The organism is uncultured Streptococcus sp., assembly GCF_963528215.1.
Taxonomy (GTDB): domain Bacteria; phylum Bacillota; class Bacilli; order Lactobacillales; family Streptococcaceae; genus Streptococcus.
In genome coordinates, this window is sequence record NZ_CAURVL010000003.1 from 1 (window position 1) to 57,300 (window position 57,300).

Annotated in this window: 55 protein-coding genes and 1 tRNA gene (1 of these 56 only partly in view); 14 read left to right on the forward strand and 42 right to left on the reverse strand. The window is 44.3% G+C overall.

From position 1 onward, the window contains the following. From leuS to RWS24_RS01800, 10 genes are all read right to left on the reverse strand, one after another. A partial coding sequence (leuS, locus tag RWS24_RS01755; RefSeq protein ID WP_314364871.1) for a leucine--tRNA ligase occupies positions 1–1,546 on the reverse strand: 1,546 nt, incomplete at its 3' end. Positions 1,547–1,711: 165 nt separating this feature from the next. Beyond that, the gene (locus tag RWS24_RS01760) at positions 1,712–2,806 is read right to left on the reverse strand and encodes a glycerol dehydrogenase (RefSeq protein ID WP_125338160.1); all 1,095 of its coding nucleotides are present in this window, start codon (positions 2,804–2,806) and stop codon (positions 1,712–1,714) included. 47 nt (positions 2,807–2,853) lie between these two features. After that, positions 2,854–3,522, reverse strand: coding sequence for a fructose-6-phosphate aldolase (locus RWS24_RS01765; protein ID WP_314364873.1), 669 nt, complete (start codon positions 3,520–3,522; stop codon positions 2,854–2,856). Positions 3,523–3,536: 14 nt separating this feature from the next. Continuing rightward, the gene (locus tag RWS24_RS01770; protein ID WP_314364875.1) at positions 3,537–5,978 is read right to left on the reverse strand and encodes a glycyl radical protein; all 2,442 of its coding nucleotides are present in this window, start codon (positions 5,976–5,978) and stop codon (positions 3,537–3,539) included. A 168-nt stretch (positions 5,979–6,146) separates the two neighbouring features. Beyond that, positions 6,147–7,448 carry a PTS sugar transporter subunit IIC gene (locus RWS24_RS01775; protein WP_126435945.1) on the reverse strand — a complete coding sequence of 434 codons (1,302 nt, stop codon included), beginning with the start codon at positions 7,446–7,448 and terminating at the stop codon, positions 6,147–6,149. 17 nt (positions 7,449–7,465) lie between these two features. Further along, on the reverse strand, positions 7,466–7,777 hold the full coding sequence (locus tag RWS24_RS01780; protein WP_002929056.1) for a PTS sugar transporter subunit IIB: 312 nt from the start codon (positions 7,775–7,777) through the stop codon (positions 7,466–7,468). Between the two features lie 20 nt (positions 7,778–7,797). Then, positions 7,798–8,121, reverse strand: coding sequence for a PTS lactose/cellobiose transporter subunit IIA (locus RWS24_RS01785; protein ID WP_002907360.1), 324 nt, complete (start codon positions 8,119–8,121; stop codon positions 7,798–7,800). A gap of 330 nt (positions 8,122–8,451) precedes the next feature. Continuing rightward, positions 8,452–8,943: a hypothetical protein gene (locus tag RWS24_RS01790; RefSeq protein ID WP_314364881.1), complete on the reverse strand. Its 492-nt coding sequence runs from the start codon at positions 8,941–8,943 to the stop codon at positions 8,452–8,454. A 101-nt stretch (positions 8,944–9,044) separates the two neighbouring features. Next, entirely contained in the window at positions 9,045–10,016 is a 972-nt protein-coding gene (locus RWS24_RS01795; RefSeq protein ID WP_314364882.1) for a sugar-binding transcriptional regulator, read from the reverse strand. A gap of 16 nt (positions 10,017–10,032) precedes the next feature. Then, positions 10,033–10,776 (reverse strand): DeoR/GlpR family DNA-binding transcription regulator, encoded by a 744-nt coding sequence (locus RWS24_RS01800; protein ID WP_314364883.1) that lies wholly within the window; start codon positions 10,774–10,776, stop codon positions 10,033–10,035. 124 nt (positions 10,777–10,900) lie between these two features. Between RWS24_RS01800 and RWS24_RS01805 the strand changes: the two genes are divergently transcribed. Next, the gene (locus tag RWS24_RS01805) at positions 10,901–11,677 is read left to right on the forward strand and encodes a glycyl-radical enzyme activating protein (protein WP_314364885.1); all 777 of its coding nucleotides are present in this window, start codon (positions 10,901–10,903) and stop codon (positions 11,675–11,677) included. A 70-nt stretch (positions 11,678–11,747) separates the two neighbouring features. On the opposite strand, the gene RWS24_RS01810 is transcribed toward RWS24_RS01805, so the two are convergent. Then, the gene (locus tag RWS24_RS01810) at positions 11,748–12,617 is read right to left on the reverse strand and encodes a glycosyltransferase family 2 protein (protein WP_314364887.1); all 870 of its coding nucleotides are present in this window, start codon (positions 12,615–12,617) and stop codon (positions 11,748–11,750) included. Between the two features lie 210 nt (positions 12,618–12,827). On the opposite strand from RWS24_RS01810, the gene RWS24_RS01815 reads away from it, so the two are divergent. Next, positions 12,828–13,799, forward strand: coding sequence for an NERD domain-containing protein (locus RWS24_RS01815; protein WP_314364888.1), 972 nt, complete (start codon positions 12,828–12,830; stop codon positions 13,797–13,799). Positions 13,800–13,848: 49 nt separating this feature from the next. Here the strand turns inward: RWS24_RS01815 and RWS24_RS01820 are convergent, their stop codons facing one another. The 6 genes from RWS24_RS01820 to RWS24_RS01845 form a co-directional block, all read right to left on the reverse strand. Beyond that, positions 13,849–15,258, reverse strand: coding sequence for an LPXTG cell wall anchor domain-containing protein (locus RWS24_RS01820; RefSeq protein WP_314364890.1), 1,410 nt, complete (start codon positions 15,256–15,258; stop codon positions 13,849–13,851). Positions 15,259–15,375: 117 nt separating this feature from the next. Further along, entirely contained in the window at positions 15,376–16,305 is a 930-nt protein-coding gene (locus RWS24_RS01825) for an aldo/keto reductase (protein ID WP_314364892.1), read from the reverse strand. 9 nt (positions 16,306–16,314) lie between these two features. After that, the gene (locus tag RWS24_RS01830; protein WP_314364893.1) at positions 16,315–18,093 is read right to left on the reverse strand and encodes a beta-galactosidase; all 1,779 of its coding nucleotides are present in this window, start codon (positions 18,091–18,093) and stop codon (positions 16,315–16,317) included. Further along, complete coding sequence (locus RWS24_RS01835; RefSeq protein WP_314364895.1) at positions 18,094–19,455, reverse strand: PTS transporter subunit EIIC; 1,362 nt, start codon at positions 19,453–19,455, stop codon at positions 18,094–18,096. Positions 19,456–19,460: 5 nt separating this feature from the next. Next, a complete protein-coding gene (locus tag RWS24_RS01840; RefSeq protein ID WP_314364896.1) occupies positions 19,461–19,778 on the reverse strand; it encodes a PTS lactose/cellobiose transporter subunit IIA in 318 nt (105 codons plus the stop codon). 8 nt (positions 19,779–19,786) lie between these two features. Beyond that, entirely contained in the window at positions 19,787–20,104 is a 318-nt protein-coding gene (locus RWS24_RS01845) for a PTS sugar transporter subunit IIB (protein ID WP_314364898.1), read from the reverse strand. Positions 20,105–20,308: 204 nt separating this feature from the next. Here RWS24_RS01845 and RWS24_RS01850 point away from each other — a divergent pair, with 204 nt between their 5' ends. Continuing rightward, complete coding sequence (locus RWS24_RS01850; protein WP_314364900.1) at positions 20,309–21,505, forward strand: ROK family protein; 1,197 nt, start codon at positions 20,309–20,311, stop codon at positions 21,503–21,505. 89 nt (positions 21,506–21,594) lie between these two features. Here RWS24_RS01850 and RWS24_RS01855 read toward each other — a convergent pair whose 3' ends face one another. Together RWS24_RS01855 and RWS24_RS01860 are read right to left on the reverse strand one after the other, a co-directional pair. Further along, complete coding sequence (locus tag RWS24_RS01855; protein ID WP_314364902.1) at positions 21,595–22,491, reverse strand: haloacid dehalogenase-like hydrolase; 897 nt, start codon at positions 22,489–22,491, stop codon at positions 21,595–21,597. A 232-nt stretch (positions 22,492–22,723) separates the two neighbouring features. Further along, positions 22,724–24,616: a M13-type metalloendopeptidase gene (locus tag RWS24_RS01860; protein WP_314364904.1), complete on the reverse strand. Its 1,893-nt coding sequence runs from the start codon at positions 24,614–24,616 to the stop codon at positions 22,724–22,726. A 148-nt stretch (positions 24,617–24,764) separates the two neighbouring features. Between RWS24_RS01860 and RWS24_RS01865 the strand changes: the two genes are divergently transcribed. From RWS24_RS01865 to tpx, 4 genes are all read left to right on the forward strand, one after another. Further along, positions 24,765–25,484, forward strand: coding sequence for a metal ABC transporter ATP-binding protein (locus RWS24_RS01865; protein WP_002901612.1), 720 nt, complete (start codon positions 24,765–24,767; stop codon positions 25,482–25,484). Between the two features lies 1 nt (position 25,485). Beyond that, entirely contained in the window at positions 25,486–26,334 is an 849-nt protein-coding gene (locus tag RWS24_RS01870) for a metal ABC transporter permease (RefSeq protein ID WP_032909605.1), read from the forward strand. 19 nt (positions 26,335–26,353) lie between these two features. Continuing rightward, positions 26,354–27,283, forward strand: coding sequence for a metal ABC transporter substrate-binding lipoprotein/adhesin SsaB (gene ssaB / locus RWS24_RS01875; protein ID WP_314364908.1), 930 nt, complete (start codon positions 26,354–26,356; stop codon positions 27,281–27,283). 151 nt (positions 27,284–27,434) lie between these two features. Then, positions 27,435–27,926: a thiol peroxidase gene (gene tpx, locus RWS24_RS01880; RefSeq protein WP_314364909.1), complete on the forward strand. Its 492-nt coding sequence runs from the start codon at positions 27,435–27,437 to the stop codon at positions 27,924–27,926. 20 nt (positions 27,927–27,946) lie between these two features. Here tpx and RWS24_RS01885 read toward each other — a convergent pair whose 3' ends face one another. The 3 genes from RWS24_RS01885 to RWS24_RS01895 form a co-directional block, all read right to left on the reverse strand. After that, on the reverse strand, positions 27,947–29,047 hold the full coding sequence (locus RWS24_RS01885; RefSeq protein WP_314364911.1) for a DUF3114 domain-containing protein: 1,101 nt from the start codon (positions 29,045–29,047) through the stop codon (positions 27,947–27,949). Positions 29,048–29,334: 287 nt separating this feature from the next. Then, the gene (locus tag RWS24_RS01890; RefSeq protein ID WP_314364912.1) at positions 29,335–31,575 is read right to left on the reverse strand and encodes an SEC10/PgrA surface exclusion domain-containing protein; all 2,241 of its coding nucleotides are present in this window, start codon (positions 31,573–31,575) and stop codon (positions 29,335–29,337) included. A gap of 277 nt (positions 31,576–31,852) precedes the next feature. Further along, the gene (locus RWS24_RS01895; protein WP_314364914.1) at positions 31,853–34,735 is read right to left on the reverse strand and encodes a GBS Bsp-like repeat-containing protein; all 2,883 of its coding nucleotides are present in this window, start codon (positions 34,733–34,735) and stop codon (positions 31,853–31,855) included. A gap of 227 nt (positions 34,736–34,962) precedes the next feature. Between RWS24_RS01895 and RWS24_RS01900 the strand changes: the two genes are divergently transcribed. The 3 genes from RWS24_RS01900 (at position 34,963) to RWS24_RS01910 (ending at position 36,595) form a co-directional block, all read left to right on the forward strand. Continuing rightward, complete coding sequence (locus RWS24_RS01900; RefSeq protein WP_314364916.1) at positions 34,963–35,610, forward strand: metal-dependent transcriptional regulator; 648 nt, start codon at positions 34,963–34,965, stop codon at positions 35,608–35,610. A 105-nt stretch (positions 35,611–35,715) separates the two neighbouring features. After that, positions 35,716–36,177, forward strand: a complete 462-nt coding sequence (locus RWS24_RS01905; protein WP_314364917.1) for a MarR family transcriptional regulator — start codon at positions 35,716–35,718, stop codon at positions 36,175–36,177. After that, on the forward strand, positions 36,170–36,595 hold the full coding sequence (locus RWS24_RS01910; RefSeq protein ID WP_314364918.1) for an EVE domain-containing protein: 426 nt from the start codon (positions 36,170–36,172) through the stop codon (positions 36,593–36,595). The genes RWS24_RS01905 and RWS24_RS01910 overlap by 8 nt, the downstream gene beginning before the upstream one ends. 113 nt (positions 36,596–36,708) lie before the next feature. Here RWS24_RS01910 and RWS24_RS01915 read toward each other — a convergent pair whose 3' ends face one another. Then, on the reverse strand, positions 36,709–37,323 hold the full coding sequence (locus RWS24_RS01915; protein ID WP_314364920.1) for a CPBP family intramembrane glutamic endopeptidase: 615 nt from the start codon (positions 37,321–37,323) through the stop codon (positions 36,709–36,711). A gap of 472 nt (positions 37,324–37,795) precedes the next feature. Between RWS24_RS01915 and RWS24_RS01920 the strand changes: the two genes are divergently transcribed. Further along, the gene (locus RWS24_RS01920; protein WP_314364921.1) at positions 37,796–38,593 is read left to right on the forward strand and encodes a nucleotidyltransferase domain-containing protein; all 798 of its coding nucleotides are present in this window, start codon (positions 37,796–37,798) and stop codon (positions 38,591–38,593) included. A gap of 245 nt (positions 38,594–38,838) precedes the next feature. On the opposite strand, the gene dtd is transcribed toward RWS24_RS01920, so the two are convergent. The 9 genes from dtd to RWS24_RS01965 all read right to left on the reverse strand — a co-directional run bounded on the left by dtd (position 38,839) and on the right by RWS24_RS01965 (position 45,259). Further along, a complete protein-coding gene (dtd, locus tag RWS24_RS01925; protein ID WP_314364923.1) occupies positions 38,839–39,282 on the reverse strand; it encodes a D-aminoacyl-tRNA deacylase in 444 nt (147 codons plus the stop codon). A 69-nt stretch (positions 39,283–39,351) separates the two neighbouring features. Next, the gene (locus RWS24_RS01930; protein ID WP_049543311.1) at positions 39,352–41,571 is read right to left on the reverse strand and encodes a bifunctional (p)ppGpp synthetase/guanosine-3',5'-bis(diphosphate) 3'-pyrophosphohydrolase; all 2,220 of its coding nucleotides are present in this window, start codon (positions 41,569–41,571) and stop codon (positions 39,352–39,354) included. A 131-nt stretch (positions 41,572–41,702) separates the two neighbouring features. Next, positions 41,703–41,987, reverse strand: a complete 285-nt coding sequence (locus RWS24_RS01935; RefSeq protein ID WP_002918247.1) for a hypothetical protein — start codon at positions 41,985–41,987, stop codon at positions 41,703–41,705. Further along, positions 41,974–42,378: a hypothetical protein gene (locus tag RWS24_RS01940; protein ID WP_314364925.1), complete on the reverse strand. Its 405-nt coding sequence runs from the start codon at positions 42,376–42,378 to the stop codon at positions 41,974–41,976. Before RWS24_RS01940 ends, RWS24_RS01935 begins: the two co-directional genes overlap by 14 nt. Then, a complete protein-coding gene (locus tag RWS24_RS01945) occupies positions 42,363–43,724 on the reverse strand; it encodes a hypothetical protein (protein ID WP_314364927.1) in 1,362 nt (453 codons plus the stop codon). Before RWS24_RS01945 ends, RWS24_RS01940 begins: the two co-directional genes overlap by 16 nt. 6 nt (positions 43,725–43,730) lie before the next feature. Next, positions 43,731–44,123 (reverse strand): DUF1310 family protein, encoded by a 393-nt coding sequence (locus RWS24_RS01950; RefSeq protein WP_314364929.1) that lies wholly within the window; start codon positions 44,121–44,123, stop codon positions 43,731–43,733. A gap of 105 nt (positions 44,124–44,228) precedes the next feature. Further along, complete coding sequence (locus RWS24_RS01955) at positions 44,229–44,621, reverse strand: DUF1310 family protein (RefSeq protein ID WP_314364930.1); 393 nt, start codon at positions 44,619–44,621, stop codon at positions 44,229–44,231. 45 nt (positions 44,622–44,666) lie between these two features. Beyond that, a complete protein-coding gene (locus RWS24_RS01960) occupies positions 44,667–45,059 on the reverse strand; it encodes a DUF1310 family protein (protein ID WP_314364932.1) in 393 nt (130 codons plus the stop codon). Positions 45,060–45,130: 71 nt separating this feature from the next. After that, a complete protein-coding gene (locus tag RWS24_RS01965) occupies positions 45,131–45,259 on the reverse strand; it encodes a hypothetical protein (protein WP_255297029.1) in 129 nt (42 codons plus the stop codon). Positions 45,260–45,573: 314 nt separating this feature from the next. On the opposite strand from RWS24_RS01965, the gene RWS24_RS01970 reads away from it, so the two are divergent. Then, positions 45,574–47,985: a bifunctional 2',3'-cyclic-nucleotide 2'-phosphodiesterase/3'-nucleotidase gene (locus RWS24_RS01970; protein WP_314364933.1), complete on the forward strand. Its 2,412-nt coding sequence runs from the start codon at positions 45,574–45,576 to the stop codon at positions 47,983–47,985. 43 nt (positions 47,986–48,028) lie between these two features. On the opposite strand, the gene RWS24_RS01975 is transcribed toward RWS24_RS01970, so the two are convergent. The 5 genes from RWS24_RS01975 to RWS24_RS01995 form a co-directional block, all read right to left on the reverse strand. Continuing rightward, positions 48,029–48,781 (reverse strand): 16S rRNA (uracil(1498)-N(3))-methyltransferase, encoded by a 753-nt coding sequence (locus RWS24_RS01975; protein ID WP_314364934.1) that lies wholly within the window; start codon positions 48,779–48,781, stop codon positions 48,029–48,031. After that, positions 48,782–49,735: a 50S ribosomal protein L11 methyltransferase gene (gene prmA, locus RWS24_RS01980; RefSeq protein WP_314365078.1), complete on the reverse strand. Its 954-nt coding sequence runs from the start codon at positions 49,733–49,735 to the stop codon at positions 48,782–48,784. It abuts the gene before it with no gap. 143 nt (positions 49,736–49,878) lie between these two features. Further along, positions 49,879–50,349, reverse strand: a complete 471-nt coding sequence (locus tag RWS24_RS01985; protein WP_314364935.1) for a GNAT family N-acetyltransferase — start codon at positions 50,347–50,349, stop codon at positions 49,879–49,881. Continuing rightward, positions 50,346–50,798 carry an NUDIX hydrolase gene (locus RWS24_RS01990; protein WP_314364937.1) on the reverse strand — a complete coding sequence of 151 codons (453 nt, stop codon included), beginning with the start codon at positions 50,796–50,798 and terminating at the stop codon, positions 50,346–50,348. Before RWS24_RS01990 ends, RWS24_RS01985 begins: the two co-directional genes overlap by 4 nt. Positions 50,799–50,807: 9 nt before the next feature. Continuing rightward, positions 50,808–51,278, reverse strand: coding sequence for a DUF3013 family protein (locus RWS24_RS01995; RefSeq protein ID WP_314364939.1), 471 nt, complete (start codon positions 51,276–51,278; stop codon positions 50,808–50,810). A gap of 87 nt (positions 51,279–51,365) precedes the next feature. Between RWS24_RS01995 and RWS24_RS02000 the strand changes: the two genes are divergently transcribed. Together RWS24_RS02000 and RWS24_RS02005 are read left to right on the forward strand one after the other, a co-directional pair. Beyond that, complete coding sequence (locus RWS24_RS02000; RefSeq protein WP_314364940.1) at positions 51,366–52,634, forward strand: replication-associated recombination protein A; 1,269 nt, start codon at positions 51,366–51,368, stop codon at positions 52,632–52,634. Between the two features lie 265 nt (positions 52,635–52,899). After that, positions 52,900–52,972: transfer RNA gene (locus tag RWS24_RS02005), tRNA-Lys, on the forward strand. Positions 52,973–53,042: 70 nt separating this feature from the next. On the opposite strand, the gene RWS24_RS02010 is transcribed toward RWS24_RS02005, so the two are convergent. From RWS24_RS02010 to RWS24_RS02030, 5 genes are all read right to left on the reverse strand, one after another. Beyond that, entirely contained in the window at positions 53,043–54,176 is a 1,134-nt protein-coding gene (locus RWS24_RS02010; RefSeq protein ID WP_111676683.1) for a site-specific integrase, read from the reverse strand. Positions 54,177–54,222: 46 nt separating this feature from the next. Beyond that, positions 54,223–54,561 (reverse strand): DUF771 domain-containing protein, encoded by a 339-nt coding sequence (locus RWS24_RS02015; protein ID WP_111676965.1) that lies wholly within the window; start codon positions 54,559–54,561, stop codon positions 54,223–54,225. A gap of 50 nt (positions 54,562–54,611) precedes the next feature. After that, a complete protein-coding gene (locus RWS24_RS02020) occupies positions 54,612–55,877 on the reverse strand; it encodes a replication initiation factor domain-containing protein (protein WP_111676685.1) in 1,266 nt (421 codons plus the stop codon). A gap of 250 nt (positions 55,878–56,127) precedes the next feature. Then, complete coding sequence (locus RWS24_RS02025; RefSeq protein ID WP_111676687.1) at positions 56,128–56,922, reverse strand: type IV secretory system conjugative DNA transfer family protein; 795 nt, start codon at positions 56,920–56,922, stop codon at positions 56,128–56,130. After that, positions 56,912–57,300, reverse strand: partial view of a hypothetical protein gene (locus RWS24_RS02030; RefSeq protein ID WP_111676689.1) — the 3' portion only. It continues 238 nt past the right edge of the window; the window shows 389 of its 627 coding nt (coding positions 239–627); the start codon falls outside the window, past its right edge; it ends in the stop codon at positions 56,912–56,914. Before RWS24_RS02030 ends, RWS24_RS02025 begins: the two co-directional genes overlap by 11 nt.

Below are 57,300 nucleotides of genomic sequence, written 5' to 3' on the forward strand. Positions count from 1 at the left end.
CGTCTGCTAATTTCTCATTGTTGTGAGGGTCAATGTAACGCAGGTAATACCAGCTGGAACCAGCCCATTGAGGCATGGTGTTGGTTTCGCGGCGTCCTTTGACCCCATCTTTGCGAGTCACTTCCAGCCAGTCAGTCAGATTAGCCAATGGACTTTCACCGGTACCTGACGGACGGATATCCTTGGTTACAGGCAAGACAAGCGGAAGTTCATTTTCAGGAACAGCCGTTGAGGTGCCATCTTCCCAATGAATAATTGGAATTGGCTCACCCCAGTAGCGCTGACGGCTAAAGAGCCAGTCGCGCAGGCGATAGGTGACTTTTTCGTTTCCGACACCTTCTGCTTCCAGCCAAGAAACCATCTTGTCAATAGCGGCAGCCTTGTCTAAGCCATCTAGGAAGCCAGAGTTAATGTGCGACCCGTCTTCTGTGTAAGCAGCTTCAGCAACATTGCCACCCTCTAGAACCGGAATAATCTCTAAATCAAACTGCTTAGCAAACTCCCAATCGCGCTCATCGTGCGCAGGAACAGCCATGATAGCCCCTGTTCCGTAGCTTGCAAGCACATAGTCGGCAATCCAGATGGGGATTTCCTTGCCATTGACAGGATTGATGGCATAAGCTCCTGTCCAGACACCAGTCTTCTCCTTAGCCAAATCAGTCCGAGCCAGGTCGGATTTGAGGCTGGCTGCATGTTTGTAGTCTGCTACTGCTTGGGCTTGTTCTGCACTTGTAATGGCATCGACGAGAGCATGCTCTGGAGCCAAAACAGCATAGGTCGCACCAAAAAGAGTGTCCGGACGAGTGGTAAAGACGGTGAAGTCCTTGTCTGTGCCCTTAATCTTGAAGGTTACATTGGCACCGGTTGACTTGCCGATCCAATTACGCTGCATATCCTTTATAGACTCTGGCCAGTCCAGTTCCTCTAAGTCATTGAGCAAACGTTCTGCATAGGCTGTGATTTTCAGCATCCACTGACGCATGGGTTTACGAACGACTGGATAACCACCGCGCTCAGATGTGCCATCCGGCAGAACTTCCTCATTGGCGATAGCCGTTCCCAGCTCTTCAACCCAGTTTACTGGCACTTCAGCTTCATAAGCCAGGCCTTTTTCGTAAAGCTTGGTGAAAATCCACTGGGTCCACTTGTAGTAGTTGGGGTCAGTTGTATTGACCTCCCGGTCCCAGTCATAGGAGAAGCCCAGAGCGTTGATTTGACGCTTAAAGTTGGCAATGTTTTCCGCTGTAAAGTCAGCTGGGTCATTCCCTGTATCCATGGCGTATTGCTCAGCTGGCAGACCAAAGGCATCCCAGCCCATAGGATGAAGGACGTTATAGCCCTGAGCCCGCTTGTAGCGGCTGAGGATATCTGTCGCCGTGTAGCCCTCCGGATGCCCTACATGGAGCCCCGCTCCTGATGGGTAAGGAAACATGTCCAGCGCATAAAAGTTAGGCTTGTCCTTGTCCGTACCTGTCTTAAATGTATGGTGCTCCGCCCAGTATTTCTGCCACTTGGGTTCGATTTCTTTGTGATTATAATAAGCCATTCTTTTCTCCATTTTTTGTACTGTTTCTATTATACCATTTTCAAGGGATTTTAAAAGACAGAATTTCATGACTGCCAGATACATCAGCCAAGGGGTCTCTCCACCAAAAAACAAGCCACGCTATCAGTCCTGCGGTTGAAAGGTGGCTTGTTTTATATTTTGCTTTTATTTATCCAAATCCCTGACATATTGGTCAACCGCTAGGATGGCACCTGCAATGTCAGAAGCTGAAATCTCAAATGGCATCTGATGGATGGTTTCGCCCTCAATCGTCGCTTGCTGACCAACTTTGAGCAAATCTTCATAGCTAGCATTTTCTAAATGCATTTCTTTCAGAGTGGTCGGCATACCGATCTTTTGATAGAAGCGAATATATTTTTCCAATTCTTCTTTAGGTCGGTTTTCTAAGAAGAGTTGGGTCAAGGTTCCATAGGCAACTTTTTCGCCGTGGGTCAAGTGATGAATATCGCCTGTTAGAGCTGTAAAGCCGTTGTGGATAGCATGGGCTGCCGCTAAACCGCCGCTCTCAAAGCCGACGCCGCTGAGAAGGGTATTGGCTTCAATGATATTTTCCAGAGCTGGAGTCACGACTTTTGCTTCACAGGCTGCAATAGCCTGCAGGCCATCTGCAAACAGTGTTTCTTCACACTTCTTCGCAATCGCTACACCAGCTAGACTCTGTCTTTGTCCCAACATGGTAGTGCCATTTTTCTGCTGGACAGCACGCGCTTCTACCCAAGTCGCTAAACCATCTGCAATCCCAGAAGCCAGAAGCCGTTTTGGCGCTCCAGCAATCACTTTCGTATCCACCAAGACAAGTTCTGGGTTTTTACTATAGAAAATGTACTTTTCAAAGGCTCCATCTTCTGTATAGATAACAGAAAGTGCTGAAGTTGGGGCATCTGTAGAGGCAATGGTTGGCGCAATGACCACAGGACGTCCTAGTATATCTGCAATCGCCTTCGCACTGTCAATCGTTTTCCCACCGCCTAGACCAATAACTAAGTCTGCTCCGTCTTTTTCAGCCAGAGCAACGACCCGATCAATTTCAGCATCTGAAGCTTCTCCGTTAAAAGCGACATGCAGCACATGAAAACCATAACGAGTAAGGTAGTCATTGAATTTTTCCCCAACAATCTGGTAAACCACATCATCACAAAGCAAGACTGGATGGCTTCCTAATTGAAGAATCTGTTTTGCATTTTCAAACAGAGCGTTTTCTCCCTGAATATAACGAGACGGACTTGCAAAAATTCTCATAGAACACCTCTTTCATTTATTCATAAATAGAGCATTAAATATGCCTTTTAAATGTATTCCTGATTGTGAATTGCTGACCAGTCAGCAGCAAAGTCATCCACTGCCTTAGAGATAGACGGCATGGCAAAGGCTGCTGCAAAGATATCTGGTCCTGCTGTAATGGCTTGGGCCCCATCAGCAAAAGCACGATTAATTTGGCTAACATTCTTAAAGGACGCTGCCAATATTTTGCTGGCGGAATGTTCCCGCTCAATCGCTTGAGCCAGCTGGCTAATTACAGCATCTGAATCAATATTGAGATTTTCCATGCGGTTATAGTAAGGAGCAAGATAGTCAGCCCCCGCTTCAATGGCTAATAGCCCTTGAAAGGTTGTATAAATGGCTGTCGCTGTAATCTTGTAGCCCTCTGCTTTGAGAGTTTTGATAGCTGCCAGCCCAGCCGGTGTGACCGGAACTTTAATGTAGACAGCATCGCCGCATTTTTTTCGAATTTCAGTAGCATCTTTCAAGATTCCCTCATAATCCTTGGCAACAACCTGCACATGGATAGATGGACCTTCTCCTATGATTTCCCGAACAGTGCGAATCCGTTCGAAGAAATCTATTTTCCCTTCTTTTTTTGCGATGGTCGGATTAGAAGTCACTCCCGCCAAGGGGAGGACTTCCGACCATTTTTTTATCTCCTCTAAATTTAAGGTATCAAGCATGAATTCCATAAATTGGACCTCTTTTACAACGTGTGCTCCGTACGCCCGATAATATCATCTTGTGTCGCCTTGGAAAGCACATTGAAGAAAGCAGAGTAGCCTGCAACGCGAACAATCAAATCGCGGTGTTTTTCAGGATGCTTCTGAGCATCAATCAAGGTTTCCCGAGAAACGACATTGTATTGGATATGATAGCCATGCAGACGGTTAAAGAATGTACGAAGCAAGGCAATTAGTTTCACTTTATCTTCCTCTTTAGACAAAGTCTGAGGATTGACTTTTTGATTGAGCAGAACGCCTCCTACGATTTCATCTGTCGGCAATTTGGAAACAGATTTCAATACAGAGGTCGGGCCGTTCTTGTCCATATTATGGGATGGAGAGCAGCCTTCAGCGAGCGGTGTTCCAGCATTGCGACCATCTGGTGTCGCCAAGGTACCGCGACCTTGACCGACATTGGCTGAAATAGAAGATGTTCCAGAGTAGCGGATACCGCCAATTGGACCACGGCCATAACGGGTATTTGGATATTTAGCGATTTCATCCACATAAATATCGTAAGCATCTGTCACTAGCTTATCTGCGTAATCATCATCATTACCATATTTTGGTGCATCATGAATCAGCATCTCTTGAATTTCTTTACCACGCTCACCTGCATAGTCTGTTTCAAGTGCATGCCAGAGTTCAGCCGGAGTCAGCCTGCCTTCTTCAAAGACCAGCTTCTTGATGGCCGCCAATGAGTCTGATAGATTGGCAATACCGACTTGAAGGCCAGAAATATAGTCATAGACAGCTCCACCCTCTTTCAAATGCTTACCACGTCCGATACAATCATCTGTTAAAGCTGAGCAGAGGATATCCGGCACTTCTCTTTCAAGAGACAGGTCGATAGAATTTTCCACGATGACACTCATGCGAGTCAAATGGCGCAAGGTCTTGTCCCAAGCCGTTTGCAGCTCAGCAAAGCTCTTCATATCTTTAAAATGACCGAAGCTTGGCGCAAAGCGCTTGCCAGATGCTGGATCAATCCCATCGTTCATAGTGATGAGGAGCACCTTAGGGAAGTTCATGTAGCTCATGCCTGTACAACGGTAGCCCCATTTACCAGGCACAGCAGTTTCCACACAGCCGATAGCACTATAGTCGTATGCATCTTCTTCTAAAACGCCTTTGGCGATAAAGGACGGAATGATGATTTCATCATTATTGAAGGCTGGCATACCGAAACCAAGCTTCATGACTTCGATACACTCATTCATAAAGCGAGCATCCAAGCCTGCATGATAACGAACGGTCAGATTCGGCTGAGGAAGATGAGTTTGAGCTACAGATTTCAACACAAGGTAGGAAAGTGGGTTGACTGCATCTCTCTTATCTCTCGTTTGACCCCCGATTGTCACATTTTGATAAAGGGGACTGCCCGCTGATGAGAAGGTATGAGCCTGACTGCGCACTTTATTAATGGTAATCGTCTTAATCCAGAGATTGGTTAAGCGTTCTACAATGCTAGCCTCGGTCTCACGTCCAGCTTCCAAATCTGCCTTGACATAAGGATACATGTACTGGTCAAAGCGGCCATAAGAGAGCGAATGTCCGTTGGACTCGATCTGAAGGATACACTGGATAAACCAAACAGACTGAACAGCTTCAGCAAAGGTTGATGCTGGCTCATACGGAACTTTAGAACAAATTCTAGCGATTTCTAAGAGCTCCTGACGGCGCTTAGGCTCTGCTTTTTCAGCCAGCTGATTGGCCAAAGCAACAAAACGCTCCGCATAAGCTTTCACAGCATCCACAACGATGAAAATGGAATCATAGAAGTGGTATTTGTCAATACTAGTCGGATCGGTCAAATCCAAAGCTTCCTTAGCTGCGCGAGCTTTTTCTTCAAAACCTTTCAGTCCATAAGCCAAGAGTTTTTGATAGTTGACCGCCAAGTGGGCGTCCCCAGAGTTCATCTTTCCTTCCATACCAAAGAAGCCAGTTTCCATATAAACCTGAACTTCTTCTGGAAGTAGAGCCCCTGCTCGAGCACGGAGGTTATTGTTTTCCCAGAAAGGAGCAATACTACGGAGCTGCTCTTTGGTTTCCTCTGTGATGTAGAAGACGTCTCCGTCCCGCTTCTCAAAAAGATCTAGTTCATTGAGTACAAACTCTAAAGTATACTCTGGGAAGATAGGCGCGTCTTTATTAGATGAAGCCTGATTACCGACAATCATCGTTTCATCTTCGATATAAAGCGTCATATTCTCCAAAATCTCTTTGAGCATGTAAGCACGCTTCAACACATTTGGCTTTTCCTTATGCTTATCATAAGCCTTGGTAGCTAGGACAGCACGCTCTGCGTCAATATAGGGCTTTTTATTTAAAACATCTTCCCGATATTTATTCATCCGCTCTGTTAAGCTGCCAAAATAGTCTGTTTTTATTGTTGTTTTTTCTACTTCTTTTACTTGGATCATTTGGTCACGACCTTTCTTATGAAATTTAATTTATTTCTTTCGTAACTATTGTAACACGCAAAATCCTAGAATTCAATCATTTATAGGCGATTACTGAATTAAAGATTTTTTGCACATTTGTGCCATCTGAGCCAAGAAACTTTTGTGTTTTTATCCATCAAAGTCAGATTATTCTTCATTTTCCAATTCGTTATTGTAGGCAATCTTATCCTGAAACTTCACAAATGGGAAATAGACAAAGGCGGACATGGCTAGGATGACAATTTGAATGACTGCCCCTTGCCAGCCAGCGACCATAAAGCCAGAAATGATAGCCGGTGTACTCCAAGGCAAAGTCACACCCGCGAATGGCTGCATAAAGCCAACCGCAATCGCCATGTAGACAATCAAAGCGGCCAGAACCGGAACCAAAACGAAAGGTAGAAACATGACCGGATTCATCACAATTGGAAAACCAAAGACAACCGGCTCATTGACATTAAAGATTGCTGGGAAAGCAGCAACTTTCCCCAGAGCCTTATACTGCTTGGACTTGGCAGCAAAAAGCATGGCTACAACCACTCCGAAAGTAATACCGGAGCCTGACAAGATAAGGAAACTATCCAAAAATTGCTGGGTCACAATATGAGCGCCTTGACTGACAGAAAGCTTATCTGCAGCAAGCAGGGCCTTATTGGCATCCAGATTTGACAGCAGCAAGGCTGTTACGACACCATTGACAACAGACTGGCCGTGGACGCCGAACCACCACAGGAAAGAAATGAAGAAAGCAATACCGATAGCTCCATACAGAGAGCCCGTCAGACCTTGCAGAGGCACCTGAATGACATCGTAAATCATCTCAATAAAGGTACCGCCACCAGTCGCTATCTTGGCAATAATATAAACAAGCATTGACAGCAAGAAAATAACGAAAGCTGGAATCATGGCTTCAAACTGCTTGGCAATCGCTTGAGGAACCTGCTCTGGCATTTTGATGACAATATGCTTTTGAATGAAAATCGTATAGATACTGCCAACTGCCAAACCAATAAGAATGGCCCCAATGATTCCTTGACCGCCAAACCAGACCTTGGCAATCGCATCTCCAATCGCTTCACCCTTTTCTGGTATGTAGGAGGATTTCAAAAGGATAAAGAAGGAAGAAAGAGACAGCACCCCTGCCGGCAGAGGCTCTACACCGCTGTTCTTGGCATAAGAATAGCCGATTGAAAAACAAGAAATCAGCCCCATAATGGCAAAGGTCCCTGAATAAACCTGCATAAACGGTTCTGTCCAGTCTGCCCCAAACACACCAGCAATGGCTTGATTTAAACCTTCAAACGGTAATTGCCCTACAATCAAGAATAAACTTCCCACAACTGTAAGTGGCAAAATTGCCAACATACCGTCTTTTAAGGCGATAATCCCGCGCATATTGACAAACTTCATAATCGGCGCAATGATTTTTTGAGTATCTACTTTAGACATAACGAAGCTCCTTGATTTTAATGTTTATCCAACAAACTCAAAGCGAGGTTTAGCACTTTTTTACCATCTAGCATACCGTAATCAGCCATCGGAATAACTGCAATCGGAGTATGGCAGCTGTCGCAAATAGCTGTAGATTTGTCTAGTGTATAGGCTACCTGCGGGCCCAATAAAGCGACATCCAAATCCGCTGCATAATCAGCCAGCTTAGCCTGAGAGTATGCTTCAATCTCAGCCTCCACCCCTTTTTCAGCTGCAGCTATCTTCATGTTATTGACCAACATTCCTGTTGAAAAACCTGCCGCGCAGAACAAACCAATCTTAACCATCTTTTCATCCTCCTGATGATTTATTTTTTCCCTTGTAATTCTCTTCTCAAGTCGATGATTTCTTTGATGAGGTTAATCTCTGTAATGCTAGTCATCAAATGATCCTGAGAATGAACAAACAGCGCTGTGATCTCTGTTTTCGTTCCTCCAGCTTCCTGAGCTAGGAACTTGGTCTGCAAGTTATGGGCCTCTAACAGCGCCTTATCTGCAAGCTCAATCTGCTCATCGCATTCTGAAAACTTACCATCTTTAGCTAGTGATAAAGCTTGATAAATATGCTGCTTAGCATCACCAGCGTCTAAGATAAGGCCCATGATAATTTGATCTGCTACAATCATTTCCATATGTTACAACCGCTCCTATCTTTATGATTAACAAAAACTTGTTCTTTTGTTTGAAAGTGAATTGTTTTTGTTTGTAACTAGAATGTATCACCTTTATCTCAGTCCGTCAATATATTATAGAACAAATTAGCTTATTTATTTTTTTTAGCACATTTGTGCAAAAAGACTCCTCCACAAAAAAACAACTCCTATACAGCTGTATTTATCTGCGAATCAAAGGCACTCTATTAGATACGAACGATAAGCAGATTCGACACAAAAAAAGAAGAAGCGGCTATTTGCTTCTTCTTCCTCATATTGTGTTATGTTAAGAAACCGAAACTTATCTTTTTAAACGGCTTTCTCAATTTCCTTTGCTATTTTACTTTTCCGCAATTTCCTCTGGAAGACGTATTTCAATAAAACAGCAGGATTCAGACTGTAGGATAATTGCATTTTAAAATAATTCACCCACTCGATGACAGCAAAAAACCAAATTGCTAAAGAGATTATGAATGTGGAAAAATCACTGGAATTAAAAATGATTATCAGGGCTCCCAATCCCAATAAAATAAGGTCTAAGCTCTTTAGTATCCTGTAAATCTTGCCTGTATATCTTTCAGCAAATCTTGGATTGGAAATCCTTTTTATCAAAATCCACCAGAAAACAGAGCCCTGTATCAGAATAAAACTCAGTACAAACAAGGAGAAAGAAATAGAAATCAAAGCCCCAGTAATAAGAATCCATCTTTTGAGCAGGAAAAAATTCATCCAAAATACTAGCACAGCGACTAGCTCTCCTGTGGCTAAACTAGTCAATTTTTGTTTCATCGGCTTTTTCAAATCAACAATCCACCTCCATACATAGCTGCTAATCCACTATTAAAAAATAGAAGCCCTAAATTCCGTCTTGGAAATCTCTTGCACCTGAGATGCCTCTACTATCAAGAAGTGAGGAAACTCCTATCTCCATCCAAGTCAAGCATTTTTAGAATCGTCGCTTCATCCGTAACCAAATGATTGACATAGCCCGCTCGCAAGACAGCTAAGATAGCAGCAGATTTTTGACTGCCATAGGCAAAGGCCAAACTAAGCGGCACCTTTTTCAAATTTTCCAACGAGATGGCAATCGTTCGATTTTGCAAATGCTGGTAGACCATCTCCCCTTTTTTATTAAAGAAGCGACAGCAGATTTCTCCGACAGCATCCTGACTCTCTAGAGCAAGAAAATCCTCTGAGGTCAGCATGTCCAGCCATTGGCGATTTCCCGTGTCAACCTGCCCTCCAATACCAACCACAGCCACATCCAGCTCCTGCCAGCTGCTTTTTAGATCTTCAAAGTATTTAGACGCCAATATTCCATTTGTCAGTTGCTCATTCTCCTGAATAATCGTGGAATTCATAAAACGGCACTCCCCATGGTATTTTCCAGCCATGCTATAGATGAGGGTATTCACATGGTAGCGTGCATGGATATGACTGGGACCACCGGCCAAAGGAAAGAAATGGACATTTGTCAAATGCTTGCTGCTAGAGTGCTCTACTAAAAGGCTCAAGCTCTTTCCCCAAGAAAATCCCACTTTATCATTGTCTTTAATCAGGCCGCGCAGCATACCCGCAGCAGCTTGCGCCAATCTCTCTTCCAGATCTGCTGAAGATTCATCCACTAAATTACTGACAATCTCGATTCCCTTGAGCCCGTATTTTTCTTTTACATAGTTTTCCAAGTGGAACAAGCGGGTATCAAAGTCTTCAATCTCAATCTTTACAATGCCCTCTTTTTTCGCTTCTGCCAGCATTCGGCTAATGGTGGTGCGATAAATCCCTGTCTCAGCCGCAATGTCAGACTGGCTTCTTTCTTCGATATAGTAGAGATAAGCAATTTTTGCCAATAGTTTTTTTCTTTCATTTTTCATCTTATCTCCTTCTCTGCTAGATCAGAGTCAGCTTGATATCCGCAGCTTTCAAGCGCTCAACAGCCTCTTTAGGAATCGCCTTGTCAGTCACCACTTGGGCAATCTGCTTGAAGCCGAATCTCTTAACCGTTCCTTTTCTGGTAAACTTGCTTGAATCCGTCAAGACAATCATCTGGTCGGATGCCTCTGACATATACTGTACAACCTCACTCCGCATCAAATCCTTGCCTGTAAAACCTAGATTTTCATCGTAGCCATCTGTTCCGACAAAAGCATGTTCTACGTGAAAAAAGCGAATCATTTCCTTGAGAAGAGGCCCCACTGTCACCTGCGAATCTTTCTGAAATTCTCCGCCCAGCAAGATAATTTTACAAGAATCAGCTTGCTTTATATAATCCGCAATAAAATAAGAATTGGTAATAATCTTGACATTCTTCTTCGTTCGGCAGATTTCCTCAGCTAGTAAGGCACAGGTCGAGCCTGATTCGATCATAATGGTTTCATTATCCTGAACGATTTTTGCTGCTTCCTGAGCAATCCGGCGCTTGGTATCATAATGAAAGGAAAGCCTGACATTCAGATCATCGCCGCTATTTAAAACAGCATAGCCATGCTCTCTGCGCAACAGACCTTTGGTTTCCAGCTTATCCAAGTCTTTGCGAATCGTTACTTTGGATACTTTTAAGCGGTCAGACAAAGTATTGACATCGATTCGTTCAAATTCAGATACTAATTTAACTATTTCATCTAAACGTTCCATTCTATCACCTCTGCTATTATTGTAACAAAAGACGCCTTAAAAATAAAATAAAAATAACTTTCATTCGTAATTGTTTTTCTTTCTAAAATAAGTTATAATGATTGTATCCAAAGGAGGCCTGAGTATGGAAACAAAAAAAGGAATTATTTTTAACATCCAACATTTCAGTATTCATGATGGACCAGGGATTCGTACAACGGTTTTCCTCAAAGGCTGCCCACTGCGCTGCCCTTGGTGTTCTAATCCAGAATCTCAACAGCCTAAACCCGAACCCATGCTGGATGCGACTACGAAAAAGAGCATCACCATGGGAGAAGAAAGAAGCGTCGAGGAGATTATCAACGAAGTCCTAAAGGACAGAGATTTTTATGAAGAATCTGGCGGCGGCCTAACCTTATCTGGCGGAGAGATTTTCGCCCAGTTTGAATTTGCCAAGGCCATTCTCAAAGCCGCTAAGGAAAAAGGGATTCATACCGCTATCGAAACAACTGCCTTTGTAGAACACGAAAAATTCGTGGATCTCATCCAGTACGTTGATTTCATCTATACCGACCTGAAGCATTATAACTCTGTCAACCACCGCAAGGTGACTGGAGTAAAAAACGAATTAATTGTTCAGAATATCCACTACGCCTTCACTCATCAAAAGACGATTGTTCTGCGCATTCCAGTCATTCCAGATTTTAATGACTCTTTAGAAGATGCGGAGCAGTTTGCGACCCTGTTTAATGAACTATCCATCGATCAAGTCCAGCTGCTGCCTTTCCATCAATTTGGCGAAAATAAATACAAATTACTTGGCCGAAAGTATGCCATGGAAGATGTCAAGGCCTTGCACCCTGAAGACTTATTTGAATACCAAGATGTCTTTTTGAAGCATGACATTAATTGTTATTTTTAGTCTTTAATTTTCAAACACTAAAAAACAAGCTACGCTTTCAGCCCTGCGGTTGAAAGGTGGCTTGTTTTGTTTATTCTCCAAATAGTTGGAGTTTGCATTCAATTTCCTGATAGACCAAGCTGGATTGCATGCCGACAGCTGCAGCGCTGTCGCGACAATACTGGAGCAGGAAAGTGTAGTATTTGTAGTAGAAGCTCAGGTCATAGCCCAGCTTACCTAGAATGGCTAGCTGCTCCTCAAAACCTACAATCAAGTCTCGAAACCACTGCTCATTCCAAGTCATGGAGATGCTATTTGGCCGCAAGCGATAGTAATAGAGCGGTTCATTGAGGTAGATTATCTTCTCTGACTGAAGGTACAGCTTATAAGTCGTGAAGGCATCTTCGGCCACTCGGCCGACTGGATAGCGCACTGTATCAAAGAGCTTACGCTTATAGAGCTTGGCCCAGGCACAGAGAAAGACACCGTCTACCATGCGTCGTTTAGGGTACTCCTCGATTATCTCTTCTCGCGTATAGAGGGTTTCAAAATGCTCTGTCGAATAGTAGAGGAAGGCTGAATCCTCAGCACGGAAACTACAGTGGTGACCAATGGCAATGTCCGCATCATACTCTTTCAGCTTTTCATAAAGACGGGCAACATGCTGCTCAGGCAGCCAGTCATCTGAATCAACAAAAATCAAATAGTCTGCACTAGAGTGCTCAATCCCTGTGTTGCGGGCACCGGACAAGCCTTGATTGTCCTGATGAATGAGACGAATCCTCGCATCCTGGTCAGCCAGCTCTTGGCAAATCTGGCCAGAAGCATCTGTTGAACCATCATTGACTAGAATAATTTCCAGATTTTGATAGGTCTGACGACAGACGCTGTTCACACATTCTGCTAAATACTGCTCAACATTGTAAACAGGGATGATAACACTGATTAATTCCTGAGGCATAATAACTCCTATTCTTTTCCTGTCTTTTTATTATACATGATTTTTTAGGTTTGTGAGGTATTTTTAGAAAATAAGTTTTTAAAGGATAGTTTCCGTTTTTTAGACACATTTTTGTTAGTTGTTCAATTGCTGTGTTTTTACACTTATAAAAATCTTTCGTTCTTTATTTTGTGCTATACTCGAATTAGGGATTTTAAGGGAGATTAGGAAATGTTTGGATTCTTTTTCGTCGCATTTGTGGCTGTCTTTGGCATCGTCTTTTTTATTAGTTATAAGCTACTTGAAGACAGGGAAGATACGGACTCGGATTGGTCATCCAGCCAAAGCCCAGAGCCTGACTATTTCCAGCAAACCCAGACTGCCCCTTGGGAACTCAAATACAACAAGGGAAAACAGGGAGAGTACCAGCTTGGTCAGGTCTTGAACCAGCTCTATGGCTATAAAAAGATTTTGTACAATCTCTATATCTTCAAAGAAGATGGCACTACTACTGAGATTGATGCCCTGCTAATTCATCCATCTGGAATTTACATTTTTGAGTCAAAAAACTACAAGGGCTGGATCTTTGGCTCAGAAAATCAGCAATACTGGACTCAGGTTCTTTCTGGTGGCCGCGGAAAATCTTACAAACATTCTTTTTTCAATCCCGTTATTCAAAATAAAGTTCATCTCAAATGGCTGAGCTACTATCTCAACCAATACACGCCAAACCTATATTCCTATATCGTCTTTGGCAATGACTGTCAACTTAAGGAAATCCATCTAAACAGTGATAGGCATAAGGTTATTCAGACCTGGCAAGTGATCGGAGCAATTGACCGGCAGGCCTACCAAAGTCAAGTCTACCTGTCAACTGAGCAGATTGACGACCTCTATCGTATGCTCCTGCCCTTGACCAAGCGAAATCAGGTCATCAAAGAGCGCCATATTAACAGCATTGCTCAGAATAAACAGCGTAGAGAAGCAGAAAAGATCTGCCCTCGCTGCCAGCATGGATTGGTGCTCCGTACAGCAGCCAAAGGTTCTAGGGCTGGTCAAAAATTTTGGGGCTGCTCCAACTTCCCAAGATGCCGCTTTACTCAAAAATACCAGGAGCCCATCTGCAGTCCGCCCGCTGCGCAAGCACCTAATTTTGGACAGCCTGTCGTGCAAAACCTAACTCAAACACAAAGCAACAGCTAGAAACTGCTGTTGCTTTTTTGTAGATTATTTTTTTCTCTAGCTTGCAAAGCTAAGATTTTTTCTTCAAGCCAAGGAAGCCAGCTCCCAGCCCTAAGAGTCCGAGCCCAAGCAGATTGGTCAATAGACTGCTTTGACTGCCGGTCTTAGGCAATTGTTTGGAAGAAGCTTGCTCAAGAGTTGGCTGTTGAGACGCTGCTTGAGGGTCCGTCTGGCCGCTTGCTTTGTAGGTCAGATTTTCCACTTGGCTCCCCTTTGGATCAGGTCTTGCAGGAGTTGGCTGCTGGGCTTGATTTTGGGGAGCCTGCTCCATATCGGCCAGCGGCACGATACTCTTCATAAACTCATCTTGTGAAATGGCCCTTTCTTCGACTGCATCTTGAATACCAGTGAGGCTTACAAAATAGTAACGAGCCCAATCCTTGGTCAGTCGCTGAATACCAGCCAAACCAGCTCCTGGATACCAGAGCGGCTTACTCACTTCTTCAGCAAATTTCCAGTCACCGCCAACTTGAATACCAAGCTTGGCATCTGGGTCAGATTTTTCAGAAATACGCGCTTCGACAGAAACCAGAACAGCCCGAATGGTCTGAGGATTCGGAATATCACGAGCCTGATCAGAACCCCAGTGGGCAACCCTATCCTGCTTAGGTAATACCTCAATAGCTGTTCCCCCGCCAGCCAAGGCTTCCTGCCGCGCATCTCCTACGTAGCTGGACATATTCCCCTTGAACTGAGCAACCCATTGAACCCCTTGAGGGTGATCCACAATTTTCTCCCAGACATTGGAGTCCTTCCGAAGGACGAAAGCCTGCATGTTACGAACATCTGCCCAAGCATTGCTGGCCTTATTGTCCGTCATTTCCATCACAACACCCCAAGGATCAAATTCATTCATCCATTTACCGCGTTCCTTGTCAAAGACAGCCTGCGCTTCTTCGTCGGTCATCCCTTCGCCTTTATAAGCTAGGTAGTACCAATCAGCTGCGGGGTCATAAGTCGGACGACCGCCTAACACAACGGCTCCGCCATTAAATTGGCCGGGGCCGCCATTAGGACCACGCTTTTGACGCTCCCCATTTTCTTCAACGACATTTTCCTCCGACCAAACCCAGACATCCCCTTGATTGGCTCCCATCTGAGCAATGGCGCGCTGCTTCTGCTCATCGGACATGACCTGACTGGCTGGCAACTCGCTAGCAGCTGATTCGGCCTGACTTGCAGGAGCTGCTTGGGATTCAGCCACAGCTGGATTTTCAGCCTCAGGACTTGCTTGGGCTGCTGGAGAAGTAGGCGTTTCAGCTACTGCGGCAGGGGCAGGCGCAACATCTTCTGCTTCAACTCTTGAGACGCACGTCAAAGCTGCTAAGGACAAGAGGGAAGCACATAGCAGCAAGCCGCTTCCATACTTGGCAGCAGAAGCAGATTTTGCTAGCCCTTGCCAAGAAAACTTATTATTCATATCATTCTCCTTTCATAAGGTGCAGATTCGAGGTTAATCAATGAAGTATGCAGACTGATTCACTGCTCTTAGCATTCATTGATTCTGAATAACAAATAATCTCCCTGCAAAAGAAGCTTAGGGCAGAGGATTCCCTGCGCTCTTGTATATCTTATACCAGTCAGCCCGAGAGAGCTCAATATCAAAAGCAGCCACCATTGAGCGAATTCTCTGCGGATTCATGGAGCCAACAATTGGCTGCATCTGAGCCGGATGACGCAAAATCCAGGCCAGAACTAAGGCTTCAAAAGAAACTTGATAGTCTGACGCAAAGGCATGCAGAGTTTCTGTAAGCTGAGCATATTTAGGATGTTCCATAAAAAGTCCCTGGTTCAAGTCGACCTGAAATGGTGACCAAGGCTGAATCGTGATATGATGCAATCGACAATAGTCCAATACACTACCATCCCGAACGATTGCTAACGGATTTAGCATATTGGCATTGAGCCCAGCATCCAGCATCGGAGTATGGGCTGGACCAAACTGCAGTTGGTTGGCAATCAAGGGCTGCTCCACACTTTTCTGCAGCAGCTCGATCTGATAAGGATTTTGATTGCTGACTCCGAAATAGCGGACCTTACCAGCTTGGTGTAGCTGTGAGAAAGCTTCAGCCACCTCTTCCGGCTCCACAAGAGCATCTGGCCGGTGTAGGAGGAGCACATCCAGATAGTCTGTCTGCAAACGCTCCAGGCTGCCTTCAACCGAACGAATAATATAATCCTTAGAAAAGTCAAAATGGTAGTTGGTGTGAACATCCCGCAGTCCGCACTTGGACTGGATGAGAACTCGGTCTCGGGGAATTTTAGCTGAGCGAAGAGCCTGCGCAAACTTGGCTTCAGATTGCCCACCAGCATAAACATCTGAGTGGTCAAAGAAATTAATTCCCACTTCTAATGCTGTTTCAAGAACGGAAACGACCTCTTTAGGATCGTGCTCTGCCAATCGCATGCAGCCCAAAATCAGCTGACTGGCTTCTTTCAGTTCATTCCCGACTGTCATATATTTCATCGCAACACCTCATTTCTTATAGACCGGATGATCAAGCAAGGTCAACTCTTCAATCTTGACATTTTCAGTTTCAAAGACGATAAATTCATTCTTTTCCTTAAGTAGGCCAGACGGCACATAGAGATAGTGAATTGGTCCTTCATTCCAGTAGCGGCCAAGGTTGAAGCCGTTGACCGAAATACAGCCCTTCCCATACTTAGAGCAGTCAATGAAAGTATCAGCGATATCATCTAACTCTGCTTCAAAGCGATAGAAGGTCGGTGCTTTGACTCTTTCAGGTGGAGCTGAGTAGCAGTCTAGCTTGGCCAGCATTTCCTGGTCAAACTTGAGCGCATAATGCTTCCAACCCTTGCGGAACTGGTGGTTAATCATGATACCACCCTTGACTCCCTTGGATTGACTGGGTGCACCCAGCTTGTAACCATAGTTGACCCGCCCCATATTTTCCACCAACACATCAATCTGAATCCGTTCGGTGTCAGCTGAGAAGAGCATTTCATCACCGATTTCTTCCCGATACTGGGTAGCTAGGTGCTCCTGATTGACATAGAAATGGCAGCGATCATGAGTCTCCAATGCCTTGAGCCTTTCCTCATGGTATTGATTTTTGATATCGGAACGGTAGAGAATATAGCCATGATTCTGCCCAATCTGCTCCATAGGCTGCGGATAATCCAGCTGAATTTCCTCTGTGATGTCCGCTACAACATCCAGCAGATTTGCAGTCCCAAGCAGCGGAAAACTGCCATAGGCCTTAGCCTGTCGGCTAATAGGCTCCATCTGCTCAAGCTCTGGAAAGACCTCGTGGGTCACCCGCTGAACAGCGTAGTATTTCTCTGTTGCCTGCCCCCACTCAGTAATCGGAGCATCAAAGTCATAGGATGTAATCTGCGGCAAATCCTTGGTCTTGCGGGCTGAACAACCGCTGATAAAACCAAAATTGGTCCCACCTCTCAGTAGGAAAAGGTTCATGCTGCCTAGCTGCAGCATTTCTTTGACATCCTGAGCCAAATCTTCTGCCTCTCGCCGAACGATTTCCTCGCTCCAGCGGCTGAACCAGCCATCCCAGAACTCCGTACACATAAGCGGCCATTTCTTGCCATAGCGCCCCATGAAAGCTCGCAGATTATCCGTGTTTTCCTTGGGCTGAGAGCCGAAATTCCCCGTCACAAAAACATCGTCTTCAATCAAGGTGCCAGACTCCAGGGCCTCAATCCAAGTCCCATCAGAGGTAAAGAGGGGAACCGTAACTCCACGTACCTTCATCATCTGCGCAATACTGCGCATGTAGGCCTTGTCCTCGGCGTAAGAACCGTATTCATTTTCCACCTGCATCATGAGGATAGGTCCGCCTTGATCACTCTGATAGGGCAGAAGCTTGGGAAAGAGCCAGTCATAGAAATGACTGACCTTTTCCAGAAAAAGCGGATGATTGACCCGCAGGCGCATTGAAGGATATCTCAAGAGCCAAGCCGGCAGGCCGCCAAAGTCAAACTCTGCACAGATGTAAGGCGTCGGACGGACAATGAGATAAAGCCCCATCTCCTCAACCAACTTGAAGTATGCTTCAAAATCCAGCATGCCCTCTGCCTGAAACTGACCTTCCTGAGGCTCATGCAACGCCCAAGGAATATAGGTTTCTACCGTATTAAAGCCTAAAGCTTTAAGATTGTAAAGGGTATCTCGCCACTGGTCCGGATGAAGCCGGAAATACTGAATAGCTCCCGATAAAATCTTAAAAGGTTTGCCATCCAGGTAAAATTCTTCTTTAATTTCAAATTTTGCCATCTATCCAAGCTCCTCCTGTTTATCTGCCATCTTGACAAAGGGCAAATATATAGCGGTCGAAATAGCGATATTAACAAGCGAAAGAATAATTGCCCGCCAGTCGAAGGCTGTCGCAAAGAAACCGTAGAGAATCGGCGGCATTACCCAGGTAACGTTTTGAGTAACCGGCGCAACCAAGCCCATAGAGGTTGCAAAGTAGGCTACTGTCACCATGACCATTGGCGTCAGGACGTATGGAATAAACATAATTGGATTCAAAACGATTGGCAGACCGTACATGACCGGCTCACCGATGTTGAAGACCATTGGGAAAATTCCTAACTTGGCCACCTCGCGATAGTGCTTATTTCGAGATTGCCAGAGAATGGCAATGGCAACCCCAATCGCATCAAACCAGACAAAAGCACCAAAAGAATTATCCGTCCACATGTAAGGAATCGCATGCCCAGCCTGATAAGCTTCCAGATTAGCCAGCATGGTCACACCAAAGAGACTGGCCATAACTGGCGCCAGCACATTACCACCGTGCAGTCCGAAGAACCAGAAAATCTTATTGAGAAAGACAATGAGCAGCACAGCCCAGAAGCTTTGAGACAAGCTGAGAAGCGGTGCCTGAAGAATCTTGTAAATCCAGTCAATCAACAGCTCGCCTGTCACCAGATTAAAGAGATAGGTCGCAATTCCCACGACATACATGGCAATTGCAGCCGGAATGATAGACAGGAATGGCTTCATGATAGCTGGCGGAACAGAATCCGGAAGTTTGATGGTCCAGTTACGATTCATGACCTTACAAAAGATGATGACAGATACAAAACCAATCAGAATGGCAGTAAAATAACCACGCGCACTGATCTGGTCACCTGGAATGATACTGTTAATCGTCACAGACAGGTTACTGCCGTCAAGTTTTAGCTCTGAAAGTTTTGAAATCGCCTTGCTCAGCCCTGGTGTTTTGCCAGCTAACTCAAAGGTTTTAGTAACTGATCCACCAATGGTAATGATATAGGAAGCAACAGCTACCAGACCAGCAGACACCTTATCAGTATTGTAAATCTTAGCGATATTGACCCCGAAGGTAAAGAGGAACAAGAGGGTAACGATAGGAATACTGCCCTTAAATACCAGCCAGTTAATATCAATCAGCCACTGGAAGGTAGAGGAAATCCAGGTCCAGCCGAACTGTCCTGGCAAGTCAGATAGAAAAGCATTGACCATGAGGGCGAAAGAACCCGTCATAATCACAGGCATGGTTCCGATAAAGGAATCCCGCAGGGCAACCAAAAATTTTTGGTTGCCGATTTTATTGGCAATAGGCATGAGACGCGCTTGCCATTTATCAACCAAACTACTCATCTGCAATTCTCCTATTCATCAAATTTTTTATGCAAATCAACAATCTCCTTTGCCAAATCAACAAAGGCGATACTGGTCATGAGATGATCCTGCCCATGTACCATAAATAAACTAAGTTCTGTCTTTTCTCCTTGTGCCTCCTTGCTCAGCATTTCAGCCTGAGCGTGATGGGCTTGCAGCAGGGCCTTCCGAGCCTGACTCAGCCTCTCCTGAGCTCGGTCAAAATCCTGCTTTTTAGCTGCTGCAATGGCTTCGATAGCACAAGACTTAGCCTCTCCGCCATACATAATGAGGGTCATAGCGACCTCTAAGGAATCTTTATTTTCCATAGGAGCACCTACTTCATGAGCGACTCTGCCAGATCCAGGACCTTATCCCCCTTCATCATTCCGTAGTCCGTCATAGGGATAACATCCACCGGAATGCCTTTTGAAGCTAGTTTTTCCTGTAAATTCTCCAGTAGATAGCGGACCTGAGGCCCCAGCAAAAGGACATCAACCTTTTTCTCGCTCAGATAGTCTTCTGCTTCTGACACTGGCACCGCAAATATCGTCGCAGCTAAACCTCGCTCCTCTGCAGCTTTCTGCATTTTATTGACCATGAGACTGGTGCTCATCCCAGCTGCACAGACTAACATAATCTGTTTTGTTTCCATCGGCATCCTCCTTTATGAATCTGACCTAGCCTGCAACGACGCTTGCCATTTATTTTTAATATATAAACAAAAATCCAAAAATAGAATATTTTCTACTATGTTATTAATATTCTATAAATATTATAACTATTTTTCTGTACTATGTCAACGCTTACATTTGAGATTTCTAGCTTTTTTTGATAGTATAGCAGCAGAGGAAACAAGATGACACGAACTAGAAAACAAAACGAGCTAAGGGCAACTGTTCTGGATCAGCTCTATGCCAAACGACCGATTTCCCGGATTGATATTTCAAAAGAAACTCAAATTACACCAGCCACGACCGGCAGCATCATCAATGAACTGATCAAGGAAGGCTTGGTACTGGAGCTAGGCGAGCTCAATGATGAGAGCGTAGGCCGCAAGAAAACCCTGCTGGATATTGCGCCTCGTAGCCGCTACTATCTAGGCTTTGAGATTTCTGAAAAACAGCTAGCCATAGTCATCGCTGACAATACCGGTGAGATTGCAGAAAGCAGCATTCGGACTTATCAGATTGAGGTGACAGGCGGCCCGTCTGACCAGGAAATCATCCGGCTGATTCAAGATTTTCTAAAAAAGAACAGCCAATACTCTATCTCAGCGATTGCCCTCGGGCTGCCGGGGCATGTGAATCTCTCTGAGAGTGATTTTATCATTTCTAAAAATCCCCACTGGGGACAGATTAACCTGCGGACTATTCAAGAAGCCTTTGACCTCCCTGTCTACTTTGCCAATAAATCCCACTGTTTGACACTGGCTGAACGCCTCTTTAGTTATCATCCGACAGACAGTAATTTTATCGTCTATCATGTCGCTAGAGGTATTCATTGCTCCTACATGTACAAGGGCAGTATTTACAGCCAGGAAAATTATCTTATCGGGGAGGTTGGGCATACTGTCATCAATCCTGAAGGCGAGCGCTGTCCTTGCGGCAAGCACGGCTGCCTGCAGGTTTATGCCAGTGAGAGCGCTCTGATTGATAAAGCAACTATCCTGTATCGGGCTTCCCAGACCTCGCTCTTAAAGACCCTTGTAGAGGATGCTAATGATATTGATTTGACAAGTCTGATGACCGCCTATCGCTTAGGAGACTTGGGCAGCATTGAGTTGATTCATACTGCCTGCCGCTATCTGGCCATTTCCATTTCCAACCTCTGCCAGCTTATTGATAGCGAAAGGATTTATCTGGACGGTCAAATATTCTCCTATCCGGCTATTGCCGAACAGGTTCTGGCTCAGTTAGAGCATGAAGTGCCTCTCTTTCCAAAACAAAAACAAGCAGAGATTGTCATTATCCCCTACTCTAAATACAGCATTGCCCGCTCTGCAGTCAGTCTCTGTGTCTATCATGAATTTTTGGATAAAAAAGGAAACCTATAAAGTCCGAGGTAACAATCTCGGACTTTCTTTTATAAAAAAACAGAGACAGGCCTTCTAGGAGCTTCCCCCTAAAAGTCTGTCTCATTTTACTATCTATTAATCGAACGCGAAATCATGGAAATGGTGTGGCGCTGGCCTCTGAGAGCCTTGCTCATGGCAAAGATATTTTCCACCGGAGCCAGACAGCCGTAGCCGGAATCTCCGATATGCTGGATATCTACACCGCAGATTTTGTTACGGATGGCCATTTGCTTGACAATATCCTCATCAGCACTCTCTTGGCTGGTACCGATAGCACTCATAACCAGAGCCCCCTTTTGATGAGCCAGTCGGACAATCTGCTTCAAGTCCTGCTCGTCAAAGCCCGGCACACTGCCGACTGCCGGTGCTAGGACAATATCAACTCCAGCCTCGATAAATTGAGCGATTGCTTCCAGGTCTGCTACCGGCTCATCCACACCTGAAGCATGCATTTTACCTGCAATCAGGAGGCCTGAAAAATTCTCCTTGACCACTCGAATAGTGTCAATAATAGCCTGATTGGTGACACCAGTTCCCGGATTACCCGTCAGGCAGATAAAGTCAACGCCCAGCTCTTCTGCTCGCTGAATGGCTGCTAGACTAGCCTGACGCCCCTCATCGATGATTAGGCGTTCTCCTGCCATCTGGGCCTGGCTATCCACCGGCTCTAGATTGATACCGATAGGACGGCCAACCAAGCGGTGCAGCTCCTCAACAAAATCTTCCTCGGCGTCCAGACCAGCTACAAAAGGCTGGAAGATATCGATCCCATTCAGCAGAATCAAGTCAGCACCAAAAGACCGAGCAATCTCTGCATTGGTCACATCACCGATATAAGATTCTTTGAAAGCTACGTTTTCAGACAGGATAACGCGGCCCTCACTGGCCTTGATGCTCTGTTTCAGCTCCGGCGCAGTCATACTTAAAATTTCTGAAGCATTTGAACTAATGAATCGTTTTACCATAAGAACATCTCTTTTCTTTATTATTCATTAATAAACACTTTGAAATCTATTCTATTTGGATATTTTGTTTATTTTTTGTTATCAACTACAGTATAGCACAAGGCTAGAAAAATGTAAACGCTTTATGTTTTCTTTGATAAAATAGTCTGCTTTCAAAACCAAAAGCAGACTATTGAAATGAACTCGATTATTTTTGATTTGAGCAAGATTCGATAAGCGTCTTATCTCGGCATCACCAGATGACCACCCGCTCTTCTGGACTCCGCCACATGCCGTCTCCCTCTTGGACATCAAAGGTCGTAAAGAAGTCGTCAAAGTTAGGCAGCTGCACATTGGTCCGAAGCTTGGCTGGAGCATGGACATCGACGCTTGCCAAAAGCTTCATATACTCTTTGCGTCCCTTCATTCGCCAAATGCGGGCAAAGTTGGTAAAGAATTCCTCAGCAGAGAAATCCGCTTCTTTCTTGGCTGCTTCTAGGGCTGCTGCAATACCGCCCAGATCTGCCACATTTTCTGAAACAGTCAGCTTGCCATTGACCTTAGCACCATAGGAATCCTGCCCTTCGAACTGGTCAATGACCTTTTGAGTCCGTTCGGTAAAGGCTTGGTAGTCATGCTCCGTCCACCAGTTGTTGAGGCTTCCATTTTCATCAAAGGAAGCTCCGTTAGTATCGAAAGCATGAGAAATCTCATGGGCGATGACCGCTCCGATACCACCGTAATTGGCTGATGAGAATTGGTGCAGGTCATAGAAAGGCGCCTGCAGGATAGCCGCTGGAAAGACAATCAGGTTTTTCTGCGGATTGTAGTAAGCATTGACCATATGGGCTGGCATTCCCCATTCCTTGTAATCCACCGGTTGATTCCACTTGCTCCAGCTGTAAGCAATATCAATCTGGCTCAGCTTCTGAGCATTTTCAAAGAGAGTCAGCTTTTCATCCACGACCTTGCGGGAATAGCGCTCAGGCAGCTCGTCAGGATAGCCAATATAAGGCTTGATGACATTAAGCTTGACAATAGCCTTGTCCCGAGTTTCTGGTGTCAGCCAGTCATTCTGAGCCAGGCGATTTTTATAAACTTCAATCATCGTCGCCACTTTTTGCTCCACATCAGCCTTGGCTTCTGGAGAGAACTTCTGACCGGCATACCAGAGACCAACAGCTTGATTAAAGGGACCTTGGGCCAGATAAAATGCCGCTTTTTTCTTGTCTTGAGCCTGAGGAGTCCCTGATAGAGCACGATGATAAGCTCCTGCCAAGACACGGATGTCATCCGTTAGATAAGGTGTCGTATTGCGAACTGCAGAGAGAATCAGCAGAGCATGGAGTTTATCCCAGTTAGCTGCTGTATAAATATCCTTAGCTGCCTGCCAAAAACGCTCTTCTGGCACAATGACTTGGTCGGGTTCTTGACCGATTAACTTGGTAAAAATATCCGCCAAAGGCAACTCTGGTACCAAGGCTTTGAAATCGTCCCACTTATAAGGATGGTAGAGCTTAGCATACTCAGAACTCTCCTCATTAGAGAGAACATACTGGGCAAAAACAGCATCCAACTCCAAGACCTTATCCAAAAGATCCTTGATTTCCTCTTCAGTAAAGTCAAATTTTGCTAGTAGATCTTCCTGGGCCTTGCGCCATTTTGCAAGCAGGTCTTCCTTCTGCGGATGGTCTTCTGCATAGTAGGTCGTGTCTGGCAAAATCGTTCCCGGTCCGTCTGCCCAGAGGACATTGATTCGGGCATCCATAAAGTCAGGCGCTACACCAAAGGGGAAATAAGTCGGCTTGCCAGCCAGCTCGAAGTCAGCAATCTTAGAAGCATAGTCTTCAAAAGATGTTAGGTTGCGAATTTCATCAATGTAAGCACGCGCAGGCTCAATCCCAGCTGCTTCCCGCTTGTCATAATCCGCTGCCAAGCGATGGTAAGCAACAAAGTTCTGCAGAATGGCATCTTCTGGCACTCCATCGCCAGCTAGCCATTTGTCGGTCGTGGCGAGCATAAGTTCCTCAATCTCATCTGCCAGATCCATGAAGCCACCCGTCACTGGCTTATCATCAGGAATGACCGCCGTCTTGGCCCACTCACCATTAACTGCATCGTAGAAATCATCTTGTAGTCGTGTCATCTTCTTCTCACTTTCATGCTTTTGATATAACCTTATCAAAATCTACTTGTTTTTTCAAACATTTCTTATATTAATTTTAGAGATTTATCAAAAATTAACTTGACTTAATTTTTATTTTAATGTATATTAAACTATAGAGGTGTATGAGATGATTACGATTAAAGATTTGACTGTCAGCTATCAGGATACGCTGGCTCTTGAGCCCCTTTCATTAACCATTAAGGAGCCAACCATTACTGGGATTATTGGTCCTAATGGGGCCGGAAAATCCACCCTGCTCAAGGGCATTCTAGGGATTATTGACCACCAAGGTCAGACTCTGCTGGATCAAAAGCCGCTGCAGAACTCTCTCCAACGGGTTGCCTATGTGGAGCAAAAGATTAATATTGATTATCATTTTCCTATCAAGGTCAAAGAGTGTGTCTCTTTGGGACTTTACCCGCAGCTCAAGCTCTTTCAAGGGCTTAAAAATTCCCATTGGGACAAGGTAGCTGAGGCATTGAAAATTGTCGGTTTAGAGGACTTGGCAGAGCGGCAGATTAGCCAGCTATCCGGCGGGCAATTCCAGCGAGTCTTGATTGCTCGCTGCTTGGTTCAAGAGGCGGATTGTATCTTTTTGGACGAGCCCTTCGTCGGGATTGACTCTGTCAGTGAAGAGATTATTATGTCGACTTTGCGGAGTCTCAAAGCCGCAGGCAAGATCATCCTGATTGTCCACCATGACCTGAGTAAGGTGGTTGATTATTTTGATCAGGTCATCCTGCTCAATCGTAAGCTGATCGCTTTCGGTCCTACTGAGACCAGCTTTACCAAGGACAATATGAAAAAGACTTACGGCTCCCAGCTCTTTATGAATGGAGGTGCCTAGAATGATTTTAGAATTTTTCCAAGGGCTGCGGGACTTTCACTTCCTGCAAAATGCCCTCATTACAGCCATCGTCATTGGGATTGTTGCTGGAGCTGTCGGCTGCTTTATCATTCTGCGCGGCATGTCGCTCATGGGGGATGCTATCTCTCATGCGGTTCTGCCCGGTGTGGCCCTGTCCTACATTTTAGGGATTAATTTCTTTATCGGAGCCATCACTTTCGGACTTTTGGCCTCGATTATTATCACCTACATCAAGGGCAATTCCATTATCAAAAGCGATACGGCCATTGGGATTACCTTTTCTTCCTTCCTAGCTCTAGGTGTGATCCTGATTGGGGTTGCCAATAGCTCCACTGACCTCTTTCATATTCTCTTTGGGAATATCTTGGCTGTGCAGGATATTGATATGTGGATCAGTATCGGAGTCGGAATAGCTGTGCTCTTAATCATCATCCTCTTTTTCAAGCAGCTATTGATTACTTCCTTTGACCCACTGCTGGCTCAAGCCATGGGCATGCCGGTCAGCTTCTATCACTATCTGCTGATGATTCTTTTGACCTTGGTCTCTGTGACAGCCATGCAGAGTGTGGGAACCATTCTGATTGTCGCTCTCTTGATTACACCGGCAGCAACGGCCTACCTCTATGCCAACAGTCTGAAAACTATGATTCTGCTGTCCTCGGGTTTGGGCGCTCTGGCTTCTGTACTGGGGCTCTTTATCGGCTATAGCTTTAATGTCGCTGCAGGATCCAGCATTGTCCTGACCTCGGCCCTCATCTTTCTCATCTCTTTCTTTATCGCCCCTAAGCAACGCTATTTAAAACTTAAAAACCGACCTAAACTAAAATAAAATTTGATGGAGGACTCCCATGAAAAAATTAGGTTTTTTATCCCTGCTTTTGCTAGCAGTCTGCACTCTCTTTGCCTGCTCCGGTCAGAAGAAGGCGTCCAGTGACTCGTCCAAACTCAAGGTTGTTGCGACCAACTCAATTATCGCTGATATTACCAAAAATATAGCTGGCGATAAGATTGACCTGCACAGCATTGTACCAGTCGGCAAAGACCCCCACGAATACGAGCCCCTGCCCGAAGACGTCAAAAAGACTTCTCAAGCAGACCTCATCTTCTACAATGGTATCAACCTAGAAACCGGCGGCAATGCTTGGTTTACCAAGTTGGTCAAAAATGCCAATAAGGAAGAAAACAAGGACTACTATGCTGTCAGCGATGGCGTTGACGTCATTTACCTTGAAGGGCAAAGTGAAAAGGGTAAGGAAGACCCTCATGCTTGGCTCAATTTGGAAAACGGCATTATCTATGCGCAAAACATTGCCAAACGTTTGATTGAAAAAGACCCTGACAATAAGGCCACTTACGAGAAAAATCTCAAAGCCTATGTGGAAAAGCTAACCGCTTTGGATAAGGAGGCCAAGGAGAAATTCAACAACATCCCAGAAGAAAAGAAAATGATTGTGACCAGCGAAGGCTGCTTCAAGTACTTCTCTAAGGCCTACAATGTGCCATCAGCCTACATCTGGGAAATCAACACCGAAGAAGAAGGAACTCCAGACCAAATCAAAAGCTTAGTTGAAAAACTACGCAAGACCAAAGTGCCATCTCTCTTTGTCGAATCAAGTGTGGACGACCGTCCGATGAAGACCGTTTCTAAGGACACCAAGATCCCAATCTATGCCAAAATCTTTACCGACTCAATCGCTGACGAAGGTGAAGAAGGCGACAGCTACTACAGCATGATGAAATACAATCTAGATAAAATTTCTGAAGGCTTGGCAAAATAATGATAAAAGGTTAGGAAGACAAAATCCTAACCTCTTTATTTTTGGAGAAGGAGCTTCACATGGAGTCAATTTCAAATTTCCGGTCAAATTATTCGAAAAAAATCACTATTCGCTGTACAATGAAGCTATCAAACATGAATGGAGACTTCCTATGACAACTTTTCTCGAAAATCCTGTAACCTTTACTGGAAAGCAACTGCAAGTCGGCGACACAGCCCACGATTTTAGCCTGACAGCTACTGACCTTTCAAAGAAAACTCTGGCTGATTTTGCTGGCAAAAAGAAAGTCCTGAGCATCATCCCATCTATCGATACTGGTGTATGCTCGACTCAGACTCGCCGTTTCAACCAAGAGCTCTCTGACTTGGATAATACCGTTGTTATCACAGTTTCAGTTGACTTGCCTTTTGCTCAAGGCAAGTGGTGTGCTGCTGAAGGCATTGAGAATGCTGTCATGCTTTCTGACTACTTCGACCATTCTTTCGGCCATGACTATGCTGTCCTCATCAATGAATGGCACCTTTTGGCCCGTGCAGTTCTTGTCTTGGACGAAAACAACACTGTGACCTACGCTGAATATGTAGATAATATCAACACTGAACCTGACTTCGAAGCAGCTATCGCCGCAGTTAAGAGCTTGTAAAAGATAAAAATACGGATTTGCTAGTCCGTATTTTTTTGTGCGAAAAACTTCTGCCAAAACTGACGAAACCAAACCCAAGAACGTAAGAGAAAGGATGGTCGATTCAGTAATTTCTTGAATTGAGCAATCTCTGCCTTTACCTGTTTATGAGCACTCCGCCCCTTTCGAGCATAAGGGCTCTTAACTGAACGATAGCCCAGCGGACCACGATTATTCTGAGGTGATTTGAACTTGCGGCCGCCATTTTCAATGGCAAGCCTGCGAAAGCGAGGATCCCATACAGCAGGCGTTTTGACATCGTAGCGAGTATGAGAAGCCTGGTTGACCGGACGATTGCGCTCACCGTAGTTAAAGCTGGCACCATTCACAATACCATTTTGGCTAGCCCCCTCTGGATCGATAATATTGAGAAAGCGACCTCTCTGATCCAGAATAAACTCTGTATGAAAATCAATCAGGATTTTTATATTGGCCTGACTAGCTTGACCATCCGGATAGATAGCTTGCTCTGACATCTTATCAATATAGGCTTTATTATGCAAGCGAGAGGATTCTTGAAAGCTATAAGGCAGCGCTGGAAAAGCCTTTAGATAGGAGGCCAAGGCTTCTGCATCTGTCATGCCAGTCTGACGATAGTGTTCTCTGACCCACTGGGCCTGCTGGCAGGAAATGACATAGCGAAACTGATGCAGCTGTCTTTTGAGCTTTTGATTACCATCCCTTTGGCTAAAATCATCTGCCGGGAAAGCCTGGCGCAAGGTCTTTGAGAAAATTTTCCAAAAGCAATCATGCGGTGTTAGGTCTGGAGCAATTCGAGCCAGTAGAAGATTCGTCTCTGACTTATCTCCACTCAGTTCCTCAGGCATGCCGACAGCTTTCATAGCTAGAACCAGCAGTTCCTGAGCTCCTAACCTGCTGTTCTGAACCTCCTCAGCTAGCCAGAGCTTTTGAAAAAAGGGACCGCCAAAAAGCTGAGCCTCCTGCAGGTAATCTCCTTCTTCTGACACTGTTTTTCCTTGCCCGTTATTGAACCCTGCAAAAACTTGTTCTAGCACCTCCTGAGACCAACCGATTGATTGCAATTGCTGAAAAAGCTGCTCTTTTTCTTCTTTCGGATACATGACTCCCCTCCTTTCTATTAGCTCTAATAGTTCAAAACTGTAGAGATTATAATAAAAAAATTAATTCACATAGAACAATTAGATTTTATCACAAACTCACATGATGACAAAGAACAAAATATGAATCCTTGGACTATTAACAATAAAGATGTTCTTAACAAATCACTCAATAAATAAAGAGAAGACCAAACCGGCCCTCTCTCAGTATGAGTTTTGTTTAAATGAGCTGTTCCAACTTTTCACGATTGGACAATTCATCTAGAATTCGATTTTATTAATAAATGCTCTTAAGCTTTACGGCGTTTTGCAAAAGCCAGTCCCAGCGTAGAGAGCAACCCCAGACCTGCAAGTGCTAGAGAAGATTCAGCAGAACCTGTTTTTGGAAGAGCTGCCGGAGCCTGATAGGTCTGAACTGGTTTCTTTCCGTGCTTCACTCCCGTTGTAGTGACTTTCAGAACCTTTCGCTCATTCTTAGAAACGAGGTTGGTTGGGTCGTCTGTCTCTAGGGCTGCAAGAGCTGCTTTCAAAGCTTCAAGTTTGGCATTTTCGACTCTATACGTTTCTTCCTTACTTGCCAAGTTTGCTTTAGCATCATTGAGAGCCGCTTCTGCTTCTTTTAGAAGAGCAGGGGCATTTTGCAAGCGAGAAACGTAGTCTTTAGCAGCTTGAACAGAGCGTTGAGCCTCTTCCAGAGCTGTAGCCGCAGCAGCTGCCTTTTCTTGAGCATTTGCTGTAGCTGCTTTCAATTCGGCAAGTTTGGCATTAGCTTCCTCAGCTTTTTTTTGCGCACTTGCTTGGGCTGCTTCTTTTTCTTTCAAGCTTGCTTGAGCCTTAGCTAAAACTGCAAGTTTAGCCTTGGTTTCTTCAGAAGCTGAGTTCTTGCTATTTTCGAGTTCAGTTTGGTAAGTACGTTCCGCCATGGCCAACTTGTCCTTAGCAGTTTTCACAACCTCACGCAGTAATGGTGCTGTTCCCTGCTTGTTCTGAGCATTTGTCAACGTACGTTGAGCAGCGTCCAATTTAGCTTGCGAAGTCGCTAAATCTTTACGAGCTGCATCAGCCTCTTGATTATTAGCATTTGGATTAATCAAGGCTGGTGTGATTTTGGAAGGGTCCTTAATATCGTTGTCGGTATTTGGAAAAAGAAGGAAGTTAATTCGGTTAATAATGCCATTGTTGCTAAAGTTAACAGCGACATATGCACCTTTTTTCTGACTTTCAAGATGCCCAACTACTTTTTGAGCATAGATAGTTCCTCTAGTTCTATATGCAATGTTATCTCCCAAATCAAATAATTGGAATTTAATATCATCATAAATTGCCTTTTTTAAGTAGTCAACAGAGACATTCTCTTGACTAGCAAGGATAGGATAAGGACCAAGTTCATTAGTACTTGCTACTCTATGTCCAAACTGATCAAGTCCAAATTTAGAAACTACATCTTTAGGGATAGCTACATGTAGCGTTATAGGTTCTTTTGATTGGTATTTATATTTTTCTTCACGAGCTGCTTGGCTTAGCGCTGCTGCATAATCCATACCATTTTGTGTTAATGTTACTGGTGCTGTTCCTGCTTGCTTACGGATTTGATTAATCAAATCTTGTGCATAGTAGTTGAGTTCCATCAGAACATCATTTGGAATAGCATTGATGTTAACCATTCGCTGCGCATCTTTTTGACTGCCAATGTAGTTGTTGCTAGATTTTAGGGTAGCTGCTTCTTTAGCAAGGATTTCTTGTGCCTCAGGTGATAACTTTGCCGTACCGTTGATATTATTGCTTTTAATTGCATTGATGTAAGCTTGTGATAGGGTAAAGGTATTATGTACTTGGTCCTGGGACGAAAGTTTCGCTTCTTTTTCCTTGATTTCTGCTTGAGCTGCTTTAATATCTGCTTGGGCTTTATCAATCACTGCTTGGCGTTTGGCATCTTCCGCTTCAGCCGTCTTCAACTGATCTTGGTAAGAAGCTAAGTTGTTTTTAGCCTTGTCAAGCTCAGCCTTTGCCTTCGTTACCTTTTCGCTTACCAGTTTGTTGTCCACATCTTTTTGAGCTGCATTCACAGCATCTTGGGCTGCTTGGGTTTCAGTTTGTGCCTTAGCTGCTTGAGCTTGAGCTTCCTGAGCTACAGCTGCCTGTGTGTCTTCTGCTTTTTTATCTGTATCAAGAGCTGCTTGAGCTTGATTGGCTGTGTTTTCTGCTGGAGCAACTTTTTTCTCAGCTTCTGTCACAGCTGCCTGAGCTTCGGCAATTTTTTGTGCACTTGTATCAGCATTGTCTTTCTTGGCTGTTTCAACCTTAGTCTCAGCCGTCGCAACCTGTTCTTTGGCTTGGTCAACAGCCGCTTTCGCTTGATTAACCTGCTCAGTTTGCTGTTTAAGAGCTTCTGGACTTGCAGATAGAGACTTATCTTGGTTTGCAGGTGCATTTGCATCCACTGGAGTTGTATCTGCAGCTACAGTGTGAGCAAAGCCAGTACTAGCAAGAACTGCTGCACCTAGAATGACATGTTTTTGGATTTTTTTCATGGTTTTCCTCCTGATATGTTAATAGTATAATGAGAAAAGCTTTGTTTGTCAAACTATTTACATGTTTTTTTGAGAACTTTTATCGCAAATATGTCCAAAAAATAGAATCTCATCTCACTTGCTTGCAAAAAGCTGTTGTATCACAATAAGCCTATGATAAATTTTCCTCTTACTGACTTTGTGAATGATAAACTCTTGAACGAGTACAAGTATACTAGTCATAGAATGCAGAAAACCGCCCGTCAAGCAACGAGCGGTCTTCTTATTCAGGAATTTCTTATCCTTTGATGGCAATAAAGGGTGATCCTTCTGTATTATCCGTCGGATCGACACTCTTGACTCCAAAGAGATAGTCTACTGGATACCAGCCATTATTAGCTGCGTTATAAGGGTCACGGACATAGGTTTTTCCATTGTCATAGCCTTTGAGAACCAGCTCATGAGTGACTGGATAATGGGCAAAGATGCTGGTACCAACGGCACCTAGAACATGATGCCCCTGCGAAAGCACTTCTTTGACTGCAGAAGCTGTAAACAGGGTCTCAGTCGTCAGATCCCAGTGCTGGGCAGCTCGGACAATACCACGGCTGCTGGTGCCAAATCCATCTTTATTAAATTCATTGGTATGATTATATAGGTAATCCGCAACGGTTGTCGGAAGCACTTCTGTCCCAGTAATTCCAGAAATAACCATGGCTAGCGTTGTCGGCACGCATCCTGTCGCATCCATGCTGTAAGGACCATACTTCCTGCCACCCCAGCGACCATCACGCTGTGAGTAGTACGGAGTATTGTAAACCGCTTTTGATACCTGGGTCGTAGTAGCATCAACAGCGATGAGCTGACCATTGTCCTGCTTATAGTAAAGATGTATCTTGTACTCGCCGGTAGAAAGCTTATGGTCACTAGCTCGGACTGTGATCTTATAGGTACCATTCGCCTGCTTTTGAGCTAAATACCACTTGACATCATCCTGATCCTTATCTGTTGACCAAGTTGGCAGATAGACTGCTTGAATTCCGCCTGGATTGGAGACATTTGTCACAACTACATCAAAAGTTCCTGTTCGAGCATTATTATTTTGGATATTGATTTTTCCAGTTGCACGGATGTTCTCAGGTGCTACAGAAACCATCAGTTTCTCGCCACCTGCACCTTGCATCTGGCCATCCTCGTTCAGATAGTAAAGATGAACCTTGTACTCACCCACTGAAAACTTATGATCCTGAGCTCGGACATGTTTTTTATAGGTTCCGTCAGCTTGGCGCTCAGCGATATACCACTGCACATCGTCTTGGTCGTTAGCAGCTGACCAAGTCGGCAAGTATACGGCTTTCAGACCATCCGGAGCGACAATATCAGAAACGACAATATCAAATTCACCTGTCTGCGGATTGTTGTTCTGAATGGTGATTTTTCCCTGTGGCTGCGCGCGAGTAACCACCGTCTTTGCTGAGCCTGCACCCTGAAGCTGGCCTGCATCATTCACAAAATAGAGGTGGACATTGTACTCGCCCAGAGAGTTCTTATGATTGCGGTAGCTGACATGTTTGAAAAAGGTCCCATCAGCGCACCTTTCGGCTGTGTACCACTGCACATCATCTTGGTCGTTAGCGGTGGACCAAGTCGGCAGGTAGACCGCCTTCAGGCCATCCGGTGCGACAATATCAGAAACAACAATATCAAATTCACCTGTCTGTGGATTGTTGTTCTGAATGGTGATTTTACCCTGTGGCTGGGCGCGAGTAACTACCGTCTTAGCTGAGCCTGCACCCTGCAGCTGGCCTGCATCATTTACAAAATAGAGATGAACATTATACTCACCCAGAGAGTTCTTGTGGTTGCGGTAGCTGACATGTTTGAAATAGGTCCCATCGGCTCGTCTCTCAGCAGTGTACCACTGCACATCATCTTGGTCGTTAGCAGCTGACCAAGTCGGCAAGTAGACCGCCTTCAGGCCATCCGGTGCGACAATATCTGACACGACAATATCAAATTCACCTGTCTGCGGATTGCTGTTCTGAATGATAATCTTACCTTGAGGCTGCGCGCGAGTAACCACCATCTTAGTTGAGCCTGCACCCTGCAGCTGACCTGCATCATTCACAAAATAGAGGTGAACATTATACTCACCCAGAGAGTTCTTGTGGTTGCGGTAGCTGACATGCTTGAAATAGCTTCCATCAGCGCGCCTTTCGGCTGTATACCACTGCACATCATCTTGGTCGTTAGCAGCTGACCAAGTCGGTAGATAAACAGACTTCAGACCATCTGGGGCTACAATATCAGAAACGACAATATCAAATTCACCTGTCTGTGGATTGTTGTTCTGAATGGTGATTTTTCCCTTTGGCTGCGCGCGGGTAACCACTGTCTTAGCCGAACCTGCGCCCTGCAACTGACCCGCTTCATTCAGGAAATAAAGGTGAACATTGTACTCACCCAGAGAGTTCTTGTGGTTGCGGTAGCTGACATGTTTGAAATAGGTCCCATCGGCGCGTCTTTCGGCTGTGTACCACTGCACATCATCTTGGTCGTTAGCAGCTGACCAAGTCGGCAAGTAAACTGTCTTCAGTCCATCCGGGGCAACAATATCAGACACGACAATATCAAATTCACCTGTCTGTGAATTGTTGTTCTGAATGGTAATCTTACCTTGAGGCTTTTTGACCTCTGCTGCTGCCAAGGGGCGCTCTGTAGCAGAAGTTGGTGGCGCTGGCTGATTAGAAGCATCTCTTTTTTCTGAGTTCTCAGTCACAGCAGGTTGATTTTCTGTCGAAGCTACAGTATCACTTTTCGGCTGGGCATTTTCTACAGGATCAGAAGAAGTAGACTGAGCACTGGTATCGGAAGACGTAGGTACCTGACCAGCTACAGGACTAACAGCCTCCGGTGCTGCTGCAGCCTTATCCATGCTTGACAGGGTGGTTTCTGTCACAGTCGGAGTTGCAGCTGTGCTAGCTTGGTCCTCCACAGCCTGGCTGACAGCGACACTGTCAGCTGTCTGACTAGGTGCCAGCTGATCTGCCTGAACCGCTCCACTTCCAAGAAAGGCCAGACCAGTCGCAATCGCTACTGAGACTGCTCCCAGACTGCATTTGCGAATGCCAAAACGAGTAAACTTCTCTGCTCGAGACGTCATCATTCGTCTTCTTTTCATAATAGAATTCTCCTTTTGCAAAAAAGTAAAAAGCAAGCCAAATTTTTGCAAACCTGCTAAAGAATTTTTACTTTTTATTTTTTAAATCGTACGCTTTGATTATATAATAATCGCAAAACGATTACAAGCGAATGAAGAAAATCTAAACATCAAAGAAAGGCTTAGACACTGTATTCTTGCAGCGATTTTTGTTATACTAATGATAGAAAGTTCAGCGAGGATGCAAGATGACCCCAAATAAAGAAGACTATCTCAAGTGTATCTATGAGATTGGCAGCCGCCACAAAAAAATCACCAATAAAGAAATCGCCCAGCTCATGCAGGTTTCACCTCCGGCTGTGACGGAAATGATGAAAAAAATGCTGGCGGAAGAACTTCTGGTCAAGGATAAAAAAGCCGGCTACCTGCTGACTGATTTGGGGCTAAGACTAGTTTCTGACCTCTACCGCAAGCACCGGCTGATTGAAGTCTTTCTGGTCAACCATCTCGGCTACTCGACTGATGAAATCCATGAAGAAGCCGAAGTCCTAGAGCACACTGTTTCTGAGCGTTTCGTTGAGCGTCTGGATACCATGCTCCAGTACCCCAAAATCTGTCCTCACGGAGGCACCATCCCAGCCAAGGGAGAGCTTCTGGACGAAGAAAACCAACTGACTCTGGAAGAAGCTTCTGCGCCTGGCGACTATATCATTAAACGGGTGCATGACGACTTTGACTTGCTCAAATACTTGGAAAAATACAACCTGCAAATCGGCCAAACCATCACCTTCATCCAATACGATTCTTTCGCTCAGGTCTATCTTCTCAAGACAGAAACCCAAGAAATCCAAATCAATCCTATGATTGCCCAGCAGATTTATGTGGAAAAACTATAAACAGAACCCAGTTCGGACTTTTTAGTCTAAACTGGGTTTTTATTGACAAAAATAAGATGTCGGATTATAATAAGTGCACTTACAAAATATCTAGAGGAAAAGCTAATGGAAAAATCGCTGTTTAACTCCATCTACAAGGATGAATACAAAAAATCAACCGGTCTGCTCTTTATCCGTGCCTACCACAAGTGGCATGGGATGATAAAAAACAAACTGAGAACGATTGATTTGACCCATCCCCAGTTTGTCGTTCTGACCACTCTTGCAGCGCTTGTGCGTCAGCAAGAATGGGTGAGTCAGACCGATATTGCCCGATTTTCTGACATGGATGTTATGACCGTATCCCAAATCATCCGCCTCTTGGTCAAGAAAGGTTTGATAATGCGAGAAGTCCATCCCAAGGACAGCCGCGCCAATATCATACTTCTAACGGATACGGGGCTGCAAAAGGTCAACCAAGCCCTTCCTCTAGTAGAAGGCATTGATCAGGCATTCTTTGGAAAATTAGAAGATAAAACAGAAATATTAAACCAACTCTTAATAGAACTGGAGGCAGAAAATGACTAGATTTTGGATTGGTGTCGTATCAAAAGAACATGTACTAAGAGGTGTAGAAGGTGGATTTTGCCAAGTCTGCCATGGAAAGAAAGCACCGCTAAACCGAATGAAAAAGGGGGACTATCTTCTGTACTACAGTCCCAAGTATCAACTGAATGGTCAGGAAAAGCTGCAAGCCTTTACAGCAGTTGGCAAGATTCTAGATGACACTGCCTACCAAGTAGAGATGTTCAAAGGCTTTGTCCCATTTCGGCGAGATGTCAGCTACTACCAACCCGTCAAAGACTGCCCCATTGACCAAATCCGACAACATCCTCAGTGGCGCCAGTATGCTTCTCAGATAAGATACGGACATTTCGAAGTTTCGAAAGACTTCTTCCTTTATGTTTTTGAGCAAATGAAACTAGACAGCCCTGCAAATCAGTAAAAACAGCTTCGTTTGACTTACACCTAAACCTTTGCTCACCTGCCATCAAATCTAAAGTTCTGATTCTCAAGGAAAAACGGAACCTTTTGATTTGAAGTGAAATTATCGATTTATCAAATCAGCATAAAAGCCGATAAAGTACCCGTAATCACATTGGCTAAAGCATGCATAATCCAGCTGGGTAAAATGGAGCCATCAGATTTCTTTTCATTGACAAAACCCATATAGACCGCGATGCCACCCGTACACAAAATGATGAGCAAGGTTTGCTGCCAAGAGAGCACTGTTATAAACATCAACCCATGGAGCAGACCAAAAAGAGCAGCTTGTATGGTGTTGGCTACCACAAAGGATAAGCGGCTAGCCAATCTCTTTAAAAGAAAACCTCTGAATAGCAGTTCTTCTGGTAGAGCAGTTTGAAACAGACTATAAATCAGAACAGCTGGCAAGGCTTTGAAGCCGAGGCCTGAAAAGTTTGAAGTCGCTGTCTTAAGACCTTTTACAGTAGTATATAGTAGCAAAAACGAAAGAAGCAAGAAAAATAGTGAACCCAACAAAATCCACAGCCAGATCTTCCAGTTGCCAGTATCTTTTAGTGATTTTAAGCCAAGCCATTCTAAAAATGGACTTTTTCTTCTAGCACTTATCAACCACCAAACAAAAGGAAGAAAAGCAAACAAAGCAATTTGAATCAGAGCATTCAGCATCTGTTGAACTAGATTTCCCATGGTAAGAGACTCCTTTCTTTTCTTTAATATGATTATACAAGACAAACTTCAAGAATTTATAAAGTAATTCTAAAATATTTCTAAAGAATGAAAGAAATCATAAACATAAACAAATCAAGGATTATCTCCACTTCCACTTGCCTACTATGCTTATCATTTTTGGACTAAATGATATCCCAAAAAATCTTTAAAAATTTATCTCAAAATCTAAGAAAAGTTGCAAATAAAAATAAGGCGATGAGTTAAAGAAAGAAAAAGTCCTAAAATTTTATTACACAAAGTCAAATTTTCAGCCTATCTATCCCAGATAATTTTCTTTTTAGTCAAATTCTTCCAACTCTTGCTCATCCACTTCCTACTCCTCAGGGTTTCAATTTTACAGGCTCAGAACCATGCCAAAAGCTGTTTTTTCCTTCTTGCCAACCCGCTTACATTTTGCTACAATGATGTCAAAAATCAGTAAGGAAAAATTATGCCACAACAACTTTTTAAAGAATTTGCCCAGCTAGATCAAGTGGAAGCTATTGTTCTCGGTGGCTCTCGTGCTGGACAGCATTTTGACAAAGACTCAGACTATGATGTTTATATCTACTTGACAGATTCCATCGCTCCCCTAACTCGACGTGATATCCTCAGCAAGTACTGTTCCTACATGGAAATCGGCAATCAGTTTTGGGAACTAGAGGATGACTGTGTGCTGAAGAGCAAGATCGAAATTGAGCTCATTTACCGTACACTGGACAGCTTTGATAAAGACCTGCAGACTGTAGTCTTAGACCACCAAGCCCAGAATGCCTACACCACCTGTATGTGGCACAACCTGCTCCACAGCAAAATCATCTACGACCGAAATGGTCTCTATGAGGCACTTCAGATCAAGTACAGACGACCTTATCCAGCTGAACTGAAAAAGAATATTATCAAGAAGCAGCTCCTCTTACTCGATCAAGCCATGCCAGCTTTCTCAAAACAAATAGAAAAAGCGCTCAAGCGTCAGGACTTGCTCAGTATCAATCACCGTAGCAGTGAATTTTTTGCTTCCTATTTTGACTTACTCTTCGCCCTAAACGAACAGACTCACCCTGGAGAAAAGAGAATGCTAGAGTTTGCAAAAACCAACTGCACGCTATTGCCTCAACATTTTGAAGAAAATATACAGACCTATTTCCAAAAACTCTACACTGAGCCCGCTGAAGCCATGCTCCTTATCAATCAGCTAGTGACGACCATCAAACAAGTCATTCCTCAAGAAATTATTGGTAGTTTTTAGGAATGCAACCTGAAGCCACAGCCCCATTGCTGCAGAAGCTAAAAAAATTAGAGAGTGGGACAGAAATCGGTAATTCGTTAGAATTCGATTTCGTCGTCCCACCTCCGCACAGTTGAGTAGGGCTGTAAAAGCTGATGAAATCAGCGTAGTAGAGCCCACTCAACCACTGCGTCTTGCTCGACAATCCAAAGACAATTGAGAGGCTAGGACTTTTGTCCCAGCCTCTTTTCATTCTTCTTGTCTTCTCAGCGATTCCTTGTATCTAAGATAATGGTCACTGGCCCATCATTGACTAGTTCTACCTGCATGTCTGCCCCAAAAATCCCCGTCTTGGTCGGCACCTCTTGCTTCAAGGCAAGATTGAAGGCATCATAAAAATTGCTAGCCATCTCTGGCGGAGCAGCCTTGACAAAGGCTGGCCGATTACCCTTTTTGGTATCTGCATGCAGAGTGAACTGGGAAATTGACAAAATCTCTCCAGCAATGTCCTTGATAGACAGGTTCATCTTGCCCTCAGCATCAGAAAAAATCCGCATATTGACAATCTTCCTGACTGCATAATCCATATCCTCCTGACTATCGTCAGGCCCTACGCCTACTAGGAGCAGGAGACCTTGTCCAATACTGCTGTGCAGCTGCTGGTCAATGCTGACCTGAGCACGCTTCACGCGCTGAATCACTATTTTCATATCTTTTCCTTTGCTTTTAAACAAGTCACCAAGGGTAACTTACAGCTCGATAATGATTTCCGAAATAGATCAACCATTAGTCCGCTTGACCGAGTAGACCTCCGGCACGCTCTTGATCTTATCCACCACCGTCGTCAGCATGGACAGATTAGCAATGCCAAAAGAAACGTGGATATTAGCAAATTTCATATCCTTAGTCGGCTGAGCATTAACTGTTGAAATATTTTTAGTGGTATTAGACAGAACCTGCAACACATCGTTGAGGAGGCCAGAGCGGTTGAGACCATAAATATCAATGTGAGCCGTGTACTCTTTGGTCGTGTTGTTGTCTTCCCATTCCACATCAATCAGCCGCTGCTCGTAATTTTCCTGGGCCTTGAGATTCATGCAGTCCTGCCGGTGAATGGCTACACCTCGTCCTTTGGTAATATAGCCAACAATATCATCACCCGGTACAGGATTACAGCACTTGGCAATCCGGATGAGGAGACCAGACGCCCCCTGAATGACTACACCGCCTTCGTGCTTAACCTTGAGGGTGTCTTTTTTGTTTTCAACCTTGACCTCGCCGCCCTTGACCAATTCCTCCGCTTCTGCTCTGGCCTTGGCCCGCTCTTCCTCACGGCGCTCTTTTTCTGTCAAACGGTTGAAAATACTAATGGCACCAATCTCACCGAAGCCAATCGCTGCAAAAAGCGCCTCTTCAGTCTTATAACTGGTCTTCTGCAGCACTTCTTCCATGTGCTTCTTGTCCATGTACTTATTGGCTACATAGCCATGCTCCTGAAATTGAGCCTGCAAGAGCTCCCGCCCTTTGGAGATAGATAGCTCCTTGTCTTGATTTTTAAAGAATTGACGGATTTTATTTCTGGCCTTGCTGGTCTTGACAATATTAAGCCAGTCGCGGCTCGGTCCGAAGGAGTTAGCATTGGTGATAATTTCCACCTGATCCCCTGTCCTAAGCTTGGTTGTCAGGGGCACCATGCGGCCATTGACCTTGGCTCCTGTGGCTTTCTCACCGACCTTGGTATGAATCTCATAGGCAAAGTCAATCGGGCCCGAGTCCTTAGGCAGAGAGCGCACTGCTCCATCCGGTGTGAAGACGTAGATTTCCTCAGCCAGATAGCTCTCCTTGACCGAATCAACGAAGTCCTTGGCATCATTGGATTGATCTTGAAGCTCCATCAGCTCCTTGATCCAGTTCATCCCGATGGCTGATTCTCTGCTGTCTACCTGTCCCTTGACACCTTTCTTGTAAGCCCAGTGAGCCGCAACCCCGTACTCTGCCACTTCATGCATTTCCTTGGTCCGAATCTGAAACTCAATCGGACCTTTGGGTCCATAAACGGTCGTATGGATAGACTGGTAACCATTGGCCTTGCGATTGGCAATGTAATCCTTGAACCGCCCCGGCATCGGCCGCCAAAGCTCATGAATGTAGCCCAGCATGGCATAAACATCACTCTGGGTATCTAAGATACAGCGAATAGCAATCAGATCATAAATCTCATCAAAACGCTTCTTCTTGTCCTGCATCTTGCGATAGATCGAGTAGATATGCTTGGGTCGGCCATAAATCTTACCATGCAGATTGCGCTCGCCAGCATAGGTCTCAATCTTCTGAACTACCTCTTCTACCAGAGCTTCACGCTCCCGACGCTTCTCCTTCATCATGTGGGAAATTTTGTAAAATTCCACTTCATTGAGATAACGGAAGGACAAATCCTCCAGTTCCCACTTGACACTGGAAATCCCCAGGCGGTGAGCCAAGGGTGCGTAGATTTCCATTGTTTCCCGGGAAATCCGCTCCTGCTTATCCTTGCGCAGATGCTTCAGCGTCCGCATATTGTGGAGACGGTCTGCCAGCTTGACCAAAATAACCCGGATATCCTCCGACATGGCCATCAGCATCTTACGGTGATTTTCTGCCAGCTGCTCCTCGTGGGATTTGTACTTGACCTTACCCAGCTTGGTAACGCCATCGACAATCACGCGCACATCCGTCCCAAACTCTCTTTCCAAATCATCCAGCGTCGCACGGGTATCCTCTACCACATCATGCAGAAAACCGCAGGCAACCGTTACTGCATCTAGCTTGAGCGTGGCCAAAATCCCTGCCACCTGAATAGGATGCACAATATAAGGCTCACCTGACCTGCGAAACTGCCCACTGTGACAGTCAATCGCATAGATCAAAGCTTTCTGTATAAAGGCCACATCCTCCGCAGCCAGATATTTTCTCGTAAGGGCCAATACCTGATCGCCCGTCAAATTCACTTCTTTTGGCATCTCGTCTCTCCAATTCCTGCCTACTATTTTATCACTTTTAACCCAATATGAAAACCTAGAAGACGGTCCATATAAAAACCCGCCTTAAACGGGCGGGAGTTATCCGGTGTGAGGCCGGTAAAAACAAAGCCTTACTTATTATCCTGCAATTCCTGAATACCACTTCTCTTTTGCTGGGCACTTTCTTTGACTTGATTAGAAAATTGACCGACCAAAACTTGATTTAAGCCACCTATAATCTGACCCACAGACCGATCCCAGTCTGTCGCAATAGTAGAGACGTTTTTTTTGACATCATCTCTTTCCTTCTGAACTTCCGCCAATGCTGCCTTACCTAATGTCTTAATCGTCCCTAAAGCCAAAGTTTTAAGGTAAGCGTCTATATCAAGTTTAGCAGCTATTTTACTTTTCCCCATAGATATCTCTCCTTATATGAGCTAATTCTTCATCATATTTATCTGACTTTTTACGAAATCGTTTATCCAAAAGTGAACATTCCTCTTCAACCCCTTCGCGCTCTTTACGGTATTCTATCTCAAGATTATCTTGTACTTGAAAAACTTTATCATAAAATTCATGGATAAGCTGAGCACCTTCTGTGGAACGTCTCAAGCAAGAAACTGTATAATCTTCCATATCTTGTATTTGCTGCCTTGCAGAATGATAGAGATCATCCGTTTCAGTCATTACTTCTTCGAAATTTCGCTTCTCATCTAAATATTTATCATACTCCGCATTATAGCGTTCTTGAGTACTCCTGAGCTGTTCATAAAGCTTATCCTTCTTATTCTCTATATGTTGCCCCATCTTTTGTACTCCCTAGCAAGCCCCTCATCCTTTTTCACTAATTCTTGGATTCCATTAAGAAGTTTAGAACTTAGTCCATCAAATTCTTCTTTAGTCTTGACGGCTTTGTTCCGCATATCTTTCAGCTCAGTTATGATGCTAGTTTCAACGGTATCCTTTGTAGCTCCTACTTGAGAAAGAGCATCTACCACCTCTGCTTCACTTAACAGTCTAGAGACATTCGGCATCGCCTGAGCTTGAGCTAACAGAGCATCCCACCTTCCACTGACTTTAGATACACCATAATCACAAAAAGCCATAATTGCTTCAGTCGAAATAGCTGCCAAGTTTTGCAAACTGGATGCAAAAGTTGTAGCTTGCTCACTATCTAGGTAAATCATTTCAGTTCTAGTATAACCAGCAGCAACCATTTTCTGATAGCGTTCACTCAATGCTTTTTTCTTAATATCAAGCTGCTCCATAGCTTGCTTGGCGCGAGCAAGGCGGTAATCCTGAAGATCTGACTCTCTCACATTTAAATAACCTGAGTCATATTCATAGCCACCCCACATATGCTGTTGAATCCAGTTATCTTTCCCCTTACTGTTAATTTTTACAAGTGTCCCAACAACTCCCTCGCTCCCCGTTTCTGGATACTGCATAGCAATGAAGTCTTTCGGATCAACATAGTTAAAAATTTTGTACTTGATTTTATCAACTTGCTTCCTCTGTTTATCAGTTAAAACTAGATAGGTATTTGGCCCCTCATATAGATAGGCCCCATCAATGCGCTGCAGATAGCTGTCTTCTAGACTTGCTAAAGCGACCTGGCCATCCATTGACCCCAGAGAGTGAGCGTAGAGACTAACTCGAGCATTTGGGTACTTATCCATCATTTCTTTAAGCCCCTTTGCTGCCAACTCCTGCTGTTTAGCCACTCCCATATTAGTGCCAAGGTACCGAGAACGCAAAATATTCACAGCCATCTGAGTATCTGTAATTCCCCAGTCATTTATCGTGCCTTTTGCACCTTTAATAGATGAGAAATCAAACTCAGAACCTTGAAATAACACGGTAATTTCTTTTACATCCTCAGGTTTAACATTTCCTCCCACCTCTTTATCTGTAATGACATAACCATCTAAACCAAACCGTTCCTCGTCCATCCTTTTGAATACATTGTTCAGACCATCTTCATTCTTTATATTAGTTCCAGTAGAATCACTAAAAATATCAGAAACATAGCCAATGGTAATATCCGAACCGTCACTTGCTTCAATTGTGATTTCTTTACCAATTTTATATGAATTCGCATTGTATTGCTTCCAGGCTATTTCATTTTTTTCCCTATCATCATAACTAATCATTAATCATCACTCCTCTAGTAACTTCTGAAGACCTTTCGATCTATCCATACCTACAGTTCGTATCGCCTCATTCTCCCCATATTTTCTAAGCCCTGTTGACCCAACAATATCAGGGTCATCATTAATGACAATATCAAACATGATGCCCCCCATCGGATTATGTTTGATGGTTCTATCATCAATTTTATAAGAACGAATTTTCCCCTTATCCGTCAAAGCATGAGGATCTAATTTTTTTAATTTCTTTTCTATTAGATTCTTCACTTCCTCACTGTGGACAATCTTTACCATCTCATTCTGAAATTCTTGATTTTTGTGAGCCATATACATTCCTCCTCCTAGACAAACAGCCACAAACAAACCGACTATAATTAGTATAATTTTATGCTTTTTCTTCATGGGACACCCCCTATTATTCTTATAATCTATTATATAACATAGGTTTTACAATTTCAATTAAAGCCAGAGATTATCGCTATAACTAGAATAGTGAATCACTTGTCATTACTCCCCTACCAAAGCTTGCAAACCTGCTGATTCATCCATACCAACTGAACTTAGTTGCTTACTTCCGCCATCTTTTTGAATTCCCATTTTCCCAACCATACTTATACTATCATTGACGATAATATCAAACATAATGCCTCCCATTGGATTATGACGAATACTTGCATCATCTATTTTATAAGAATGGATTTTCCCTTTCTCCGTTAAAGCATGAGGATCGATTGCTTTTAATTCCTCCATAATCAACTCCCTTACTTCCTCACTATGAACAATCCTGAACATTTCATTTTGAAATTCTTGATTTTTATGAGCTAGGTAGAGACCTACTCCTATGCAAACAGCCACAAACAAGCTGATAACTGATAAGATAATTTTATGTTTTTTCTTCATGTATTCACCTCTAAAAAAAGAAATCTTCTTATGGCTATTTGGCTGTCACTCCTCTAGTAACTGTTGAAGTTTTTCCGTAAGAGTGCCGCCAACTAAACTCATTCTACCATCTTGACTATATTTCCTTATACCAAATTTAAATACAGCATCCGAATCGTCATTAATTATAACATGAAACATAATGCCTCCCATTGGATTATGTTTAATGGAGCTATCATCAATTTTATAAGAACGAATTTTCCCTTTATCCGTTAAAGCATTCGGATCTTCTTCTTTTAATGCTTCTACAATCATTTTTCTAACTTCCTCACTGTGGACAATTCTTGTCATCTCATTTTGAAATTCTTGATTTTTATGAGCTAGGTAGAGGCCTGCTCCCAGCAATATCAATACAGTTAGGCCAATAAGCCCCATAATTCTATTTCTTCTCTTAGACATATAAACACTCCTCAATCTCTATTAGTTTCATTATATAGTATAAACTATTTTCCCAAAAGCAAAAACCCGCCTTAAACGGGCGGGTTGTGATGAAGAAAGTGATGAACTTCTTCCTTGATAAATTGACAATAAGCGTAGACAAGGTAGCAAGTAGATGTCACACCTAAAAGGGCGACAAACAACTCAAATAAGGCAGACATAGTCATGGCGAACCTCCTCTCCTTATCAGGCAAAGAATGCAAATACGCTTCCCAGCTTAGGCAGTCTGATTTTTTCTGTTTTATTTTCCTTTCCGACTTACCCAAGTGAGTTCATCACTATTATACCAAAATATGAAAACGGATACAATAGTGGTAAATCTTGGAGCATTCTGTTTTAGTTTATATTCTCATATTTGCAACTTATGAAGCTTCCAGTCAATTTTATTAAGTTTTAATTTATGATCTTCTCTTGATGAGAGCGTTTTAATATAGTATAATATAAGTCTGAAATTCATTTTAACAAAGGAGATATTATGTCTAAATCATCCCTTCAAAAAACGGTTGTGCTTTTGAGCGCAGCGGCTCTTGCGGCAGCTGTAAATACTGTTCAGGCTGATGAGAATACTGCACCAGTCACTGCTAATCCTGCTCCAGTAGAAAGCAGCGTGGCGGAAGCAAAACCAACGACTGCTGCAAGTCCTACTGAAGCTACTGCGACACCAGAGAGCACGGAGCCTAGCTCTGCTATTTCCCCAGAAAATACCAGTGGAAATACTGATGCTCTGATGGCTATGGCTCGCAATGTCGCGGCTACTGAGGATACTAAGCCCGTGGAGGGACAGACTGTTGATGTTCGTATCTTGGCAACGACCGACCTCCATACCAACTTGGTCAACTACGACTACTATCAGGACAAGCCAGTAGAGACCTTGGGACTGGCTAAAACAGCTGTGCTGATCGAGAAAGCAAAGAAAGAAAATCCAAATGTCCTCTTGGTAGATAATGGCGATACTATCCAAGGAACGCCGCTGGGAACCTATAAGGCCATCGTGGATCCTGTGGAGAAAGGCGAGCAGCACCCTATGTACGCTGCCCTGCAAGCTCTGGGCTTTGAAGCTGGTACGCTAGGAAACCATGAGTTCAACTACGGTCTGGACTATCTGGACCGCGTAATCGAGACAGCAGGCATGCCTCTTGTCAATGCCAATGTGCTGGATCCAGCGACTGGTAAATTCATCTATCAGCCTTACAAAATCATCGAAAAGACCTTTACGGATACTCAGGGCCGTTTGACGACTGTCAAGATTGGTGTTACTGGGATTGTCCCGCCGCAGATTCTCAACTGGGATAAGGCAAACCTAGAAGGAAAAGTGGTCGTTCGTGACTCCGTTGAGGCTATTCGAGATATCATTCCTGAGATGCGCAAGGCCGGTGCAGACATCACTTTGGTACTTTCTCACTCTGGTATCGGAGACGACAAGTATGAAAAAGGCGAGGAAAATGAAGGCTATCAAATCGCCAGCCTGCCAGGTGTGGATGCTGTCGTAACGGGCCACTCCCACGCAGAATTTCCAAGCGGAAACGGAACTGGCTTCTACGAAAAATACTCTGGCGTAGACGGAGTCAACGGTAAAATCAATGGCACTCCAGTAACCATGGCTGGTAAATACGGCGACCATTTAGGCGTCATCGACCTCAAGCTCAACTATACTGACGGCAAATGGAAAGTCACTGATAGCAAGGGCTCCATCCGCAGGGTAGATACCAAGTCTAATGTGGCAGATCAGCGCGTCATTGACATAGCCCAAGAATCTCACCAAGGGACTATTAACTATGTCCGCCAGCAAGTCGGCACCACGACTGCACCGATTACTAGTTACTTCGCTCTGGTCAAAGACGATCCATCCGTGCAAATCGTCAACAATGCCCAGCTTTGGTATGCTAAGCAAGAGCTGGCTGGCACGCCTGAAGCCAATCTTCCTATCCTGTCTGCAGCAGCGCCTTTCAAGGCAGGAACTCGTGGGGATGCAACGGCCTACACAGACATTCCAGCTGGCCCTATTGCCATCAAGAATGTAGCAGACCTCTATCTTTACGATAATGTCACAGCTATCCTCAAGGTCAACGGTGCCCAGCTCAAAGAATGGTTGGAAATGTCAGCTGGCCAGTTCAATACCATTGACCCTAACAATAGCCAACCGCAAAATCTGGTCAATACTGACTACCGGACTTATAACTTTGATGTTATCGACGGTGTTACCTATGAGTTTGACATTACCCAGCCGAACAAATACGACCGCGAAGGCAAACTGGCCAACCCAAATGCCAGCCGGGTCCGTAATCTGAAATACCAAGGCAAGGAGATTGACCCCAATCAGGAATTTATCGTCGTGACCAACAACTACCGGTCTAATGGTAACTTCCCAGGAGTGCGTGAAGCCAGCCTCAACCGTCTGCTCAATCTGGAAAACCGCCAAGCTATCATCAACTATATCTTGGCTGTCAAAAATATCAATCCAAGTGCAGATCAGAACTGGCATTTCGCTGACACCATCAAGGGACTGGACCTGCGCTTCCTGACAGCTGATAAGGCCAAGAACTTGATTGGTACTGACGGAGACATCGTCTATCTAGCAGCTTCTGCCCAAGAAGGATTTGGCGAATACAAATTCGTCTACGTCGCACCGAAAACTGAATCAGTGCCTATTGAGCAGACAAGCTCTCCGACTATCGCAGTCGAAGCAGCCAACCTGCAGCATAGCAAAGTAGACTTCCCTGTCTTGACTGCTGTTGACCCTAGCACAAACAAGCAAGCGTCCCACAGACAGGCAGGAGCAGAAAGCCTCCCAGCAACCGGAGAAAAGACGTCATCGCTCGGACTCTTGGGACTTGTTGTGACTGGACTTGCAGGAATCTTCACCTTTAAAAAACGTGAAAGACAATAATGATTAAAAAATCAGCAGCCAAAGTGGCTGCTGATTTTACTTTTTAAAGACTGTCCTTGCTCAATTCCAACAAAACACTGACTGCCGTCAAGGCATAAAGCGGAGCGGTTTCAGCCCGAAGGATACGTGGTCCCAAACCTGCTGATACAGCCCCTGCTTGGCCAAAGGCTGCTATTTCATCTGGCGAGAGACCACCCTCCGGTCCGAAGATAAAGAGCACTTTTGCGCCGGTTACCAAGCCCGACAGAGCCCGAACTAGAGCTGCAGATTCTCCTTCTTTGGCCGATTCTTCATAGGCCACGATGATACGGTCAAAGACTGCCAAGGCTGCCAGAAAATCTGCCTTTTTATCAAAGAGCCGAACTTCTGGAATTAGATTGCGCTTGCTCTGCTCTGCTGCTCCCTGAGCAATTTTCTCCAGCTTTTCGCTCTTTTTGACCAGTTTTTTGCCATCCCACTTGGCCACCGACCAGTCAGCTGGAAAGCCCCAGAGAGCACAGGCTCCTAGCTCCGTTGCCTTTTGAGTGATAAATTCCAACTTATCGCCTTTGGGAAAACCCGAAGCAATGGTCACTTGAACCGGCAGCTCGGTATTGTCTGCTAGCTCCTCCAAGATTTCCAAGCTCTGCTGGCCGGGGTCTAACACCCGAGCCAGCCGTTTCACGCCATCATCAAAGACTAGTGTAACTTGGTCTCCCGCTTTGAGCCGCATGACTGAAAACATATGTTTAGCCGTGTCCTTATCCGTGATGACCAGAGGAGACTGAGGAATTCCTTTTATAAAATACTGTTGCATCTAACCACCTATCACGCCTGAAATGTCCTGCGTTTTCCTAAAGACACAGGCATTCCATTCTCCCTGAATCATATGCGTTTCCAGGAAAAATCCTGCCGCTTCTGCTGACTCGCGCACCATTTCCCACTTCTCAGAAATGATCCCACTCATAATCAGATAGCCCTCATCCTTGACTAGACGATAAGCATCTTCTGTCAGATGGATGAGAATATCGGCCAAGATATTGGCAACGATGACATCCGCCTCGATTTCTACCCCTCGGAGAAGATCACCTGGTGCCACATGAATGTTCTCCATACCTGGATTGAGCTCAATATTTTCCTGAGCCACGCGCACTGCCACCTCGTCTAAATCATAAGCGTAGATGTCCTTAGCGCCCAAGAGAGAGCTGGCAATGGAGAGGACACCACTTCCTGTACCTACATCCAGCACCGTTTCTCCGCCCCGCAAGACCTGCTCCAGAGCAAAGAGGCTCATCTTGGTCGTCGTATGAGTGCCTGTACCAAAGGCCATACCAGGATCTAGCTTGATAATCTTCTCACCAGCTGTCGCCTCATACTCCGTCCAAGATGGCACAATGGTCAAGTCATGGGTAATCCGAGCTGGCTCAAAGTATTTCTTCCAGTTGTCCGCCCAGTCTTCCTCAGCCAGTTCCTGCCGAGTCAGCTGAATATCTCCCGTCTCCAAGCCGAAGCCATCCAGCTCAGCCAGACGCTCATTGGCCTGGGCCGCAATGGCCTCTATATCCACCGAATCCGGGTAGTAGCCGGTAATCCGGACCCGCTCGCTCTGCTCAACTTCTGGAAAAAGCTCACCATACTGGTCAACCTGCCCCAGATAGTCTGCGCTGTCATCGATAGCCACACCCTGACTGCCCAGCTCAATCAGAATATTCGAGGCTGCTTCCTCCGCCTCACGCTTCACTTCAATCGTTAATTCCTGCCAAGTGTCCATCATTAAAATACCAAGCCCGTAAAACCTAAGACCAAAATAGAAAATTCTCTGACAAGTCTTATGTCTAAGAGAACCTTATCTTTTTAGCACAGTGTTTAGGGCGGGTTCAGTTTGGAAATTTAACTGAACAATCCTTTCTTTGTTTATTTCATTGTCTTTGTCATGTAAACCATATCCATGCCCTCTTTTTCGGGCTCAGTATGGGTCTGATGATAGCCGTTTTTCTCATAAAAAGCTACCATGCCTTTATCTTGAAAAACCGTGCACAAATCCCATTGCATAACGGTGGAGAATTTCTCCTCTATCAGACCAAGCCCCTCAGAACCATATCCTTTATTCTGGTACTCTGGCAAAATCGCTACTGTTCCAATCCAGCCTGCTGTCTGTTCGTCATTTGTATTCAAGCGAATAAAGCCAAGAATCTTCTCGGCGTCTTTGACAAAATAATAAAAACTATTGGGCCGCTCAACCAGCTTCCAGCGAATCCGCTCACGCTCCTCCAGATAGGGGTCGTATTGATCCTGATATTTCTCATAAACGGCCTTAAAACTCGCTCGCTGAATGGCAATAATAGTCTCTAAATCCCCAGCTCCTGCCCGTTCAATATAAATCATGCTCGCACCTCCAAATAATCTCTCAACCTGTCCTGTAGCTGCGGAACAACCTTTTCATCTGATAAGAACTTGCTCACATCCATCATCTGATAAGCCTGTCCCTCATCGCCAAAGACGATACTGGCAAAATCTTCCTGAGTGATAGTCCCCACCATAAAAATAGAGGTTTTGTCTGGATCAAGCATTCCTGGATATGCCTTAACCCAGACAATAGCCGTTTCTTCAAGCTTCAAAGCAAGCTCTTCGAAAACTTCTCTTTGAACACATTCAAAAGGTGTCTCCTCACCCTCACGGCCACCTCCCGGCAGTTCCCACATATTGGGCCAAGGAATGGTTGAAATATCATCTCGCAAGATAGTCAGCAGCTTGTCATCACAGAGCAAGGCAATCTTGCAGCCAGAAAATTCCATCTGTTTGTGCAGTAAATCTAGTCCTTCTGCATTTTCCATAAGCGCCTCCTAATACCTCGGATAGGAATAAAAGTCAGTCTCAGTCAAATCTGCTCTGCCATTTTCAAAAGCCTCAGCATTCCAAGCCATCTCAAACTCTGCTGCCTCTGGATCTGCTAAAAAGTCCATGAGTGCATCGAGACCAGACTCAGCCGTTTGGGTTAGGAAATCCACGAAATAAGCCAGAAACTCCCGTGACAGCCCCTTCTTCGGCTCATAGGCCAGGGCAGCCAGATAGTCCTCGGCCTCAAAGCGAGACTTGGTCGGATTATAGAAAAGCACGGCTTCCTCAAAGTAAATATCCTCAGCCGAAGCATTGCCCTCAGCATCAACAGTCTCAATCCCACCTGGATTTTGCACCTCAAGGAGAAAGGCTACTTCTACCGCGTGATTCTTCTTGTCCCAGTTTATCTCATAGTCAAAAGGAAAGCTCTTCCCCATTTCCTCGTCCAATATCTCCAAAAAACCGTACTTAGCCATGATTTCCTCTTTTCATTGTGATAAAATATTACTATCTACAATAGTAACACAAAAAGCCAAGAAAAACACTTGCAGAAAGGAAATCTTATGCCAGAAAACCTCGCCCTGCGCATGCGGCCTACTGACATTGATCAGATTATAGGCCAGCAACATCTGGTCGGACCCGGGAAAATCATCCGTCGCATGGTTGAAGCCAACCGCCTGTCCTCGATGATTCTCTACGGGCCGCCCGGCATCGGCAAGACCTCCATCGCCTCGGCTATTGCCGGCACAACTAAATATGCTTTTCGGACCTTTAATGCCACTGTAGATAGCAAGAAGCGCCTGCAGGAGATTGCTGAAGAAGCGAAATTTTCCGGCGGACTGGTGCTCCTGCTAGACGAGATTCACCGCTTGGATAAAACAAAACAAGACTTCCTACTGCCGCTATTAGAAAGCGGTCTGGTCATCATGATTGGAGCGACGACAGAAAATCCTTTCTTCTCTGTCACCCCTGCCATCCGAAGCCGGGTTCAGATATTTGAGCTTGAGCCCCTCAGCAACGACGACATCCGGATAGCCATTCAGCTAGCCTTGACGGATAAGGAGCGCGGATTTGATTTTCCAGTGGAGCTAGATGATGAAGCTCTGGATTTCATTGCTATCTCTACCAACGGAGACCTACGCTCCGCCTATAATTCACTGGACCTAGCCGTACTCTCTACCCCTGAAGATGACAAGGGCATCCGTCACATCACGCTCGATGTGATGGAAAACAGCCTGCAAAAGAGCTACATCACCATGGATAAGGACGGGGACGGACATTACGATGTCCTCTCTGCTCTGCAGAAGTCCATCCGCGGCTCTGATGTCAATGCCAGCCTTCACTATGCAGCCCGCCTCGTTGAAGCTGGAGACCTGCCTAGTCTGGCTCGCCGCTTGACCGTTATCGCTTACGAAGATATTGGCCTGGCAAATCCAGACGCTCAAGTTCATACCGTCACAGCTCTGGAAGCAGCCCAACGAATCGGCTTTCCTGAAGCCCGTATCCTTATTGCCAATATTGTTATTGATCTGGCTCTATCGCCCAAGTCCAACTCAGCCTATCTGGCCATGGACAAGGCTTTAGCTGACCTAAGAAAGAATGGAAACCTCCCCATTCCCCGCCACTTACGAGACGGCCACTATGCCGGCAGCAAGGAACTGGGCAACGCACAGGACTATCTCTACCCTCACTCCTATCCTGGCAATTGGGTTAAGCAGGACTATCTGCCTGACAAGATAAAAGATGCCAATTACTTCACGCCTAATGAGAATGGCAAATACGAGCGAGCCCTTGGAATGACCAAGGATAAGATTGATGACTTAAAAAAATGATGACATCGTTTGCAAAAAATCACATTTTTCTCTTGAATTTTTCAAAATTTATGGTATTATAATTATAGAAACGCTGTGGTGTACGACTTCACACTTAAGTGTTGACCGACTATTTTTTGTATTATTAGGGAAACAAAAGTCTTCTAACAGCATGTAGGCCGTCTCACACGGAAACAGCTTCAGTTAGAGCGAGTTGCCCACCTGCTTAATTGCGCGGGTTCAATACAAATCGTGAAGGTCCGGCACCAATACAGCTTTTTCTATTGCCTCCTTAGCTCAGCTGGCAGAGCAGCGGACTCTTAATCCGTGGGTCGCAGGTTCGATCCCTGCAGGGGGCATTTTTTAGTGCCGAAAAAGCCTTATTTATAGGGCTTTTTTCATTTTTGTTCAAAATTTGTTCAAAGAATACTATGATACTTGTAGAAGACTTCTAATCAGGTTGTATTCCTTATCTTTCTTTTCTTTAAGTAGGTGTCCATAAGTTTCGGTTACCTGCTTGATGTCCTTATGTCCCAGAACAGTAGCTACTACCCAAATGTCAACACCTTTAGCTAATAGAATACTTGCGTAAGTGTGGCGAAGACCTGTAGCCGTCAGATTGTACGGCTTTATTTGCTGCTTCTTTAACACCAACCGCAAATACTTATTTACACCTGTATTGGTTGGAACACCATAAACCACATCATAGAACAGAAAGTTTTTCTCATTCTTTATTCCATGGTGAAATAGCGTCCTAGCTTGCTCATACTGAAGTTTTTTCAATACAGTAATAGTTTCATCATCAATCGGAACATGGCGGACAGAGGTTTCTGTTTTGGGTGGTTTCCATTGATAAGTGACACTGTCATAACGTCTGTAGGTATGAATAGTCTTGTCTTCCCAGTCAATGCAATCCCAAGTCAGACCAACGGCTTCACCAAAGCGCAAGCCTGTTTTTGCCTCTATAAAGAGCAAGTACGGTGTCACGGATCTCTGATAGTCCATGCGTCCTTTCAATTCAGACAGAAGTTTGTAATAATCAGCTATATTACTGATATACTTTTCATGTGCTGCTTTACTAGCACGCTTACCAGTGATAATAGCCCCCTCTGTAAAGTCCGTTATATCCAAATGATCCCGTTGGGCAAATTGGATAACTTTCCGCACTTCAGCATTCAGTCTTCTTACGGTGTCTTTGGTCACTCGTTCAGCGTATTTATTGAGTTCACGCTGATACTGGCTGAACTTTATCTGAGTGGCAGGTAAATCCCCAAACATCTGTAATAGCAAATCCCCGCGCCTCTGGTGTTTGGATAAGGTCGCTTCACTCTTATCTAAAGGACGAACACTAACATCAAGCCATTCTTGCCACAGCTCATAGAGTGAAGCAGATGAATTAACGGTTAGATGATTAGAAGCCTTTAGCTCTATTTGCATAGCCTCAAGTTCAGCTTCTTTTTTAGTAGAAAAGCCACTTGCGGTTGCAAGTAACTTCCCTTTGGTGTCAAAGACACGGTATGACCAAGTTTTATTTTTTCCACGTTGTGAACAGGAAATTGACATAATTGATTACCTCTTTCTAAAAGCGATAATCAAGGTTTTACCAAGATTATTGTACCATAATTTCATAAAAATTTTTCTCAAAGAAATCTTTTGTCTTACTAGCTAAGAAGAGGTAGCGCTCCCCTTGATTGGACGGATATTTGACAAATCCACCATTTGGATTCTGCTCAATATCAATCTTAGAGCGTATAGCAGGTTTATAGAGGACATTTTCAAGTAACCAAGGTCGAGATACTGAAAGCAGCTCTAAAACATCTGAAAGACTTAAATAGCGACCTTTACTACTTTGTTTGATAAGCTCATCATACTCATGCTGGGAGACGATACAGTAGGTATCGGGGAGTTTAATAGTAATATCTGAAATATCAACTTTAATTTCTTCCATCATAACTGGATTTTCCTTTCTCGTTATGAGATAATAGGCAGCAGGATAGGCTACCGCTTATCTCCATCTGCAACATCGCTCTCTTGCTTCTTGGCGGAATCTTTCGGAGTGATGTTGTTTTTTTGATAAAAAATTTGGAAAGCGTCTTCAAGGAAGTCTTTGAAATTGAGCTTGGATAGTTCGCTGCCAAATTTCGTTAACCACAACCGAACATCTGGATTGGGCGTGTAATTGATTTCATATTCTTGGACTAGCCTAATAATGAAATGATTTCGAGCCTGAGTCCCCCAAATCTCTTCTATTTTCTTAAGGAGAGGGAAGAGTCCGCTCCCTTTCATTAAGTAAGAAATAGTTGCTACAAGGTCATTGTTGCGAGAGTTTAGAGAATCTAGAGCTGGGAATCTACCGAGACCTCTGAGTAGATCACTGGTAAATGGAAGATCAGCTCCAGTATCGGTATCGTAAAAACAATACTTATCAATCATCTTATTGGCAATGAGCTTACTTAAATCTTGAGGAGTATCAATCGTCAACAATAAAGCAAGAATCTGATTGCTATATGTCCCTTTATAAGAAACTTCCATACGAAGCCAAGAATCACAATATCTGGTCAAGTGCTTATAGCGGGCTTGGTGGTTATCTAATTGCTCCTGATATTTGTTGTAAATACGCAATAAAGCATTAACGTTCTTTTTCTTACTACCGATATAAATGGTTTGCGCTTGACCATTTACTTCTTGAGCGCTAACCTTTGACAGATTCTTATGCGCCTTATGATTAGTAATAATGTACCGTTTATCTTTCAGACCTTGGTAAAGATCATTCACAGACATCGAGTAGTTAAAGTAATCAACAGCGAGGTCAATGCGCGAAAGGCGTAACTCATAATAATCATCGTCCAGCAGCTGTGCAATATTATGAACATCAACAGCCTCACTATAGTGATCTTGATAGGTAGCTTTATAGTGAGACAAGGCTGAAGCAGAAAATTTTATGACAATCCCCATAGTAAAGTTGATTTTATGCCACGCAATCGCAAAGTAATAAGGAAAGCGCTGAAAGGTAAAACCGTCTGTATATCCTGCCGGTGGTCTTTCCAGTGGGAGATAATCTCCAAATAAAACGGGTAAAGATAGTTTTTCCGCTACCGCTTCAGCGAGTGATAACGCAATTTGATACCAATTATCTGGGTACTCTCCTACAGTATCTTCTGTAGGTTTGATAACAAACGTTACCTCATCTACACTTGTCATAATGACTGGGTTGTGTTCGCTGTTATTATCAAGATAAGTTTCAATTTCGTTTTTACATGCCATGTTTTAATCCTTTCTATCCGCCTAAAAGAAGTTAATGCGGCGGGCTTCTTATGCTTCTATTCTCCTACAGTAGCAAGGGAAAAGCACCCTAAATTAAATGTTGTCAGAAAAACTTGATTTAACAGTATTTTAACTGTAGAATAAGTTTTTCCCTAAAGTGGAATATGTAAAATTTAAAATATAACAGGGAGTGGAACGGGGGTCTTTACAGTACCCCCATCTAGGCTACTTGGTCGAGGTTCGACGTTCGCTAGGCTTCGCCCGCTCCGTCTTCCTCGCCAAGCAGCGCCTGCAAAGAGTAGTACTTTGCCGTTCGTCGGACAGCCTGTAATATAGCTTGTTCAGCTTTAGCTACGTTATACTTAGGACAGACAATCTGCTCTGTGCCTCGCCCGTCGATGGTCACATATCCTATACCTCGTGGATTTTGGACTGTAACCTCTTCCTTATCATCAGGAAAGACCATATTTAAGACTTCTTTGCTTATTTTCCCAAGTACAATCTTGCTACCAATATTGTCCCGAGATTTACCAAAATATTCTGTATCAGGTCTTTGCTGAGATATCCAAACAAAAATATTAAATGAGCGTCCTAGCATTAGTAACTGAGAAAGTTGATGAATCCGTTCATCACGCTCTTTTTTGGTTAAGCTAGTAAAGTAAGCAGCCATTTCGTCCTGAAAGAGCACAATCGGGATACGCAACTGATCAACTCCTAATTGCCTATTAGAAAGTAGCTGCATACCTAAATCAAACCATCTCCCTACCTCTCGGTATCGAAAACAAAAGTCTTCATCTTTCAAAAATTCAAAGTCAATGTCGCTTTTATAGTCAGAGATGACGCAGCATGTGTTAAAATGCTTTGAAATTTTAGCCAACAACAACTTACTTGCATAAGTCTTTCCCGACCCAGACGTACCGAAGCAAGCCAAGTGTGGTGGAGAAATCAACGGCAAAGGGACAGGGGAATGAATCCCCAAATCCAAAGCCTTTTTGCTGAGAAATGCCTCAATCCCGTCGGAGTGCCGTCTTTTCCTAGAAATCATCGTCAACAGCCTCCTTCTCAACAGGAAGTGTGACAGGCTGAAATTGTAGCTGATTTTCCAATGAAAGCACGCTCTCATTATCAAATCCAAAGATAACCCGAATGACAAGGAACTCTACACCTAATGCGTCAGGCATTTCAGTTACGGAATGCACCTTAAAAGTATACCCACTTGGAAAGATACTCAACCCGTTACGAGACAACTGTTCGTTTAAATGCAGTGCGACCAATCTCTCCATATACTCTTTACGAATAGGGTTGTCGTTAGATTCTATGAGAGCATAAAGTTCAATAGCAACTGCACGCTTATCTCTCGTAATTGTAATTTGGCGATATCCCCAATAGTTGAGGTCTGGTAAAGTTGTGTGCTGTCCGAGCT

Bases quoted from the DNA above. Each gene is read 5' to 3' on its own strand.
- RWS24_RS01850 (WP_314364900.1), top strand. From the start codon at position 20,309: ATGACACGAACTAGAAAACAAAACGAGCTAAGGGCAACTGTTCTGGAT.
- RWS24_RS01820 (WP_314364890.1), bottom strand. From the start codon at position 15,258: ATGAATAATAAGTTTTCTTGGCAAGGGCTAGCAAAATCTGCTTCTGCT.
- RWS24_RS01950 (WP_314364929.1), bottom strand. From the start codon at position 44,123: ATGAAGAAAAAGCATAAAATTATACTAATTATAGTCGGTTTGTTTGTG.
- RWS24_RS01830 (WP_314364893.1), bottom strand. From the start codon at position 18,093: ATGGCAAAATTTGAAATTAAAGAAGAATTTTACCTGGATGGCAAACCT.
- RWS24_RS01955 (WP_314364930.1), bottom strand. From the start codon at position 44,621: ATGAAGAAAAAACATAAAATTATCTTATCAGTTATCAGCTTGTTTGTG.
- RWS24_RS01905 (WP_314364917.1), top strand. From the start codon at position 35,716: ATGGAAAAATCGCTGTTTAACTCCATCTACAAGGATGAATACAAAAAA.
- RWS24_RS01840 (WP_314364896.1), bottom strand. From the start codon at position 19,778: ATGGAAAATAAAGATTCCTTAGAGGTCGCTATGACCCTCATTATGTAT.
- RWS24_RS01815 (WP_314364888.1), top strand. From the start codon at position 12,828: ATGTTTGGATTCTTTTTCGTCGCATTTGTGGCTGTCTTTGGCATCGTC.
- RWS24_RS01965 (WP_255297029.1), bottom strand. From the start codon at position 45,259: ATGTCTGCCTTATTTGAGTTGTTTGTCGCCCTTTTAGGTGTGACATCT.
- tpx (WP_314364909.1), top strand. From the start codon at position 27,435: ATGACAACTTTTCTCGAAAATCCTGTAACCTTTACTGGAAAGCAACTG.
- RWS24_RS01865 (WP_002901612.1), top strand. From the start codon at position 24,765: ATGATTACGATTAAAGATTTGACTGTCAGCTATCAGGATACGCTGGCT.
- dtd (WP_314364923.1), bottom strand. From the start codon at position 39,282: ATGAAAATAGTGATTCAGCGCGTGAAGCGTGCTCAGGTCAGCATTGAC.
- RWS24_RS01890 (WP_314364912.1), bottom strand. From the start codon at position 31,575: ATGAAAAAAATCCAAAAACATGTCATTCTAGGTGCAGCAGTTCTTGCT.
- RWS24_RS01920 (WP_314364921.1), top strand. From the start codon at position 37,796: ATGCCACAACAACTTTTTAAAGAATTTGCCCAGCTAGATCAAGTGGAA.
- RWS24_RS01860 (WP_314364904.1), bottom strand. From the start codon at position 24,616: ATGACACGACTACAAGATGATTTCTACGATGCAGTTAATGGTGAGTGG.
- RWS24_RS01825 (WP_314364892.1), bottom strand. From the start codon at position 16,305: ATGAAATATATGACAGTCGGGAATGAACTGAAAGAAGCCAGTCAGCTG.
- RWS24_RS01930 (WP_049543311.1), bottom strand. From the start codon at position 41,571: ATGCCAAAAGAAGTGAATTTGACGGGCGATCAGGTATTGGCCCTTACG.
- RWS24_RS02025 (WP_111676687.1), bottom strand. From the start codon at position 56,922: ATGATTTCTAGGAAAAGACGGCACTCCGACGGGATTGAGGCATTTCTC.
- RWS24_RS02000 (WP_314364940.1), top strand. From the start codon at position 51,366: ATGCCAGAAAACCTCGCCCTGCGCATGCGGCCTACTGACATTGATCAG.
- RWS24_RS01990 (WP_314364937.1), bottom strand. From the start codon at position 50,798: ATGGAAAATGCAGAAGGACTAGATTTACTGCACAAACAGATGGAATTT.
- RWS24_RS01970 (WP_314364933.1), top strand. From the start codon at position 45,574: ATGTCTAAATCATCCCTTCAAAAAACGGTTGTGCTTTTGAGCGCAGCG.
- RWS24_RS01935 (WP_002918247.1), bottom strand. From the start codon at position 41,987: ATGGGGAAAAGTAAAATAGCTGCTAAACTTGATATAGACGCTTACCTT.
- RWS24_RS02015 (WP_111676965.1), bottom strand. From the start codon at position 54,561: ATGGAAGAAATTAAAGTTGATATTTCAGATATTACTATTAAACTCCCC.
- RWS24_RS01775 (WP_126435945.1), bottom strand. From the start codon at position 7,448: ATGTCTAAAGTAGATACTCAAAAAATCATTGCGCCGATTATGAAGTTT.
- prmA (WP_314365078.1), bottom strand. From the start codon at position 49,735: ATGGACACTTGGCAGGAATTAACGATTGAAGTGAAGCGTGAGGCGGAG.
- RWS24_RS01910 (WP_314364918.1), top strand. From the start codon at position 36,170: ATGACTAGATTTTGGATTGGTGTCGTATCAAAAGAACATGTACTAAGA.
- RWS24_RS01780 (WP_002929056.1), bottom strand. From the start codon at position 7,777: ATGGTTAAGATTGGTTTGTTCTGCGCGGCAGGTTTTTCAACAGGAATG.
- RWS24_RS01945 (WP_314364927.1), bottom strand. From the start codon at position 43,724: ATGATTAGTTATGATGATAGGGAAAAAAATGAAATAGCCTGGAAGCAA.
- RWS24_RS01785 (WP_002907360.1), bottom strand. From the start codon at position 8,121: ATGGAAATGATTGTAGCAGATCAAATTATCATGGGCCTTATCTTAGAC.
- RWS24_RS01995 (WP_314364939.1), bottom strand. From the start codon at position 51,278: ATGGCTAAGTACGGTTTTTTGGAGATATTGGACGAGGAAATGGGGAAG.
- RWS24_RS01800 (WP_314364883.1), bottom strand. From the start codon at position 10,776: ATGGAACGTTTAGATGAAATAGTTAAATTAGTATCTGAATTTGAACGA.
- RWS24_RS01900 (WP_314364916.1), top strand. From the start codon at position 34,963: ATGACCCCAAATAAAGAAGACTATCTCAAGTGTATCTATGAGATTGGC.
- RWS24_RS01895 (WP_314364914.1), bottom strand. From the start codon at position 34,735: ATGAAAAGAAGACGAATGATGACGTCTCGAGCAGAGAAGTTTACTCGT.
- RWS24_RS01765 (WP_314364873.1), bottom strand. From the start codon at position 3,522: ATGGAATTCATGCTTGATACCTTAAATTTAGAGGAGATAAAAAAATGG.
- RWS24_RS02010 (WP_111676683.1), bottom strand. From the start codon at position 54,176: ATGTCAATTTCCTGTTCACAACGTGGAAAAAATAAAACTTGGTCATAC.
- RWS24_RS01795 (WP_314364882.1), bottom strand. From the start codon at position 10,016: ATGAAAAATGAAAGAAAAAAACTATTGGCAAAAATTGCTTATCTCTAC.
- RWS24_RS01810 (WP_314364887.1), bottom strand. From the start codon at position 12,617: ATGCCTCAGGAATTAATCAGTGTTATCATCCCTGTTTACAATGTTGAG.
- ssaB (WP_314364908.1), top strand. From the start codon at position 26,354: ATGAAAAAATTAGGTTTTTTATCCCTGCTTTTGCTAGCAGTCTGCACT.
- RWS24_RS01805 (WP_314364885.1), top strand. From the start codon at position 10,901: ATGGAAACAAAAAAAGGAATTATTTTTAACATCCAACATTTCAGTATT.
- RWS24_RS01915 (WP_314364920.1), bottom strand. From the start codon at position 37,323: ATGGGAAATCTAGTTCAACAGATGCTGAATGCTCTGATTCAAATTGCT.
- RWS24_RS01960 (WP_314364932.1), bottom strand. From the start codon at position 45,059: ATGTCTAAGAGAAGAAATAGAATTATGGGGCTTATTGGCCTAACTGTA.
- RWS24_RS01760 (WP_125338160.1), bottom strand. From the start codon at position 2,806: ATGAGAATTTTTGCAAGTCCGTCTCGTTATATTCAGGGAGAAAACGCT.
- RWS24_RS01845 (WP_314364898.1), bottom strand. From the start codon at position 20,104: ATGGAAACAAAACAGATTATGTTAGTCTGTGCAGCTGGGATGAGCACC.
- RWS24_RS01975 (WP_314364934.1), bottom strand. From the start codon at position 48,781: ATGCAACAGTATTTTATAAAAGGAATTCCTCAGTCTCCTCTGGTCATC.
- RWS24_RS02020 (WP_111676685.1), bottom strand. From the start codon at position 55,877: ATGGCATGTAAAAACGAAATTGAAACTTATCTTGATAATAACAGCGAA.
- RWS24_RS01885 (WP_314364911.1), bottom strand. From the start codon at position 29,047: ATGTATCCGAAAGAAGAAAAAGAGCAGCTTTTTCAGCAATTGCAATCA.
- RWS24_RS01985 (WP_314364935.1), bottom strand. From the start codon at position 50,349: ATGATTTATATTGAACGGGCAGGAGCTGGGGATTTAGAGACTATTATT.
- RWS24_RS01855 (WP_314364902.1), bottom strand. From the start codon at position 22,491: ATGGTAAAACGATTCATTAGTTCAAATGCTTCAGAAATTTTAAGTATG.
- RWS24_RS01870 (WP_032909605.1), top strand. From the start codon at position 25,486: ATGATTTTAGAATTTTTCCAAGGGCTGCGGGACTTTCACTTCCTGCAA.
- RWS24_RS01770 (WP_314364875.1), bottom strand. From the start codon at position 5,978: ATGATCCAAGTAAAAGAAGTAGAAAAAACAACAATAAAAACAGACTAT.
- RWS24_RS01940 (WP_314364925.1), bottom strand. From the start codon at position 42,378: ATGGGGCAACATATAGAGAATAAGAAGGATAAGCTTTATGAACAGCTC.